Annotated in this window: 38 protein-coding genes and 1 other RNA gene (2 of these 39 cut by a window edge); 17 read left to right on the top strand and 22 right to left on the bottom strand. The window is 71.9% G+C overall.

Going from position 1 to position 57,671, the window contains the following annotated elements; genetic code table 11:
- Positions 1-409: the 3' portion of an HAD family hydrolase gene (locus ACSYGO_RS20385; protein ID WP_095934733.1), read on the top strand. The gene continues 257 nt to the left of window position 1, outside the view; the window shows 409 of its 666 coding nt (coding positions 258-666); the start codon falls outside the window, past its left edge; its stop codon occupies positions 407-409.
- An 88-nt stretch (positions 410-497) separates the two neighbouring features.
- On the opposite strand, the gene ACSYGO_RS20380 is transcribed toward ACSYGO_RS20385, so the two are convergent.
- A complete protein-coding gene (locus tag ACSYGO_RS20380; protein WP_426675413.1) occupies positions 498-1,064 on the bottom strand; it encodes a DJ-1/PfpI family protein in 567 nt (188 codons plus the stop codon).
- Positions 1,065-1,903: 839 nt separating this feature from the next.
- Between ACSYGO_RS20380 and ACSYGO_RS20375 the strand changes: the two genes are divergently transcribed.
- The 4 genes from ACSYGO_RS20375 to ACSYGO_RS20360 all read left to right on the top strand — a co-directional run bounded on the left by ACSYGO_RS20375 (position 1,904) and on the right by ACSYGO_RS20360 (position 11,684).
- A complete protein-coding gene (locus ACSYGO_RS20375) occupies positions 1,904-6,844 on the top strand; it encodes an NAD-glutamate dehydrogenase (protein WP_432172222.1) in 4,941 nt (1,646 codons plus the stop codon).
- A 226-nt stretch (positions 6,845-7,070) separates the two neighbouring features.
- Positions 7,071-7,556 carry a GtrA family protein gene (locus ACSYGO_RS20370; protein ID WP_426675415.1) on the top strand — a complete coding sequence of 162 codons (486 nt, stop codon included), beginning with the start codon at positions 7,071-7,073 and terminating at the stop codon, positions 7,554-7,556.
- Positions 7,557-7,593: 37 nt separating this feature from the next.
- Positions 7,594-10,485, top strand: a complete 2,892-nt coding sequence (locus tag ACSYGO_RS20365; protein WP_460387206.1) for a bifunctional glycosyltransferase/CDP-glycerol:glycerophosphate glycerophosphotransferase — start codon at positions 7,594-7,596, stop codon at positions 10,483-10,485.
- Complete coding sequence (locus tag ACSYGO_RS20360; RefSeq protein WP_432172220.1) at positions 10,482-11,684, top strand: glycosyltransferase; 1,203 nt, start codon at positions 10,482-10,484, stop codon at positions 11,682-11,684. Before ACSYGO_RS20365 ends, ACSYGO_RS20360 begins: the two co-directional genes overlap by 4 nt.
- Before the next feature lie 58 nt (positions 11,685-11,742).
- Here the strand turns inward: ACSYGO_RS20360 and ACSYGO_RS20355 are convergent, their stop codons facing one another.
- Positions 11,743-12,573 (bottom strand): ABC transporter ATP-binding protein, encoded by an 831-nt coding sequence (locus ACSYGO_RS20355; RefSeq protein WP_426675418.1) that lies wholly within the window; start codon positions 12,571-12,573, stop codon positions 11,743-11,745.
- Complete coding sequence (locus ACSYGO_RS20350; RefSeq protein ID WP_426675419.1) at positions 12,566-13,486, bottom strand: ABC transporter permease; 921 nt, start codon at positions 13,484-13,486, stop codon at positions 12,566-12,568. The genes ACSYGO_RS20355 and ACSYGO_RS20350 overlap by 8 nt, the downstream gene beginning before the upstream one ends.
- 161 nt (positions 13,487-13,647) lie before the next feature.
- On the opposite strand from ACSYGO_RS20350, the gene ACSYGO_RS20345 reads away from it, so the two are divergent.
- Positions 13,648-14,295 (top strand): TetR/AcrR family transcriptional regulator, encoded by a 648-nt coding sequence (locus ACSYGO_RS20345; RefSeq protein ID WP_426675420.1) that lies wholly within the window; start codon positions 13,648-13,650, stop codon positions 14,293-14,295.
- Between the two features lie 170 nt (positions 14,296-14,465).
- On the opposite strand, the gene galE is transcribed toward ACSYGO_RS20345, so the two are convergent.
- The 3 genes from galE to ACSYGO_RS20330 are packed head-to-tail and all read right to left on the bottom strand — an operon-like array spanning position 14,466 to position 18,354.
- Positions 14,466-15,446 carry a UDP-glucose 4-epimerase GalE gene (gene galE, locus ACSYGO_RS20340; RefSeq protein ID WP_460387205.1) on the bottom strand — a complete coding sequence of 327 codons (981 nt, stop codon included), beginning with the start codon at positions 15,444-15,446 and terminating at the stop codon, positions 14,466-14,468.
- 55 nt (positions 15,447-15,501) lie between these two features.
- Positions 15,502-17,097, bottom strand: coding sequence for a glycosyltransferase family 2 protein (locus tag ACSYGO_RS20335; protein ID WP_460387204.1), 1,596 nt, complete (start codon positions 17,095-17,097; stop codon positions 15,502-15,504).
- A gap of 54 nt (positions 17,098-17,151) precedes the next feature.
- Positions 17,152-18,354: a glycosyltransferase 87 family protein gene (locus ACSYGO_RS20330; RefSeq protein WP_460389741.1), complete on the bottom strand. Its 1,203-nt coding sequence runs from the start codon at positions 18,352-18,354 to the stop codon at positions 17,152-17,154.
- Positions 18,355-18,591: 237 nt separating this feature from the next.
- Between ACSYGO_RS20330 and ACSYGO_RS20325 the strand changes: the two genes are divergently transcribed.
- Complete coding sequence (locus tag ACSYGO_RS20325; RefSeq protein ID WP_460387203.1) at positions 18,592-20,214, top strand: glycosyltransferase family 39 protein; 1,623 nt, start codon at positions 18,592-18,594, stop codon at positions 20,212-20,214.
- A 4-nt stretch (positions 20,215-20,218) separates the two neighbouring features.
- Here ACSYGO_RS20325 and ACSYGO_RS20320 read toward each other — a convergent pair whose 3' ends face one another.
- Positions 20,219-20,716: a MarR family winged helix-turn-helix transcriptional regulator gene (locus tag ACSYGO_RS20320; protein WP_460387202.1), complete on the bottom strand. Its 498-nt coding sequence runs from the start codon at positions 20,714-20,716 to the stop codon at positions 20,219-20,221.
- A gap of 124 nt (positions 20,717-20,840) precedes the next feature.
- Here ACSYGO_RS20320 and ACSYGO_RS20315 point away from each other — a divergent pair, with 124 nt between their 5' ends.
- Positions 20,841-21,254 (top strand): organic hydroperoxide resistance protein, encoded by a 414-nt coding sequence (locus ACSYGO_RS20315; RefSeq protein WP_426675425.1) that lies wholly within the window; start codon positions 20,841-20,843, stop codon positions 21,252-21,254.
- Positions 21,255-21,276: 22 nt separating this feature from the next.
- Here the strand turns inward: ACSYGO_RS20315 and ACSYGO_RS20310 are convergent, their stop codons facing one another.
- The 9 genes from ACSYGO_RS20310 to ACSYGO_RS20270 form a co-directional block, all read right to left on the bottom strand.
- Entirely contained in the window at positions 21,277-22,881 is a 1,605-nt protein-coding gene (locus ACSYGO_RS20310; protein ID WP_460387201.1) for a hypothetical protein, read from the bottom strand.
- Positions 22,882-23,040: 159 nt separating this feature from the next.
- Entirely contained in the window at positions 23,041-24,324 is a 1,284-nt protein-coding gene (locus ACSYGO_RS20305; RefSeq protein ID WP_460387200.1) for a hypothetical protein, read from the bottom strand.
- Positions 24,321-26,534: a bifunctional glycosyltransferase/CDP-glycerol:glycerophosphate glycerophosphotransferase gene (locus tag ACSYGO_RS20300; protein WP_432172215.1), complete on the bottom strand. Its 2,214-nt coding sequence runs from the start codon at positions 26,532-26,534 to the stop codon at positions 24,321-24,323. Before ACSYGO_RS20300 ends, ACSYGO_RS20305 begins: the two co-directional genes overlap by 4 nt.
- Before the next feature lies 1 nt (position 26,535).
- Positions 26,536-28,704: a bifunctional glycosyltransferase/CDP-glycerol:glycerophosphate glycerophosphotransferase gene (locus tag ACSYGO_RS20295; protein ID WP_460387199.1), complete on the bottom strand. Its 2,169-nt coding sequence runs from the start codon at positions 28,702-28,704 to the stop codon at positions 26,536-26,538.
- Between the two features lie 122 nt (positions 28,705-28,826).
- Positions 28,827-31,094, bottom strand: coding sequence for a bifunctional glycosyltransferase/CDP-glycerol:glycerophosphate glycerophosphotransferase (locus ACSYGO_RS20290; protein ID WP_460387198.1), 2,268 nt, complete (start codon positions 31,092-31,094; stop codon positions 28,827-28,829).
- A gap of 151 nt (positions 31,095-31,245) precedes the next feature.
- Positions 31,246-32,154 carry a carbohydrate ABC transporter permease gene (locus tag ACSYGO_RS20285; protein WP_426675431.1) on the bottom strand — a complete coding sequence of 303 codons (909 nt, stop codon included), beginning with the start codon at positions 32,152-32,154 and terminating at the stop codon, positions 31,246-31,248.
- The gene (locus ACSYGO_RS20280; protein WP_426675432.1) at positions 32,151-33,431 is read right to left on the bottom strand and encodes a carbohydrate ABC transporter permease; all 1,281 of its coding nucleotides are present in this window, start codon (positions 33,429-33,431) and stop codon (positions 32,151-32,153) included. The genes ACSYGO_RS20285 and ACSYGO_RS20280 overlap by 4 nt, the downstream gene beginning before the upstream one ends.
- Positions 33,432-33,501: 70 nt before the next feature.
- On the bottom strand, positions 33,502-34,869 hold the full coding sequence (locus ACSYGO_RS20275; protein ID WP_460387197.1) for an ABC transporter substrate-binding protein: 1,368 nt from the start codon (positions 34,867-34,869) through the stop codon (positions 33,502-33,504).
- Positions 34,870-35,132: 263 nt separating this feature from the next.
- Positions 35,133-38,915, bottom strand: a complete 3,783-nt coding sequence (locus ACSYGO_RS20270; RefSeq protein ID WP_460387196.1) for an FHA domain-containing protein — start codon at positions 38,913-38,915, stop codon at positions 35,133-35,135.
- Positions 38,916-39,380: 465 nt separating this feature from the next.
- On the opposite strand from ACSYGO_RS20270, the gene ACSYGO_RS20265 reads away from it, so the two are divergent.
- The 4 genes from ACSYGO_RS20265 (at position 39,381) to ACSYGO_RS20250 (ending at position 45,086) form a co-directional block, all read left to right on the top strand.
- A complete protein-coding gene (locus ACSYGO_RS20265; protein ID WP_426675435.1) occupies positions 39,381-41,051 on the top strand; it encodes a serine/threonine-protein kinase in 1,671 nt (556 codons plus the stop codon).
- Between the two features lie 178 nt (positions 41,052-41,229).
- A complete protein-coding gene (locus ACSYGO_RS20260) occupies positions 41,230-42,471 on the top strand; it encodes a serine/threonine-protein kinase (RefSeq protein WP_426675436.1) in 1,242 nt (413 codons plus the stop codon).
- Positions 42,472-43,057: 586 nt separating this feature from the next.
- Positions 43,058-44,164, top strand: a complete 1,107-nt coding sequence (prfB, locus tag ACSYGO_RS20255) for a peptide chain release factor 2 (protein ID WP_426675437.1) — start codon at positions 43,058-43,060, stop codon at positions 44,162-44,164.
- 316 nt (positions 44,165-44,480) lie between these two features.
- Entirely contained in the window at positions 44,481-45,086 is a 606-nt protein-coding gene (locus ACSYGO_RS20250; protein WP_460387195.1) for a hypothetical protein, read from the top strand.
- A 149-nt stretch (positions 45,087-45,235) separates the two neighbouring features.
- Here ACSYGO_RS20250 and ACSYGO_RS20245 read toward each other — a convergent pair whose 3' ends face one another.
- Positions 45,236-45,427 carry a hypothetical protein gene (locus ACSYGO_RS20245; RefSeq protein WP_028805018.1) on the bottom strand — a complete coding sequence of 64 codons (192 nt, stop codon included), beginning with the start codon at positions 45,425-45,427 and terminating at the stop codon, positions 45,236-45,238.
- A 356-nt stretch (positions 45,428-45,783) separates the two neighbouring features.
- Between ACSYGO_RS20245 and ftsE the strand changes: the two genes are divergently transcribed.
- The 5 genes from ftsE (at position 45,784) to ssrA (ending at position 49,779) form a co-directional block, all read left to right on the top strand.
- A complete protein-coding gene (gene ftsE, locus ACSYGO_RS20240; protein ID WP_028805019.1) occupies positions 45,784-46,473 on the top strand; it encodes a cell division ATP-binding protein FtsE in 690 nt (229 codons plus the stop codon).
- A 33-nt stretch (positions 46,474-46,506) separates the two neighbouring features.
- Positions 46,507-47,424 carry a permease-like cell division protein FtsX gene (gene ftsX, locus ACSYGO_RS20235; protein WP_426675439.1) on the top strand — a complete coding sequence of 306 codons (918 nt, stop codon included), beginning with the start codon at positions 46,507-46,509 and terminating at the stop codon, positions 47,422-47,424.
- Positions 47,425-47,491: 67 nt separating this feature from the next.
- A complete protein-coding gene (locus ACSYGO_RS20230; protein WP_426675440.1) occupies positions 47,492-48,667 on the top strand; it encodes a S41 family peptidase in 1,176 nt (391 codons plus the stop codon).
- An 81-nt stretch (positions 48,668-48,748) separates the two neighbouring features.
- A complete protein-coding gene (smpB, locus tag ACSYGO_RS20225; protein ID WP_432186121.1) occupies positions 48,749-49,282 on the top strand; it encodes an SsrA-binding protein SmpB in 534 nt (177 codons plus the stop codon).
- A gap of 127 nt (positions 49,283-49,409) precedes the next feature.
- Positions 49,410-49,779: a transfer-messenger RNA gene (gene ssrA, locus ACSYGO_RS20220) on the top strand.
- 114 nt (positions 49,780-49,893) lie between these two features.
- Here the strand turns inward: ssrA and ACSYGO_RS20215 are convergent.
- The 5 genes in view from ACSYGO_RS20215 to ACSYGO_RS20195 are tightly spaced (at most 45 nt apart) and all read right to left on the bottom strand, a layout consistent with a single transcriptional unit that may run on beyond the window.
- Positions 49,894-52,797, bottom strand: coding sequence for a glycoside hydrolase family 3 C-terminal domain-containing protein (locus ACSYGO_RS20215; RefSeq protein ID WP_460387194.1), 2,904 nt, complete (start codon positions 52,795-52,797; stop codon positions 49,894-49,896).
- A gap of 45 nt (positions 52,798-52,842) precedes the next feature.
- Entirely contained in the window at positions 52,843-53,853 is a 1,011-nt protein-coding gene (locus ACSYGO_RS20210; RefSeq protein ID WP_426675442.1) for a LacI family DNA-binding transcriptional regulator, read from the bottom strand.
- On the bottom strand, positions 53,853-56,108 hold the full coding sequence (gene yicI / locus ACSYGO_RS20205) for an alpha-xylosidase (protein ID WP_432172207.1): 2,256 nt from the start codon (positions 56,106-56,108) through the stop codon (positions 53,853-53,855). The genes ACSYGO_RS20210 and yicI overlap by 1 nt, the downstream gene beginning before the upstream one ends.
- An 11-nt stretch (positions 56,109-56,119) precedes the next feature.
- Positions 56,120-56,986 carry a carbohydrate ABC transporter permease gene (locus tag ACSYGO_RS20200; RefSeq protein ID WP_426675444.1) on the bottom strand — a complete coding sequence of 289 codons (867 nt, stop codon included), beginning with the start codon at positions 56,984-56,986 and terminating at the stop codon, positions 56,120-56,122.
- A protein-coding gene (locus ACSYGO_RS20195) for a carbohydrate ABC transporter permease (RefSeq protein ID WP_460387193.1) crosses the window boundary here: on the bottom strand, positions 56,983-57,671 show its 3' portion. It continues 280 nt past the right edge of the window; the window shows 689 of its 969 coding nt (coding positions 281-969); its start codon lies off the right edge, out of view — the gene reads right to left on this strand; it ends in the stop codon at positions 56,983-56,985. Before ACSYGO_RS20195 ends, ACSYGO_RS20200 begins: the two co-directional genes overlap by 4 nt.

Raw genomic sequence — 57,671 nt, 5'->3', positions numbered from 1 at the left:
CGCGTGCGGGCTCACCGAGGGCGCGACCGAGCTGCTCGCGGGGTGGCGGTCGGCGGGGCGCAGCCAGTCGATCCTCAGCATGTACGTGCACGACGAACTGGTTCCGCTGGTCCGGGGATTCGGGATCGAGTCGCACTTCATACGGGTCGACGGGCGGACCGGACCGTCCGGTGGCAGCAAGGCCGAGCACATGGTGCGGCACGTGGGTGCGCTCTCGGGTGTGGAGCCGTCCCGCGTCGTGGTGATCGGGGACGCGGCCGACGACGCGCTCGCCGCCCGGAGCGTGGGCGCGGGGGCCGTGCTCTACACCGGCGGCTCGCACAGCCGCGCCAGCCTGGAGGAGGTCGGCGTGCCCGTGGTGGACAGCCTGGCCGAGGCCGTCGAGGAAGCGCAGCGTCTGGCGGCCTGACCGGCGCCGGGAGCGGGCGTCGCCGGAGCCCGGAGGGGCAGCCCGAGGGCGTCGGGGCCCCGCAGGAGCCCGCCCCGTCGGCCTCCGGTCAGCTCGCCGGTGCCTTGGCGCGCAGCACCTTCAGGAACTCCCGCATCCAGCTGGAGTGGTCCGGCCAGGCGCGGGAGGAGACCAGGGTGCCGTCGACCACGGCCTCCGCGTCCTGGAAGGTCGCCCCGGCGGCCTGCATGTCCATCTCCAGCGCGGGATACGCCGTGACCCGCCGCCCGCGCAGGCCGTCCACGGCAGCCGTCAGCAGGGGCCCGTGGCAGATCTGCGCCACCGGCTTGTCGGTGTCGAAGAAGGACTTGAGGATCTTGCGGAGTTCCGGGTCGTTGCGGAGGTACTCCGGTGCCCTGCCGCCGGGGATGACGAGAGCGGCGTACCGGCTGGGCTCGACCTCGGCGAAGGCGAGGTCGGCGGGCCAGGTGTAGCCGGGCTTCTCCGTGTACGTGTCGAAGCCGGGTTCGAAGTCGTGGACCACGAACCGGAGCTGCTTGCGGGCGGGGGCGGCGATGTCGACCTCGTAGCCCTCCTCGCGCAGGCGCTGGTAGGGGTACAGGACCTCCAGCGACTCCGCCGCGTCGCCCGTGACGATCAGGATCTTCGTAGTCATGTCGGCCGCTCCCCTCGCCGTGTCCGAGTCGTGCGTCAGCCATGTCCCACGTCCATTGTGCTGCCGTCCCCGGCGGCCGTCCTGACAGCGTGGAGCCGAAGGGGGGCCTTGCCCAGGGGGTTTCGTTCGGATCAGCCCGGGTCCGCGACGCCCGGCACGGCACCTCGCCGCGTTGTCGGACCACCCGAGTACGGCCAGTACGCGGGTGATCCTCCGCCGTGCGACGCACCGCACCGGACGCCGCGGCCTGATCCGACCTGATCCAAACGAAACCCCCAGAGGGCACCGGTGCGTTTCCGGCCGCGGACCGGGGGTGCATTTCCGGCCGCGCGGAGTCGTCCCGGAGCCCGGCCGGTCACCCCCGTCTCGGCCCTCACTGCATGCCCTCGCCCCTTTCGTCCCTGTGCATACTGTCAAAGTTCCACCCCCGGTTTTGTACACATACGGCTCATGACGGGTGCGGGGTGGAGGGCGATAGCCTTGTGGCGTGATCAGCGCGATATCTCGCGGGGGCATCGTCGCCCCTGCCCCGCGCCCGGAGAGCACGGACCACATCCGTGACCGGGCGGCAATCGCTGATCTTCGCGGGCGGGACAGGACGACGGCGAGCGGGCCGAGTGCCCTCCGTACGTCGACGGCGCCCCGGGAACGGACTCCGGCGAGAGCGGTGTCACAGTCCCCGGCGGTGTCGAGAATGACCGATAACCCCCCGCCCATCTCATCTTGCGGCATAGCGTCGGACCAGACCGGACACCCCGCGTCACGGCGTCACGCCGGAAGCACCGAGACCGTACTTCCATCAACGTCACGCAACGGCGCGCGACAGGAGCCAGAGGACAATGCAGACCAAGCTGGACGAAGCCAAGGCCGAGCTGCTCGAACGGGCCGCCCGGGTAGCTGAGAACAGCCCGGTCGGGGGGCACCTACCGACTGGGACGACGGGCGAGGGCACCCCCGACCGGGACACCGTGCTCGCGTTCCTCCAGCGCTACTACCTGCACACAGCCCCGGAGGACCTCACCGACCGTGACCCGGTCGATGTCTTCGGAGCCGCCTTCTCGCACTACCGGCTGGCCGAGAACCGCCCACAGGGCACGGCCAACGTGCGGGTCCACACGCCGACCGTCGAGGAGAACGGCTGGACCTGCAGCCACTCCGTCGTCGAGGTCGTCACCGACGACATGCCCTTCCTCGTCGACTCGGTCACCAACGAGCTGTCCCGTCAGGGGCGCGGCATCCACGTCGTCATCCACCCGCAGTTCGTGGTGCGGCGCGATCTGACCGGCAAGCTCATCGAGGTGCTGCCCGCCCGTCCGGCCGCCGAGGAGCTGCCGCACGACGCGCACGTCGAGTCGTGGATCCACGTCGAGATCGACCGTGAGACCGACCGGGCCGACCTGAAGCAGATCACCTCCGACCTGCTGCGCGTCCTGTCCGACGTCCGCGAGGCCGTCGAGGACTGGGAGAAGATGCGCGACGCCGCGCTGCGCATCGCGGAGGAGCTGCCCGCCGAGCCGACCGCCGGCGACCTGCGCGACCAGGAGGTCGAGGAGGCCCGTGAGCTGCTGCGCTGGCTCTCGGACGACCACTTCACCTTCCTGGGGTACCGGGAGTACGAGCTGCGCGACGACGACTCGCTGGCCGCCGTGCCGGGCACCGGCCTCGGCATCCTGCGCTCCGACCCGCACCACGCCGGCGAGGACAGCCACCCGGTCAGCCCGTCCTTCGAGCGGCTGCCCGCCGACGCGCGCGCCAAGGCCCGTGAGCACAAGCTGCTGGTCCTGACCAAGGCGAACAGCCGGGCGACCGTGCACCGTCCGTCGTACCTGGACTACGTCGGCGTCAAGAAGTTCGACGAGCAGGGGAACGTGGTCGGGGAGCGGCGCTTCCTGGGCCTGTTCTCGTCCGCCGCCTACACCGAGTCCGTGCGCCGGGTGCCCGTCATCCGCCGCAAGGTCGAGGAGGTCCTCAGGGGCGCGGGCTTCTCGCCCAACAGCCACGACGGCCGCGACCTGCTCCAGATCCTGGAGACCTACCCGCGCGACGAGCTGTTCCAGACGCCCGTGGACGAGCTCCGCTCGATCGTGACGTCCGTCCTGTACCTCCAGGAGCGGCGCCGGCTGCGGCTCTACCTGCGCCAGGACGAGTACGGCCGCTACTACTCGGCCCTCGTCTACCTGCCGCGCGACCGCTACACCACCGGTGTGCGCCTGCGGATCATCGACATCCTGAAGGAAGAGCTGCACGGCACCAGCGTCGACTTCACGGCCTGGAACACCGAGTCGATCCTGTCCCGGCTGCACTTCGTGGTCCGGGTCGAGCCGGGCACCGAGCTGCCGCAGCTGTCCGACAACGACAAGGACCGCATCGAGGCGCGGCTCGTCGAGGCCGCCCGCTCCTGGGCCGACGGCTTCGCGGAGGCCCTGACCGCCGAGTGCGGTGAGGAGCGCGCCGCCGAACTGCTGCGCCGCTACGGCAACGCGTTCCCCGAGGGCTACAAGGCCGACCACACCCCGCGCGCCGCGGTCGCCGACCTGGTCCACCTCCAGGCGCTCACGCAGGACGCGAGCAAGGACTTCGCGCTCAGCCTGTACGAGCCGGTGGGCGCCGCGCCCGGCGAGCGCCGTTTCAAGATCTACCGCACCGGTGAGCAGGTCTCGCTCTCCGCGGTCCTCCCGGCCCTCAACCGCATGGGCGTCGAGGTCACCGACGAGCGTCCGTACGAGCTGCGCTGCTCGGACCGTACGACGGCCTGGATCTACGACTTCGGGCTGCGCCTGCCCAAGTCCACGAACGGCAACGGCGACGCCCTCGGCGACGACGGCCGCGAGCGGTTCCAGGAGGCCTTCTCCGCCACCTGGACCGGCGAGGCCGAGAACGACGGCTTCAACGCCCTCGTGCTCAGCGCCGGGCTGAACTGGCGGCAGGCGATGGTGCTGCGCGCGTACGCGAAGTACCTGCGCCAGGCCGGATCCACCTTCAGCCAGGACTACATGGAGGACACCCTCCGCAACAACGTCCACACCACCCGGCTGCTGGTCTCGCTGTTCGAGGCGCGGATGTCGCCGGACCGCCAGCGTGCCGGCGTCGAGCTGACCGACGCCCTGCTGGAGGAGCTGGACGCCGCGCTCGACCAGGTCGCCTCGCTCGACGAGGACCGGATCCTGCGGTCCTTCCTGCACCTCATCAAGGCGACCCTGCGGACGAACTTCTTCCAGGAGGCGCTCGGCGGCAAGCCGCACGAGTACGTCTCGATGAAGTTCGACCCGACCGCCATCCCGGACCTCCCGGCGCCGCGGCCGGCGTACGAGATCTGGGTGTACTCGCCGCGCGTCGAAGGCGTGCACCTGCGCTTCGGCAAGGTCGCGCGAGGCGGTCTGCGCTGGTCCGACCGCCGTGAGGACTTCCGCACGGAGATCCTCGGCCTGGTCAAGGCGCAGATGGTGAAGAACACCGTCATCGTGCCGGTCGGCGCCAAGGGCGGCTTCGTCGCCAAGCAGTTGCCGGACCCGTCGGTGGACCGCGACGCCTGGCTGGCCGAGGGCATCCGCAGCTACCGCACCTTCATCTCCGCGCTGCTCGACATCACCGACAACATGGTCGGCGGGGAGGTCGTGCCGCCGGTCGACGTGGTGCGTCACGACGGGGAGGACACCTACCTCGTCGTCGCCGCCGACAAGGGCACCGCGACGTTCTCGGACATCGCCAACGAGGTCGCCGAGAGCTACAACTTCTGGCTCGGCGACGCCTTCGCCTCCGGTGGCTCGGCCGGCTACGACCACAAGGGCATGGGCATCACCGCCCGCGGCGCCTGGGAGTCCGTCAAGCGGCACTTCCGGGAGCTGGGCGTGAACACCCAGACGCAGGACTTCACGGTCGTCGGCGTCGGCGACATGTCCGGTGACGTGTTCGGCAACGGCATGCTGCTCTCCGAGCACATCCGTCTGGTCGCCGCGTTCGACCACCGGCACATCTTCATCGACCCGACCCCGGACGCGGAGACCTCGTACGCCGAGCGCCGCCGCCTGTTCGAGCTGCCGCGCTCCTCGTGGGCCGACTACGACACCGAGCTGATCTCCGCCGGCGGTGGCGTCTTCCCGCGCACCGCCAAGGCGATCCCGGTCAACGCGCACATCCGTGAGGCCCTCGGCATCGAGTCGGGCGTCGCCAAGATGACCCCGGCCGACCTGATGAAGGCGATCCTCCAGGCGCCGGTCGACCTGCTGTGGAACGGCGGCATCGGCACGTACGTGAAGTCGTCCGCGGAGTCGCACGCCGACGTGGGCGACAAGGCCAACGACGCCATCCGCGTGGACGGCGCCGACCTGCGCGTCAAGGTCGTCGGCGAGGGCGGCAACCTGGGTCTGACCCAGCTCGGCCGGATCGAGTTCGCCCAGCAGGGCGGCAAGATCAACACCGACGCCATCGACAACAGCGCGGGCGTGGACACCTCCGACCACGAGGTGAACATCAAGATCCTGCTCAACGCGGTGGTGGCCAACGGCGATCTGACGGTCAAGCAGCGCAACAAGCTGCTCGCCGAGATGACCGACGAGGTCGGCGCGCTGGTCCTGCGCAACAACTACGCGCAGAACGTGGCGATCGCCAACGCGCTGGCCCAGTCGCCGAGCATGCTCCACGCCCAGCAGCGGTTCATCCGCCACCTGGTGCGCGAGGGCCACCTCGACCGGGCGCTGGAGTTCCTGCCCAGCGACCGGCAGATCCGGGAGCGGATGGTCGCCGGGCTGGGCCTGACCGGCCCGGAGACGGCCGTCCTCCTCGCCTACACGAAGATCACGGTCGCCGAGGAACTGCTCGCCACGTCGCTGCCGGACGATCCGCACCTGGAGAGGCTGCTGCTGGCGTACTTCCCGAGCGCGCTGCGCGAGAAGCTCCGCGAGCAGATCGACGGGCATGCGCTGCGCCGCGAGATCGTCACGACCGTCCTGGTCAACGACACGGTCAACACGGGCGGTACGAGCTTCCTGCACCGGCTGCGCGAGGAGACCGGCGCGTCGCTGGAGGAGATCGTCCGGGCGCAGACCGCGGCCCGCGCGATCTTCGAGTCGAGCAAGGTGTGGGACGCGGTGGAGGCGCTCGACAACATCGTCGCCGCCGACGTCCAGACCCGTATCCGGCTGCACTCGCGCCGTCTGGTGGAGCGCGGCACGCGCTGGCTGCTCAACAACCGGCCGCAGCCGCTCCAGCTCGCCGAGACGATCGGCTTCTTCAGCGCGGGCGTCGAGCAGGTCTGGTCCGAGCTGCCGAAGCTGCTGCGCGGTGCCGACCTCGAGTGGTACCAGCAGATCTACGACGAGCTGACGGGCGCGGGTGTCCCGGACGAACTGGCCACCCGGGTGGCCGGGTTCTCCTCCGCCTTCCCGACGCTGGACATCGCCGCGGTGGCCGACCGGATGGGCAAGGACCCGATGGCCGTCGCCGAGGTCTACTACGACCTCGCCGACCGTCTCGGCATCACCCAGCTCATGGACCGCATCATCGAACTGCCGCGCGCGGACCGCTGGCAGTCCATGGCCCGTGCCTCGATCCGTGAGGACCTGTACGCGGCGCACGCGGCCCTGACGGCGGACGTCCTGGCCGCCGGCAGCGACTCCGCGACTCCCGAGCAGCGCTTCAAGGCCTGGGAGGAGAAGAACGCGGCGATCCTCGGCCGGGCGCGCACGACGCTGGAGGAGATCCAGGGGTCGGACGCGTTCGACCTGGCGAACCTGTCGGTGGCGATGCGGACGATGCGCACGCTGATGCGGACGCATTCGTAGGCCGTCCCTCAGGACGTAGGGCGACACGGCGATACGCCGAGGGGGCGCCCCGGATCTCGTACGAGGTCCGGGGCGCCCCCGTTCGTGTTTTCCGGCGCGGCCTGATCGGGCTTTTCTTTCCGACCTCCGAAGGGAATAGGGCCTTGAATTTACCCATTCATGCTAAATAGGACATTTAGTTTAGGTTTGGCCCGATCGTCGACGGCTGGCTGGAGGATTCGGACCCGTGACAGTGCAACTCGGCGAGCGGCGGGCCCCGGTCGCGGCCGTGCCCGCTCCCCGCTCCAGGCCGTTCGTGCGCACCCGCCGACTCGCCCTCGAAGTGGCCAGGTTCTCGGTGGTCGGCGGCAGTGGTGTCGCGGTCAACATCCTCTTCTTCAATCTGCTGCTGCACGGTCTGGCACGGCCTCCGATGGTCGCCACGGTGATCGCCAGCTGCGTCGCCATGGGTACCAATTACCTCGGTTTCCGGTTCTTCGCCTATCGGGACCGCGCCTCGCGCACCACGCGGCAGATCGTCCTCTTCTTCGCGTTCAGCGGTCTCGGTGTCGCCATGGAGAGCGCCCTGTTCTACCTCGGCTACCGCAGTTTCGGGATGAGCGGTCCGCTCGCGTCGAACGTCGCCAAGGCGCTGTCGATCGTGCTGGCGTCGGCCTTCCGCTTCGTGGTGTACCGGACCTGGGTCTTCCAACACGCGAAGCACGGTCGATAACGCCGCAAAGCGGGACATGGTGTCTACGATTAATAGGATGAATGTGGATCAATGTCGCGCGCCGGCCGGCCCCGCCGTCTCCGTGGTCGTCATCGTCTACAACGACGCCGACCGACTGCCCACGGCCGTGCGCTCAGTCCTGGACCAGACGCTGCACGGCGTCGAGGTCGTCATCGTCGACGACCGCAGCACGGACGGTTCGTACGAGACGGCGCGACTGCTCGCCGCCCAGCACCCCGACCGCGTCCGCGCGTTCCGCCTGCCCGAGAACAGCGGCGGCTGCGGCGCCCCCCGCAATCGCGGCATCGCCGAGGCCCGTGGCGACTACGTCCTCTTCCTCGACAGCGACGACGTGCTGGAACGCAACGCCTGCCGCAACATGCTGGAGGCCGCCGAGACCACCGGCGCCGACCTCGTCTCCGGCCTGTGCGTGCGGGTGCACGTCGACTCGCGCACGCGCAAGCAGGTCAAGTGGTACCCCTGGCTGTACGAGCGCACCCGCACCCTGGAGTCGATCACCGAGCTGCCCGACCTGATGGTCTTCGACACCCTGTCGACGAACAAGTGCTACCGCAGGCGGTTCCTGCTCGACGAACGGCTGGAGTTCCCGGTCGGCATCCACTACGAGGACCTGCTCTTCTCCGCCCAGGCCTACGCCGCCGCCCGCCGCATCACGCTCATCCCCAACCGGGTCTACGAATGGCGGGTCGTGGAGAAGCCGGCCGAGACGGCGGCGCGGTCCATCAGCAACCGGCGCGACGAGATCGCCAACTTCGCGCACCGCATGGAGATCCACCGTCGGGTGGACCGGCTCCTCGCGGAACGCGGCATGCTGGAGCTGAAGTTCGCCAAGGACGTGAAGTTCCTCAAGCACGACCTGGTGCTGCACCTGCGGGAGCTGCCCTCCCGCGACGCGCCCTACCGGCGGGAGTTCGCCGGGATCGCGCGGCAGTACCTGGAGTCGATCGACCGGGCCGCCTTCGACCAGGCCGAACCCATCCACGCCATCTGCGCCTATCTCCTCCAGATGGGCGACTGGGACAACCTGCTGCCCGCCGTGGACACGCTCATCAACCGCGACAAGATCTCCTCCTCGCTCGTGGAGCGCGACGGGCGGGTGTACTGGTGCGCCGAGCACCTCGGCGACCCGTTCGGCCGGCACGTCCTGGACGTCACCGAATTCGGCTATCACACCAGGCCGGTCGAGAGGATGTTCCTGCGCAACGCGCTCACCCACTACGAGGGCCCCCGGGGAGCGGGCGGCACCGTGCGCCTCGCCGGGCGCATCGTCAACCCGCTCGGTGTCGTCCCGCCCGGGGCGCGGCTCACCGCGGAGCTGGAGTTCTACGCCCGGCGAGCCGGTGTGCGCTTCCAGACCTTCCGCTTCCCCGTGGCGAGCGTGCGGAACGAGGGCGAGTCCCTCGTCTGGGAGGCCGCGCCGGACCTGACCGCCCTGCGTCCGCTGGGCCTCGTCGACGCGGTGTGGGACGTGCGCCTGCGCCTGGACGTCGACGGCGCACGCACCTCGACCCGGCTCACGGCCGCGGGCCCCGGCCCGTTCGCCGGCCGGGTGCCGGTGCGCCCCCGCCTCACCCGGCTGGTGGCCGACCGCATCGAGCCGGTGATCTCCACACGCGGCCACCTCGCCTTCCGGCTGGTCCCGGACAAGAAGGCCAACGAACTCCTCCAGAGACAGGTGCACGGCAAGGTCGCCCGACTCGCCAAGTCCCGCTACCGCAAGGCCAAGTCCCTGCGCAAACGGCTCACCTCCGGCGACACCAAGATCCGGCTGTACCACGAGGTGTTCAGCAGGCTGCCGGTGCGCAAAGGCCTCGTCGTCTTCGAGAGCCACCTGGGCCGGCAGTACAGCGACAGCCCCAAGGCCGTCTACGAGGAGATGCGCCGCCAGGACCTCCGGTTCGAGGCCGTCTGGTCGTACGCGGGCAGTCCCGACGGATTCCCCGCCGACGCCACGCTCGTACGCCGCTGGTCCCTGCCGTACCTCAAGGCGCTCGCCCAGGCCGAGTTCTGGGTCGACAACCAGAGCTATCCGCTGAAGCTCACCAAACGCCCGGAGACCACGTACATCCAGACCTGGCACGGCTCGGCGCTCAAGCGGATGGGCTTCGACGAACCGGGCTGGAAACTCAAGTCCCGTGCGCAGCAGGAGGTCCAGCAGCGAGTCCTCGACCGCTTCGACCGGTTCCTGATCCGCTCCGAGCACGATGTGCGCACGCTCGCACGGGCGTTCCGGCTCCAGGAGCGGACCCTGCTGCGGGTGGGCTACCCGCGCAACGACGAACTGGTGCGGACCAGGGAACTGGAGGAGTCGTCGGGACGACGCGTACGCGGTCCGCTCGCCGCCGAGCTGGGCATCCCCGACGACCGGCAGGTCCTGCTGTACGCCCCGACCTTCCGGCAGCACGGCGGCGCACCGCGGCGGTTCGAGCTGCCCTTCGACGTGGAGAGCTTCGCCGACACCTTCGGCGACCGCTACGTCCTCCTCGTACGCTCCCACTACCTCAACCACGTCGTGCTGCCGCCCTCCGTGCGCGGCCGGGTCGTCGACGTGACCGCACACCACGACATGACCCCGCTGCTGGCCCTCGCCGACGGGCTGATCACCGACTACTCGTCCGTGATGTTCGACTACGCACTGCTGGACCGGCCGATGTTCTTCTTCGCCTATGACTACGACGAGTACGTGAACGAGGGCCGCGGCACCTACTTCGACCTGATGGAGCGCGCGCCCGGCCCGGTGGTGCGCACCGAGGACGAACTGCACGCCGTCCTCGGCTCGCTGGAGGAGCAGACGGTCAAGTACGCGGCCGCGCGCGAGCGGTTCACCGCCGAGTTCGGGGAGTACGACAAGGGGACCTCGGCCCGCAGCGTGGTCGACCAGTTCTTCGCGCAGTGGAGGCGTGCATGAGCGACCAGGCGTGGCTGACCGAGCGGCCGGCGGGGAGCGTCGCGACCGGCACGAGCGAGTGTCCGCGGGACGTCTTCATCGTCTCCAACAGCGTCGACGAGCTGGGCGGGGTGACCAGCTGGTCGCACCAGATGGCCCGCCTGTTCACCGGGCGCGGCCACCGCGTGCACGTCGTCGGCATCACCGAGCCCGAAGTCCCGCAGGAGCTGGGCGAGACGGCGTACCCCACCACCACGCTGTACGACGTCCATCCGCCTCAGATCGGACCCATGCGCGGGCTGAAGGGGCGGCTCAACGTGGCCGAGCGCAGACGGCGCACCGCGCGCGCGGAGGGCATGCGGGAGCAGGCCGCCAAGCTGACCGCGCTCTTCCGGGCCGCGCGTCCCGGCGCCGTCGTGATCGTCACCCAGGTGTGGGCCATGGAGTGGGTGGCGCTCGCCGACACGACCGGTCTCCTCGTCGTCGGCATGAGCCACGAGTCGTTCGCCTACTGCCGGAAGACCTCCCGCTTCGGGCGGGTGCAGCGGCACTACCGGAACGTCGACCGGATGCTGGCGCTCACCCGGGAGGACGCCGATCTGTGGATCCGGCAGGGCATGAACAACGCCTCCTTCATGCCGAACCCGATCCCGTTCATGCCCGAGACGCCCTCCCCGCGCACCGAGAAGGCCGTCGTCAGCATCGGCCGGCTGCACGACCAGAAGGGCATCGACATGCTGCTCGACGCCTGGGCCGAGGTCGCGCCGAACCACCCCGGGTGGCGGCTGCGGATCTACGGGACGGGGGAGGACGAGGAGATCCTTCAGGAGCGGTGCACCACGCTGGGTCTCGACGGCAGCGTCGACTGGATGGGCCCGACGAGCGATGTGCCGGGCGCGCTGCGCGACAGCTCCGTCTTCGTGCTGCCCTCGCGCGGCGAGGGCTTCCCACTGGCGGTCATGGAGGCCATGGCGGCGGGGGTGCCGTGCGCCGCGTTCGACTGCGCGCCGGGCGTGCACGAGATCATCCGCGACGGCGAGGACGGCCTGCTCGCCACTCTCGGCAACACCGGCGAACTCGCCCGCCGGATGGACACGCTGATGTCCGACAAGCAGATGCGGGACGCGATGGGCGAGGCGGCCCGGGTGAACATCCAGCGCTACGCGGCGGAGGAGATCGTGCGCCGCTGGGAGGACCTGTTCGCCTTCCTGGAGAGGTGAGCCGCCGGGGTGAGGCGGGCCCGCGCGGGTGCTCAGGGCCGCGCGGGCGCCGCCCGCCCTACTTGCCCGTGAACTTCTCGTACTCCTTGAGGACGTCCTCCGTCGGCCCGTCCATGCGCAGTTCGCCGCGCTCCAGCCAGAGCACCCGGTCGCAGGTGTCCCGGATCGACTTGTTGTTGTGGCTGACCAGGAAGACGGTGCCCGCGTGCTTGCGCAGTTCGCGGATGCGGGCCTCGGAGCGCCTCTGGAAGGAACGGTCGCCGGTCGCCAGGGCCTCGTCGATCATCAGGACGTCGTGGTCCTTGGCCGCGGCGATGGAGAAGCGGAGCCGGGCGGCCATGCCGGAGGAGTAGGTGCGCATGGGGAGCGTGATGAAGTCGCCCTTCTCGTTGATGCCCGAGAAGTCGACGATCTCCTGGTAGCGCTCGCGGACCTGTTCCTTGGACATGCCCATCGCGAGACCGCCGAGGTGGACGTTGCGCTCGCCGGTGAGGTCGTTCATCAGGGCCGCGTTGACGCCGAGCAGCGAGGGCTGGCCGTTGGTGTAGATCCTGCCGTTCTCCACCGGCAGCAGGCCGGCGACGGCCTTCAGGAGGGTCGACTTGCCGGAGCCGTTGGTGCCGATCAGGCCGATGGCCTCGCCCTTGTACGCGGTGAAGGAGACGCTCTTGACGGCGTGCACCTTGCGGACGCCCGCCGCCTTCTCGGCGTGTTTGCGGCGCAGGATGCGGTTGAGCGCGGCGGTCGCGCTGCCGCGGCCCGCGCCGGTGCCGTTGACGCGGTAGACGATGTCGACGCGGTCGGCGATGACGGTGGGCACGCGGGCCTCGGCCGCGGCGGCCGGGTCCTGGGGCCGGATGTCCTCGGTCAGGGTGATGGTGTCAGCCACGGCCGTACGTCTCCTCAGCCTTCCAGAAGTAGATGAAGCCGCCGACGCCCGCGACGAGTGCCCAGCCGATGGCCAGCGCCCATACGTGGTGCGGCAGTTGGTGCGCGTGGAAGCTGTCGATCAGGGCGAAGCGCATCAGGTCGATGTAGACGGCCGCCGGGTTGCTCTCCAGGAGGACCATCGCCCAGTGCGGCAGGTCGCTCTTGCTGAGCACCTTGTCGATGCTCCACATGACTCCGGAGACGTACATCCAGGTGCGCAGCAGGAACGGCATGAGCTGCGCGATGTCGGGCGTCTTGGCACCCATCCGCGCCATGATCATCGCGATGCCCGCGTTGAACGTGAACTGCAGGACCAGGACGGGCACCGCGAGCAGCCAGGAGAAGCTCAGCGGGACGCCGAAGCAGAGCAGGATGACGACCAGCGCGGCCATCGAGAAGAGCAGCTGCTGGAGCTGCTGGAGGGCGTACGAGACGGGCAGTGCCGCCCGGGGGAAGTGCAGGGCGCGGACCAGGCCGAGGCTGCCGGAGATCGCCCGGGTGCCCGCCATGATCGAGCTCTGCGTGAAGGTCCAGATGAACACGCCGGTGACGAGGAAGGGGATGTAGTCCGGCACGCCGTGCTTGGTGCCGAGCAGCACGCCGAAGATGAAGTAGTAGACCGCCGCGTTCAGCAGCGGGGTCATCACCTGCCACACCTGGCCGAGCTTCGCCTGGCTGTACTGCGCGGTCAGCTTGGCGGTGGCGAAGGCGGTGATGAAGTGGCGCCGCGCCCACAGCTGGCGGACGTACGCGGGCAGGGACGGGCGGGCGCCGCTGACGGTGAGTCCGTACCGGGCGGCGAGCGCCGAGGCGTCGTCGGAGGGGTGGCCCGGTGTCGCTGTCGGGGGCGGCGTGTCGAGGACCTGGCTCACATCCGCTGCTTTCGCTCGGGGGGTGGGGTGCGAGAGGGGTCCGCCTCGACGCGTCTCACGTCGTTCTTGCCATCTTCTTACGTCGGGACGGGACCGTATCGTCGCAACGCGAGCGTAGGGCTTCTCGACGTCGGAACGCAACCGTTTCGTCGTAACGGCCTATGCTGGTCGGCATGACGAACGCCGATGCCACCGCGAGTGCCTCCGCCAAGGCCCCGCGCCGCCGGGCCCCGGCCGGTGCGGCCGTCCTCCGTGAGGACGTGACGGAAGCCATCCGCGCCGCCGTCTTCGAGGAGCTCGCGGCCGTCGGGTACGCCCGGATGTCGATCGAGGGCATCGCGCGCCGCGCGGGCGTCGGCAAGACCGCCGTGTACCGGCGCTGGCGCTCCAAGCTCCATCTGGTCCTGGACCTGGTCTCGGCCGTCGCCGTCCAGGGGCTGCCCGCGCCCGACACGGGCTCGCTGGAGGGCGATCTGCGGCTGCTGTACGAGGTCACCTCGCGCGCCCTGCGCCATCCCGTGGCCGGCCAGATCATCCCCGACCTCCAGGCGGAGGCCGCGCGGAACCCGGACATCGCGGACGCCATGCAGAAGGCGCTGCGCGAGGGGCAGCAGAGCGTCGCCAGCGGGATCGTCGCGGCGGCGGCCGAGCGGGGCGAGGTGCGCGCGGACGTCGATCAGGAACTCGCGCTCGACCTGATGTCCGGCCCGCTGTACTGGCGGGCGGTGGTGGTCCGCGGGCCCAAGCTGCCCAAGGGGTACCTGGCCAGCCTGGCCCGCGCCACGGCCGCGGCGCTCAAGGCGCTGTGATCACGGCGTAGCGGGACCCCCGCGGCGGCCCGACCCGGCACGGGTGGTCAGGACCGGCGCGCGCGGTGAGGAGCGGCGCGCGCGGTCAGGGCCGGCGCGCGCAGTGAGGACCGGCGGGCGCGGTCAGGACCGGTGGGCGGGGTCAGGAACGGCTGGCGCGGCTGGCGCGGTCAGGACCGGCTGGCCTCCGGGTGCAGGCGCACCCAGCCCGCCCACGCCGAGGTGATCATGTCCTGGACGTCGTACTTCGCCTTCCAGTCGAGCTCGGTGGCGATGCGGTCGGCGGAGGCGACGACGCGGGCCGGGTCGCCGGGCCGGCGGGGGGTGGTCACCGGCGGGCGGTCGTAGCCCGTGAGGGCGTTGATGCGGTCGATCATCTCGCGGACCGAAACGCCCTCGCCGCGGCCGATGTTGAGGGTCATGTGGCGGCCGGGGGACGCCTGGAGGGCACGGGCCGCGGCCACGTGGGCCTCGGCCAGGTCGACGACATGGATGTAGTCGCGCACGCACGTCCCGTCGGGGGTCGGGTAGTCGTCGCCGAAGATGCGCGGCGGCGCGTTCTCCGTGAGCTTCTCGAAGACCATGGGGATCAGGTTGAAGACGCCGGTGTCGGCCAGCTCCGGTGTCGCCGCGCCCGCCACGTTGAAGTACCGCAGGGAGGCCGTGGACAGGCCGGTGGCACGGCCCGTCGCGCGCACCAGCCATTCGCCCGCCAGTTTGGTCTCGCCGTACGGGCTCATCGGCGCGCACGGAGTCTCCTCGCGCACCAGGTCCACGTCCGGCATGCCGTACACGGCGGCGGAGGAGGAGAAGACGAAGGAGGGGACCTGTGCGTCGGTCACGGCGGACAGCAGGACGCGCAGCCCCTCGACGTTCTCCCGGTAGTAGTGCAGGGGGAGGTCCACCGACTCGCCGACCTGCTTCTTCGCGGCCAGATGGACGACACCGGTGACGGAGTGCTCCCTGATCGTCCTCGCCAGCGTCTCGGCGTCCAGGGTCGAGCCGATCACCATCGGCACGTCGGACGGCACGCGCTCCGGGATCCCGGTCGACAGGTCGTCGTAGACCACCGCCCGCTCGTCCGCCTCGAGCATGGCGCGGACGACGTGCGCCCCGATGTAGCCGGCGCCGCCGGTGATCAGCCAGGTCATGTGGGCCGTCCCCTCGTCAGTGAGCCCGGTGCTGCACGGGTCGTTCGGTCGCGTATCAGTGAAGCAGGCGGCGGAGGCGGCGACGCACCACTTCGGTCATTCCTCTCCATCCGGGCGCTGTGCGCAGTGCCAGCGCGCCGGAGTGCGTGCGGTACGGCTGCACCAGCAGTACGCCGTGACGGGCGTCCGGGACGGCGCGGCGGCGCAGCAGACCGCGCCCGGCGACCGCGTGCGCCGTGACGTCCCGGACGGAGCCGTCGCGGAACCGGAGCCTCAGCCGCAGGTCCCAGGTGCCCGCGCCGAACGCCGACAGGTCCACCGGCGCCTCGGCCGACCACAGGCCGCCGTACCGGTCGGGCCGCAGAAGGACCTGGCGGCGCAGACCCACCCGACCGTCGTCCCGGTGCACGAACTCCACGTCCATCGAGGCCGGACCGGCCTCGGCCAGGCGCCCGTACAGCTCGTGCAGGCGCAGCCGCAGTCGGGTGCCACGCGCGCGTGGCCGCAGTTCCGCGTCCACGGCGGCGGGCAGCAGATGGGCGGGGCGCACCAGGAAGTGGTCCAGCGTGATCCGGGGCAGTTCGTCCGACCAGACGGGCGTGCCGTCGCCGGCGCGGGCGTACGGCGGGAGAAGCCGGGCCGGACGGGCCGCCAGTTCCGTGAGACGGGGCAGGTCGCGGGGGGCGGGGGAGGCCAGCACGACCCGGGCGACCAGGCGGCCCGGGGCGGTCGGGTTGACCGTGAGGTCGGCCGCGTCGAAGGCCGCCAGGTACGCGCGCGTGAGGTCCCACCACGCGCGGCGGTACTCGGGGGTGCGCAGCTCCAGCTCGCGCGTGTACATCCGCAGTTCGTGGTCGAGGAACTTGGCGTGCACGGCCCGTGCCAGCCCCTTCTCGCCCGCGCCGAGGAGGATCTCGTGGGCGGCCCGGTTCGCCTCGGTCCGAGCCCGCCAGTTGCCGATGTCCGCGCGGTCGAGGGAGATGGACAGGCGGTCGGCGTCGCGCCGTACGTGCCAGACGTAGACCGTGTCGGGGACGAGGGCGATGCGCGGTCCCGCGGCCAGGACGCGCGCGCCGAACACGAAGTCCTCGTAACGGAAGCGGCCCTCGGGGAAGCGGATGCCGTGCTCGCGCAGGAAATCGGTGCGGTAGAGCTTGTTGACGCAGAGCGTGTCGTGCACCAGGCGGGCGCGCCGCGCGGGGTGGGCGACGAGGGCGGGCCTCGCGTAGAGGGCGCGCTCCCAGGGGGTCTCGCGGCCCGAGGGCAGTTCGCGCCGTACGCACAGGCCGGCCGCGACCTCGGTGTGCTGTCCGTCCGCCGCCGAGAGCAGCGCGTCCACCGCGCCGGGCGGCAGCACGTCGTCGCTGTCCAGGAACATCACGTACGGGGCGGTCGCGGCGTCGATCCCGTCGTTGCGCGGGGTGCCGCAGCCGCCGCTGTTGGCCGTACGGCGGATCACCCTCAGGCGTGGCTCGTCCGCGGCGAGGCCTTCGAGCAGGGCCCCGCTGCCGTCCGTCGAGCAGTCGTCCACGGCGAGCACCTCGTGGACGGCCGGGCCCTGCGCGAGCGCGGAGCACACCGCGTCCGTGACGTGGGCGGCGTCGTTGTACCCGATGACGATCACGCTGACCTGCGGCTGCTGAGGTTTCATGGGATCCAGGGCCCGAATCGTAGGGGTTTCGGGCAATTATCCGTTAAGGGGTGCTCAGTGTCCTGCGCGGAAGGGCACGGTAGTTCCGCCGGCGGCACGCGCGTGCCGGTCGGAGGCCGCCGGGTCCGGCAGGGCCGCCACGGGGCCGGTCCGCCACAGCCGCACCAGTGAGAGGCCCGCCGCGGTCGCCAGCAGGCCGTTGCGCACGACCATCAGCGCGCAGCCCGTCCAGGTGCTGTGGACCACCTCGCCGTACAGGGCCGGATAGATCACCGAGCTGACCGCCGTGGCGGCCACCAGCAGGGCCACCACCGGTCGTTGCGTGGTGTGCCGCGAGGTCAGGCACACGGCCGACAGGCCCAGCAGCCACACCATGTACTGGGGGCTGATCACCCGGCTCGTCACCGTGAACAGCAGCACGGCGGCGAGCGCCGCGTCGTACGGTGTCGCCGTCGTCCAGTGCCGCGCCCGCACCCGCCACAGCAGCAGGAGCCCGAACGCGACGACGGTGAGGGCCAGCGAGACCGCGGCGACCTGGGCGACGTAGGGGCCCACGAACTCCATCGCGCCGTACCGGTAGCGCGCCCTGCCCGGCCATCCGGCGCGGCGCGCCAGGCCCAGGGCCGTTCCGCCGAGCGACTCGATCTGCACGCCCCGGCCGCCCTGCTGGCGCAGGAAGTCGAAGGAGTTGCGGAAGAGGGCGGCGAGGAGGGCGAGCAGCGCGACCGCGGCGACCGCCGCCGACGTCCACGCCTCCCGGGTGGTGCGGCCGCGCGGTGTGCCGATCAGCGCCAGCGCGGGCCAGACCTTCACCAGGGCGCCCAGTGCGGCGAACGCGCCGCACGCGCGCGTGGAGCGGGTCAGCGTCAGCAGCGAGAGGACGCCGAAGGCGGTGACCTGGACGTCGTACCGGGCCAGCGGCAGATGCAGGAGGAGCGGGAGGGCCAGCACCCACAGGGCGGCGCCGCGCAGGCTGCGGCCGGGCCGGAGTCCCGCGCGCGTGAGCGCCCATGTGATCACCGCGTCCGTCGCGAGCGTGAGCGTCACGAAGGCCGTGAAGTACGTCAGCGCCGGCAGCAGGGCGGGTGCGAGCAGCACCGGGCCGGCGCCCGGCGGGTACTGCCACAGGTGGTCGCCGGCCGGGAACGCGCCCTGTTTCAGGACGCCGTACCAGCCGAAGTACAGGTGGCGCACCTCGCGCGAGACTCCGCTCCGGCCGAGCAGCGCGAGGTGGTCGTGCGCGAGCAGCCACACCATCAGGGCGCGGGTCGCCAGCCAGGCGGCGGCGACGGCCCATGGGCGGTGCCCGCGCGGGCTGTTCCCCCGGTCCGGCGGGCTCTGTCCGTCCGGTGCGCTCTTCAGGTACCGGGGGCTCTTCCTGGGGCTCTTCAAGGTGCTCATCAAGCCCGGATCGTAAGCCGCGTGAAAGCCTCAGCAGAGTTGATACGCCGTCAATACCCTGCATAGGTTGGTTAATAGTAAAAAATTGGGCGCATGGTCTGTGCGTGGCTGAGGCGTGTCGGAGGCGGACGTCCGGAAGCGGTGGCCGTCCTGCTGCCCGTGCTCGTCATGACCGCGGTCGGACTCTGGGGGCTCGACCGCGGCGGGATGTGGCGCGACGAGGCGGTGACCTTCCAGGTCGCGCGGCGCTCGGTGCCGCAGATCTGGCACCTGCTGCACACCGTCGACGCGGTGCACGGCCTGTACTACCTCCTCATGCACCCCGTCCTCGCCGCACACCCCGGCGAGTTCGCCCTGCGTCTGCCTTCCGTCGCCGGTGCGGCGGCGGCCGCGGGGGGCGTCGCCGCGCTCGGCGTGCGGCTGTGCCGCCCGCGCGTCGGCCTGTGGGCGGGACTGCTGTACGCCGTCACGCCGATGGCCGGGCACTACGCCCAGGAGGGCCGGTCGTACGCGCTCGTCGCGGCCGGGGCGGCGGGGGCGACCCTGCTGCTGGTCCGGGCGGCACGGACCTTGCGGGCGGGCGGCTGGTGGGCGGCGTACGGCGGGACGGTGGCCGTCACCTGCCTGCTGCACGAGCTGGCGGCGCTCGTACTGCTGGCGCACGCGGGCACGCTGGCGCTGGCCCGGGTGCCGGCGCGGGTGTGGTCGCGGTGGGCGTGCGCGGCCGGGGCCGCGACGCTGGCGCTGGCGCCGCTCGTCCTCGTCTCGCGGGGGCAGTCCGCGCAGGTCGCCTGGCTGGCGCCGCCCGGTCCGGGGAGCGTGGGGCGTCTGCTCGGGGCGTTCACGGGCCCGGCGCTGCCGATGGCCGTCCCGTACCTGCTCCTCGTCGCCCTCGCCGTGCGGCCGTCACGGCTCCGGTACGGCGGGCTCTCGCTCGCCGCGGTGGCCCTGCCCCTGACCGTGGTCCCGCCGGCCGTGCTGATGACGGTCTCGCGCGCCTGGCCGCTCTACGACGAGCGGTACGTGCTCTACGCCCTCGCCGGGGCGCCGCTGCTGGCCGCGGCCGGGGCGGAACGCGCGGCGACGCTGATCGCCGGGGCGAGGCCGCGCGCCCGCGCGAGGGGTCGTGTCGACGCCGGGCTCAGGCCCTTGTCCGCGGCGAGGGGCGCGCGGCTCCTGGCCGGGGTGCGGCGGCGCGCGCGTCCCCGGCCCGCCGGTGCCACCGCCGTCACGCTGACCGGTGTGCTGACCGTCGCCCTCGCCTTCGCCGCCCAACTGCCCCTGATGCGCCGGGACCGCACGCCCGAGCATCACGGCGCCGACAATCTCGCCGCCGTCTCCGCCGCCGCCCGGCGCGCGTTGCGCCCGGGGGACCCGGTCCTGTACCTGCCGTCGATCGTGCGGCGCTCGGCGCTGGCGTACCCGCGCGGGTTCCGCGGGGTGCGCGACGTCGCCCTGAGGGTGCCGGGCCCGGTGTCCGGGACGCTGTACGGACAGGAGGCGGGACCGGAGGAGCTGCGCCGCCGGCTGGGCCGGCTCGACCGGGTGTGGTTGGTGGCCGAGCCCTTCGCGCTGAGCCCGTCCTGGTACCCGCGCAGCGCGACCGAGCGGGTCAAGCTCGCCGTGGTCGAGGAGGGGTTCGCGCCCCGGGAGCAGGTGGTGCGGGAGGGCGTGACACTGCGGCTGTACGTGCGCAGGACCCCGCCGGCCGGCTGACGGCTCAGTCGCAGCCCGGGGTCTCCTCCAGCGCCGCGCTGTCCAGGGCCGCGGTCAGCCGGTCCAGGCGGGCCCGCAGTTCACGGATCTCCTCCAGGCCGGCGCCGGTCGCCGCGGCGATCCGGCGCGGCACCACCCGGGCGCGCTCGCGCAGCGCGGCGCCCTCCTCGGTGAGGTGGACATGCACGGAGCGCTCGTCGCGGGCGCTGCGCTCGCGCCGTACGAGACCGGCCGTCTCCAGGCGCTTGAGGAGCGGCGACAGTGTCCCGGAGTCCAGCCGCAGGTGTTCGCCGAGCTTCTTCACGGGCTGCTCGCCGTGCTCCCACAGCACCAGCATCACCAGGTACTGGGGATAGGTGAGGCCGAGGTCCTTCAGGAGGACGCGGTAGACCCCGCCGAAGGCGCGCGAGGCGGCGTTCAGGGAGAAGCAGATCTGCTCGTCGAGGCGGAGGAAGGCGTCGGCGGACGTGTTCTCGGGGCTCGGGGCGGGCGTGGCGGTCATGGGTCAAGGATAGCCCTGGCGAGCCATTGAGTTGTGTGCAATTGAATTGCGTGCTCTAATAGTGCTCGCAAGGCGGCCGGACCGGCCGCCCCGGCAAGCCCCCGACTTGAGAGAGATGGTCTCCATGGACGCGCTCTACACCGCTGTCGCCACCGCCACCCACGGCCGTGAGGGCCGCGCCGTCAGCTCCGACGGCAAGCTGGACATCCAGCTGGCCCCGCCGGTGGAGCTGGGCGGCAACGGGCAGGGCACCAACCCGGAGCAGCTGTTCGCCGCCGGCTACGCCGCCTGCTTCGCCAGCGCCCTCGGCCTCGTCGGCCGTGCGGCGAAGGTCGACGTCAGCGAGGCCGCGGTGACCGGTGAGGTCGGCATCGGCAAGCAGGGCGAGGGCTTCGGTCTGAAGGTGACGCTCCGCGTCGAGCTGCCCGACACCGTGGACGAGGCCACCGGCCGCAAGCTGGTCGAGCAGGCCCACCAGGTCTGCCCCTACTCCAACGCCACCCGCGGCAACATCGAGGTGAACCTCGTCGTCGAGTAGTCGCCCGGCCGGGCGCGACGGTTCAGGGCCCCACCCGGGCCAGCACCTCGCCCGTCTCCCGGCTCCACGCCACCACCGTCGCCTCCTCGGGAACCTTCCGCCAGCGCGTCAGCAGCAGCCAGCGGACGTGGTACCGGCGGGCGACGGCGGTGCGTTCGGCCCGGGTCGACGCCGGGTCGAGATAGGAACGGACCGCCGCGAGCCGCCGCAGCCGCTCGCCCTCGTCCAGGGCGGGGTCGGGCCAGGCGGGCGCGGCGAGGTCCGGTCCGTAGCCCGAGATCAGGTGGACGGCGTAGTACCCGTCGGTGATGACCGCCTCGCCGGGCTCGATGTGCCGCGCCGCCCAGGCGTACGTCGGCCACCGCGGCGGCTGGTCGAAACCGACCGGGTCGAGCGCGGACGGCACGACCGCGCCGGCCTGCACGGTCAGGAAACCGGCGCACGCCCCCGCCGCGGCCACCAGGCCGAGGCGGCGCCGCCACCGGGGCCACGGCCGCGGGGCGGCCAGCTCCACCCCGAGCGCGAACTGGAGCGGCACCAGCGTCAGCCCGAGGATCCTGCCGTACGTGTAGTGCCCGCCGGCCCAGCCGTACGCCACCGCCAGGCACTCCAGCGCGAACATCAGCACCAGCGGGTCACGCCACCGCTGCCCCGCGTCCCGCTTCGCCCGTCGCGCCCGCAGCCACAGTGCGGGAACCCCGGTCAGCGCGAGCCAGAAGTGCCCGGGCATCCCGTCGTAGAGCCGTTCGTGCATCGCGTCCACGCTGCGGTCGCCAGCCAGCGCGAAGACGTCGAAGTACGGCCAGCAGGCGGCGACCAGCAGGGCCGCCGCACCGGCCAGCAGCCAGCGGCCCGCGACCGCCGCCGTGCTCCGCGCCGCCGGTCCGGCGCCGGTCCCGCGCCACCATCCCGCCACGAACGCGACCGCGCCGAGCACGGCCGCGATCGACGTGATCGGGTGCACGAGCACGATCAGCCCGTACAGGGCGCCGACCCCCGCGTATCCGGAGGCGCTGCCGAGTCCGCTCGGTCCGACGTAGCGGACGGGGCCGCCGGTCCCCCCGGCGCGCGCGCCCGTCAGCGCCCAGGCCCAGAAGGCCAGTCCGATGGCGAACGTCGACGGGTAGCCCAGGTTGCCCGTCATCGACATCAGCCCGAGATAGCCGCTCCACCAGGCCCGTTCGGTGCCCCACAGCAGCACCATCGCGCCCAGCCCCAGCACCGGCGCCCACGGACGGGGCGTCAGGACGCGGACGAACCGGCCGATGCCCGTCAGCAGCACGAGCAGGTTGAAGGGCCCCGACAGCCGTACCACCGCCCAGCCGCCCAGCCCGGTCAGCCGGGCGAAGGCCCCCTGCGCCACGGCGTACGGCGAGTAGTACGGGCTGCCCGCGCCGGGCAGGTCCGCCATCGGGTGCCGAGGGCTGAGCAGGTGCGCCCTGAGGCGTTCGACGACGGCCGCGTGCTGGCCGGCGTCGCAGCACAGCGGCACGCGCCAGTACGCCAGCGTCATCACCAGGAAGAACAGACCGCCGAACAGCTGGTACGGGGTGGGCCTCCAGGGGGATCCGCCGCGCAGCGCGGTCGCGCCGTGCGCGACCCGCCGGACGAGGACGCCGGCGCTCACCGGAGCCGCCCCGCCGGTGCCGGGACCCGTCCGGGGAGCGGGCGGGGCCGGGTGCGGGTCCGCGGGCGGACGCAGGCGCGAGAAGGCGGGCGGACCAGGGCGGGTTGCGGCATTTGCCGTATATTCCCGCGAAGGTCAACGCGCTAGCCGGGTGTCACCTCATCGAGCGACCTCGGTGTCCCTGCGCAGCGGTCCCGGCACGGTGGCGCCCGCCGCCCGCAGCCGCGGCCGTACGGCCTCCTCCAGGAGCAGCGGCAGTCCCACCACCGGCAGCAGCCACACCAGCACGATCAGCCGGTCGCCCCAGATGTTGATGTCGGGGTGCCCGGCCTGGTTGAGGACGCCGGTGAACGCCGCCGCCAGCAGGAGGACGCCGAAGGCGGGACGCCGGCGCAGCACGCCCCACGCGGCGGCCGCCAGGGCCGCCGGCAGCAGCGGCTCCCACAACTGGCGGCGCAGCCACTCCAGCCAGAAGTTGAGCTGCAGATGGAAGAACTCCGGCCACACCCGGACACGGTCGGGACGCGCGAAGTGGTTCGTCAGCAGATCCTGGAGGCTCTCGGTCTCGGACGGGTAGTGCAGCACCCTCGCCAGCAGGACCGTGGCCGCCGCCCCGCACCCGCCGACCACCGCGAGCGTCCGCAGCGGGCCCGACCACCGCCGCCGGCGCAGACAGAGCAGCGCGCACCCGCCCGCGAGACACAGGCCGAGGAACAGCGCGTGCGAGTGCTTCACCGTGAACAGCAGCGCCAGAGCCGCCCCGACGAGCCAGGACCCGGCCCGCGCCCGGCCCTCCAGCACCAGCGCGCAGCCCCACAGGGCGGCGAGGGTCAGCGTCAGCAGCAGCCCCTCCGTCATCGGGCGCATGGCCGTCGTGCCGCACGGAAGGACGTAGAACAGGGCCTGCCCGGTCAGCGCCGTCACGGTGGAGGCGCGCAGACTGCGCAGCACGAGGAAGGCGAGGACGCCCCCGGCGACCGTGATGACGACGGCCGACGCCCACAGCCCCCACGTCACCCCCAGCACCGTGATGAACGGCACCAGCAGCACCGGATAGCCCGGCCGCACCTCGAAGATCCGCATGAACCTCGGCGGCATGAACGGCACGGTGTGCCCGGCCGTCTCCCCGGCCGCCAGCCGCTTCGACACCCCCCGCCACTGGTCGCGCCGGCACTCCTCCAGCACCCGCGCGTCGGGGCTCGCGGCGTGGAAGCGGATCACGTCCACGTCGTGGTTGCGGTGCGCGATCGCCACCTTGCCCGCACAGGCGTAGTCGATCGTGGCGGCCGCCACGTCGTGCTTGTTCTCGCCGCGCAGACTCAACGCGTACGAGAGGTAGTTCTTGGTGTCGGGGGTGTCCCGGCCGGTGACGTTGGCGAGCTGGAGCAGTGCGAACACGGCGGCCAGGACGAGCACCCAGAACCGGGGCGAGCGCGGCTTCACGAGGCGGTGACGGCGTCGTGCGCCGCCTGCGCGGGCACCGTGACGACCGAGGCCGGCTCCCCGGGCCGCTCGCCGAGCATCAGCGTGCGCACCACCCGCTCGGCGGCCCGCCCGTCGTCGAACTCGCAGAACCGCGCCCGGAATCCGGCCCGCAGCCGTGCCGACTCCTCGTCCCGCCACGCCTGGGAGGCGAACAGCCGTGCCAGTTCCCGGTAGGAGCCCGCCACATGGCCGGGCGCGTCGGCGGTGATGTCGAAGTACGCGCCCCGGCTCGCCGCGTAGGCGCCCCAGTCGTCCGCGTACACGACGATCGGCCGGTCCAGGTTGGCGTAGTCGAACATGAGGGCCGAGTAGTCCGTGATCAGGACGTCGGAGGCGAGCATCAGGTCCTCGACGTGCGGCTCGTCGGTCGCGTCGACGACGACACCGCGCCGGTGCAGCTCCGACAGACCCATCCCGCGTGCCGGGCCGTCCGCGAGCGACGGATGCAGCCGTACGACGAGCGTGCTGCCCTCGCCGAGGTCGTCGGCGAAGCGGGCCAGGTCGAGCCGGTCCGCGTGGCCGCCCCGGACGTAGTCGCGGCGCGTCGGCGCGTACAGCACCACCCGCCGGCCGTCCGGGATGCCGAGCCGGGCGCGGACCGCGGCAGCCGCCGTGCCGTCCCCGGACCGGGCGCGCACCAGGACGTCGTTGCGCGGACTGCCGGTGCGCAGCGAGGCGAAGTGGCAGGGGTAGGCGCGGTCCCAGACCAGTTCGGAGTGGCGGTTGGCGACCAGGCTGTAGTCCCAGCGGTCGGCGCGGCGCAGCATCTGCGGCACGTCGATGCCGTGCCGGGCGCCCGGCTTGTCGAGGAGATCGGCCGCCATGTGCTTGAGCGGGGTGCCCTGGTGGGTGTGGATGTGGACGCTGCCGGGGCGCTTGACCAGCGTGCCGGGCCAGTTGACGTTGTTGACGAAGTACGTGGCCCGCGCGGTGATCCGGCGGTAACGCAGCGAGTCGAGCAGTACATGCTCGACGTCCGGAGGCAGCAGCGCCGCCTGCTGTTCGTCGCGCACCACCCACACCCCCCGGATGTGCGGGGCGAGTTCACGTGCCGCGCGGTACACGGCGGCCGGGTCGCCGAGCACGCCCCGGTGCGAGAACGCCGAGTACACCGCCAGATGCGGGTCCAGCGGCCGGTGCTCGTGGACGGCCGACCAGCTCCGCCCGGCCCGCGTCGCGGCCGCCCTGCGCGCCTGTGCGCCCCGACGCCCGAGTTCACGGACCGCCCGGCCCGCCTCCCGCCGGGCCCGGTAGCGCGTGTAGCCGCCTTCCAGGACGCGCAGTTCGGCGGGTACGGGACCGCTCCGGAAGGTGCGCAAGAGTGCCGCCGTCAGCCGGAAGAACTCCCGTTTGTCGGCCTCCGGGAGCCGGTCCGGCTTGGAGAGGATGTCGAGACAGTGCTCGCCCATCTTGCGGTGCAGGTAGGGGCGCCAGCCGGCGAGCTCGGGACGGGCGTCGACGAACGCGAAGACCCGCTGGTACTGGTCGTGGATGTCGAAGTGCTTGCGGCTCGTGGTGGACAGGATGTTGCCCTGGCGGCGCTGGCGGTAGGCCAGACAGATCCGGTCCAGCGTGGCGATCCGTCCCGCGCTGAGCATCACCGGGAACGTCCACGGTGTGTCCTCGTAGTAGCCGGGCGGGAAGGCGAAGCCCTCGCGCTCGACGAACTCCCGCCGGTAGACCTTGTTCCACACCACCATCAGCAGGTCGAGGATCTCGGGCTGCTCGGCGGCGGTGAAGGTGCCTTCCGTCGTGAGCAGCCGGGCGAGCACGTTCCTGCGGGTGCCTCCCCACCAGTAGGTGCGGGCGTAGTCGAAGACCAGCACGTCCGGGTCGGCGGTCTCGTCGAGACGGTCGGCGATGGCGCGCAGCGCGCCCGGCGTGAGCGTGTCGTCGCTGTCCAGGAAGAACAGGAAGTCGCCGGTGGCGTGCGGCATCCCGGCGTTCCTGGCCCGGCCGAGCCCCACGTTCTCGGGCAGGTGCAGCACCCGGACGCGCGGGTCGAGGGCCGCGTACTCGTCGAGGATGGCGCCGCAGCCGTCCGGCGAGCAGTCGTCGACCGCGACGACCTCCAGGTCGGTGTACGACTGCTCCAGGACCGAGTCGAGGCACTCGCGCAGAAAGCCCTGCACCTTGAAGACGGGGACGATGATGCTGAAGCGGGGCACGTCAGCTCCTAACCAGGGTCGCGGCGGGGGCCGGGATGCGCTCGGCGAGTGGCACGACGGGCGGGATCGCCTCCGGCGACTCGCCCAGCAGCACTCTGCGGACCACCCGTTCGGCGGCCCTTCCGTCGTCGAACTGGCAGAAGCGCTCACGGAACCGGGCCCGCAGGGCTGTCGAGACCGCGTCCGACCAGACGCCGTCACCGAAGACCCGGGCCAGCTCCCCGGGAGTGCGCGCCACTGGCCCCGGGGGCGTCCGGAGCAGGTCGAAGTAGACGCCCCGCGTCTCCCGGTAGACCTCCCAGTCGTCCGCGTACACGACGATCGGCCGGTCGAGGTTGGCGTAGTCGAACATGATCGACGAGTAGTCCGTGATCAGCGCGTCGGCGGCCAGACAGACGTCCTCCGAGGACCGGTGCCCGGTCACGTCGATGATCCGGCCGCTGCCGCGCGCGGTGCCCGCGTCGTAGAAGTAGTGGGCGCGCAGCAGGACGACGAACTCGTCGCCGAGCTGCTCGCAGAAGGCCTCCAGGTCGAGGCGCGACTCGAAGCCGGTGCTGTAGTCGCGGTGGGTGGGCGCGTACAGCAGGGCCGTCGCGCCCTCCGGGACGCCGAGGGACCGGCGCACCCGGGCCACGTCCTCGGCGGTCGCCGTGTAGTAGACGTCGTTGCGCGGATAGCCGTACTCCAGCGCCTCGTACGTGCCCGGGAAGGCCCGCTCCCACATCTGCGTGGAGTGACGGTTGGAGGAGAGGTTGTAGTCCCAGCGGTCCACCCGGTTCAGCAGCTTGGTGAAGCTGCCGGTCGCCGCGGCCACCACCGGGTACGTCGACTGGTCGACCCCCATCTTCTTCAGCGGCGTCCCGTGCTGGGTCTGCACGTGCACGCTGCCGGGCCGCTTGACGACGGCGTCCGCGAAGTTGGCGTTGTTCACCAGGTACTTGGCGCGGGCCAGCACCTCCCAGGAGCGGTGGCTGCCGATCACCGCGTGGTCGACGCCGGGCGGCAGCGCGTCCACCGCGTCGGGCTCGACGAGGAACACCGAGCGGATGTGCGGGGCGAGTTCGCGGGCTTTGGCGTGGATCGCGGCCGGGTTGCAGGCGTAGCCGCGGCCCCAGTACGCGCAGTACACGGCGAGGTTCTCGTCGAGCGGGCGGCGCAGTTGCGCCGCGTAGCGGACGCGGGTGCGCAGGCCGCGCGGTCGCGGCAGCCCCTGCATCGCCCTCGCCGCCCCCCGGTTGGCGCCCCGCAGCGCCCGGAACGCCCCGTAGGCGCCGGCCGCGAGCAGCCGGTGCTGCACCCCGAGACTGCCCTCGGGCGGCTGGAAGCCGTCCGGGCGGTGACGCCGGTAGAGCCGGCCGGCGCGGCGGAAGAAGGCCCGGCGGCGGCGCGCGGGCACCCGTGCCGGATGGGCCGCCGACTTCAGCACCAGGGCGAACAGCCCGCCGAACAGTGCCTGCGCCACGGCCGCGGGCACCGCCGCGGTCCGGGCGGAGGCACGGGTGAGCACCAGCTCCACTTGGTCGAGGAGATCGAGCTGGTGCTCACCCGGCGCGTTGACGCGGCTGCCCTGGCGCCGCAGATGATGCCGCACGCACACCGAGCGCAGGACCGCCGTCCGCCCGCCCGCCAGGGCCAGCAGGCCGCCCCAGCCGGCGTCCGTGAAGTGCCCGTCGGGAAAGGCGAGGTCCTGCTCCTCGACGAAGGCCCGCCGGTAGGCCGCGCTCCACGCCGGGACGTGCACACCGATGACGTGCGGGCCCTTGTCGAGCGGCGGGACGCTCGACTCGCCCTCCCACCAGTGCACCCGCTCGTGCGCGAAGCAGAGGACGTCCGCGTCGCCGTCGTCGCGCAGCCCGGCGTCCAGGACCGCCAGCGCGCCCGGCACCAGGACGTCGTCGCCGTCGAGGAAGAGCAGATACGTGCCGGTCGCGACCGCCATCCCGGCGTTGCGTGCCGCGCCCAGCCCGCCCGACGGCGGCGAGTGGACCGGTGAGACCCGGCCGTCCCGCGCGGCGTAGGAGGCGGCGACCTCGCCCGCCGGGGACCGGGGCGCGTCGCAGACCGGGATCAGCTCGACGTCGCCGAAGGACTGGGTGAGGACCGAGTCCAGGGCCTGGGACAGGCGCCCGGCGACTCCATGGGTGGGCACGATGACGCTGAAGCGGGGCATTCTGCTCTTTCTCTCAGGGGCGCCGGGATCGGTTCTCAACGCCCGGGGCGTCCGGTGGGCCGCCACGTGGTGGGTCGCGTCGGGGTGGGTCGCGACGGGCTGGAGGGCACGTGGCCTCCGATTCAGAGGTTCTCGGTGACGGGGACGGGACCACCCGGTGCGGGGACGGTCGTGAGGGCGGCCGTCGGACGGGCGGCCGTCGCCGAGGGGACCGGGTGGCGGTCGGCGACCGGGACGAACGGCGGCAGACCGGCGCTCTCGCCGAGCACCACACGGCGCACCACGCGTTCGGCGGCCAGACCGTCGTCGTAGGGACAGAACCGGTCACGGAACGCGGCCCGCAGCTGTGCCGAGCGCGAGCCGCGCCAGTGACCGGAGGCGAAGATGTCGATCAGTTCGTCCTCGCTGCGCGCGACCGCGCCCGGCGGGAAGGCGCGCAGGTCGAAGTAGGTGCCGCGGGAGGCCTCGTACGTCTCCCAGTCGTCGGCGTGCACGACGATCGGCCGGTCGAGGCCCGCGTAGTCGAACATCAGGGACGAGTAGTCGGTGACCAGGGCGTCCGAGGCGAGGCACAGCGCTTCGACGCTCGGATGGTCCGAGACGTCGATGAGCCGTCCGCCGGCCGCCTGGGCGAGCGGCGCGTCGTACGAGTGGTGGGCGCGGGTCAGCACCACGAAGCGCGGGCCGAGCCGGCGCAGGACGCGTTCCAGGTCCAGGGTGCGGCGCTGGGTGCGCCGGTAGTCCCGGTACGTCGGCGCGTACAGCACGGCGACCGTGCCCTGCGGGATGCCGAGCGACTCGCGCAGCCTCGACACGTCCGCCGAAGTGGCCTGCTGGAACACGTCGTTGCGGGGCATGCCGTACTCCAGTGTCGTGAAGGAGGACGGGAAGACGCGTTCCCACACCAGCGTGGAATGGCGGTTGGCGGACAGGCAGTAGTCCCACTTGTCGGCGCTGCGCAGCAGCTCGGCGAAGTCGGTGCCGCGCGCCGCCGCCGGGCGGTCCTGGAGATCGAGGCCCATGTGCTTGAGCGGGGTGCCGTGCTGCGTCTGGATCATGATCTGGCCGCGCCGCTTGACCAGCCTCCGGTCGAAGTTGACGTTGTTCACCAGGTACTTGGAGCGGGCGAGCGCCGTCCAGTACGCGGCCGTGCCGGGCCGCAGACGGCGGGTCGCGGCCGGGATCGTGTGGTGGTGCTCGGGGTGCGCGATCCACGCGGTGGTGATGTGCGGGGCGTGGCTGCGGAACGCGGCCTCCAGGGCGCCCGGGTTGCAGCCGTGGCCGCGTCCCCAGTAGCTGGAGAAGACGGCGCGGTCGGAGCGCAGCGGAAGACGGAGCTGGACGCGGTAGTGCAGCTGGAGCGCGGCCCCCCGCACGGCGCGCAGCAGGGCGGCGCAGCGGCGCAGGACCAGACGGCGCGAGCGTGACGCCAGGGACAGCAGGCGGTAGGTGCGGTGGGCGCCCAGGCCGACCAGGGTGTGCCGCAGCCGGGTGCGTGGGCGGACGGGGGCGCCCGGGGCGCGGTAACGGCGGTAGTGGCCACGGGCCTTGCGCAGGAACTCGGCCCGCGAACCGCGCGGCAGCCGGCCCCGCTTGAGGAACACCGTCGAGAAGTGGTCGGCCATGCGGCGGAACAGGACCGGGCGCCAGTGCGCCAGTTCGGGGCGGGCGTCGATGTGCGCGAAGACCCGGTCGTACTGGCCGAAGATGTCGAAGTGCTTGCGGCTGCTGGTGCCGAGGATGCTGCCGTGCCGCCGCTGCCGGTAGTGGACGCAGACCCGGTCGAGCGTGGCGATCGACTCGGCGGACATGAGCACCGGATACGTCCAGGGCGTGTCCTCGTAGTAGCCGGGAGGGAAGGTGAAGCCCTCCCGCTCGACGAACTCCCGGCGGTACGCCTTGTTCCACACCACCATCAGGACCCGCAGCAGTCCCGGCCGGTCGTCGAGCCGGAACGGCGCCGGGCCCTCCTCGGTCAGCTGCCCCGCGAACTGGTTGCGGACGGCCTCGCCGTTCCAGTACGTGCGCGCGTAGTCGTAGACCAGGACGTCCGGTTCGGCGGTCTCCTTCAGCCGGTCGGCGATGGCGCGCAGCGCGTCCGGGGTGAGCGTGTCGTCGCTGTCCAGGAAGATCAGGTAGTCGCCGGTGGCGTGCTCCAGGGCGGCGTTGCGGGCGCGTCCCAGACCCACGTTCTCGGGCAGGTGCAGGGCCTGCACGCGGGGGTCGCGGGCCGCGAACTCGTCGATGATCGCGCCGCAGGCATCCGGTGAGCAGTCGTCCACGGCGATGAGCTCGAGGTCCGGGTAGGACTGTCCGAGCACTGATTCCAGGCACTCGTGCAGGTACGCCTGAACCTTGTACGCGGGGACGATGACACTGAACCTGGGCACGGGACATCCATGGGTCGGCGCGGGCATACCTGCCCGGGAACGGCCGAAGGGGTGACTTGGTTACGCCAGATGTGGCATACGGGGGATGCCGGGTGAACGCCGAGGGGCGGGCCGGTGTCCGGCCCGCCCCTCAACTGCTCTTTTCGGTGTCCTACTTGACGGCGCCCGCCATCACACCGGACACGAACTGACGCTGGAACGCGAAGAACACGGCCAGCGGGACGATCATCGAGATGAACGCGCCGGGGGCCAGGACGTCGATGTTGTTGCCGAACTGGCGTACCTGGGTCTGCAGCGCGACCGTGATCGGCTGGCTGCCCGAGTCGGAGAACACCAGCGCGACCAGCATGTCGTTCCACACCCACAGGAACTGGAAGATCCCCAGCGAGGCGATCGCCGGACCGCCGAGGGGCATCACGACCCGTACGAACAGGCGCAGTTCACCCGCGCCGTCCAGCCGGGCCGCCTCCAGGAGCTCCCGCGGGATCTCCGCGAAGAAGTTCCGCAGCAGGAACACCGCGAAGGGCAGACCGAAGCCCACATGGAACAGGACCACCCCGATCACGGACCCGAAGATGCCGACCTTGCCGAAGAGTTCGGCGATCGGGATCAGCGCCACCTGCACGGGCACCACCAGCAGGCCGACCACGCCGAGGAACCACCAGTCGCGGCCCGGGAACTCCATCCAGGCGAAGGCGTAGCCCGCGAGCGCGCCGATCACCACGACGAGGAGGGTCGCCGGCACCGTGATCAGCACCGTGTTCACCAGCGAGTCGGTGATGTCGCCGTTCTCCAGGAGCTTCTGGTAGCTGTCCACGGTGAGCTGCGACGGCTCGGTGAAGACCTTCCACCAGCCGCTCGCGCTCATGTCCTGCGGATCGCGCAGCGAGGACAGCAGCAGCCCGATCGTCGGCACCAGCCAGAACAGTCCGACCAGGATCAGGAACACCCGCAGCAGTCCGCCGCTGACCCCCTCGGCGAGCCGGGCGCCCAGCGACCTCTTCGCGCCGCTCTCCGCGGCGGGAGCCGTCTTCGTGAGACTTCCGGTGTGCGCCGTCATCGCCGCACCTCCCGCCTGAGCCGCCTGACGTTGAACAGCATCACCGGGATCACGAGCAGCAGCAGGAACACCGCGATGGCGCTCGCGACGCCCGGCTGGTCCTCGGAGAAGCCCTTGCGGTAAAGCTCCAGGGCCAGCACGTCGGCGTCGTCCTGGGACGAGCCCGGCGCGATGATGAAGACCAGGTCGAAGACCTTCAGCACATTGATCATCAGGGTCACGGTGACCACCGCGAGCACCGGTGCGAGGAGCGGCACGGTGACCCTGCGGAACACCTGCCACTCGTTCGCGCCGTCCACCCGCGCCGCCTCCAGGAGTTCGCGCGGCACACCCGCGAGCCCCGCCGCGATCAGCACCATCGCGAAGCCCGCCCACATCCACACGTACGAGCCGATGATGGCCGGTGTGACGAGCGACGGGCCGAGCCAGTCCAGCCCGTTGTACGGTTCGCGGAAGTTGTCCGCCGGGAGGCGGAGCAGCGCGCCGTCGGCCTTGTCCGAGAGGGTGAAGGTGCCGTCGTCGCGGACCTTCGCCGAGTCCACGACCTTGCCGTCCTTGACGGCTTCGATCTTCATGCCCGGGTAACCGAGCTCGCTCGCGTCGACCTGGCCGAGCCGGCCCACGCCCTTGCCACGGGTGAAGTCCTGCCAGGCCGTGCCGGTGACCTTGCCGGGCTCGGAACTCGCCTGCGCGGCCTTCTTGGCGTTGCCGGGCATCTGGTCGGGAGCGACACCGACGAGCGGGAGGGCGACCGGCTGCCCGGCCCGGACGGGCTGCCTCGTGATGAACCCGCCCCCGTCGGGCCGGAGCGGCGACTGCCGTCCCGGATGGGCCTTCGGGAAGGCCGACGACTCGGCGAAGGTGTCGTGCACACCCACCCACACCGCGTTCGCGACGCCCTTCTCCGGGTCCTGGTCGTAGACCAGCCGGAAGATGATGCCCGCGGCGAGCATCGAGATCGCCATCGGCATGAAGACGACCAGCTTGAACGCCGTTCCCCAGCGCACCCGTTCGGTGAGCACCGCGAAGATCAGACCGAGCGCGGTCGCGACCGTCGGGGCGAACACCACCCAGATGATGTTGTTCTTCAGGGCGGCGCGGATGCCGTCGTCGGTGAACAGGGACTTGTAGTTGTCGATCCCGGCGAAGCCGTCACCGGACTGGTCGTAGAAGCTGCGGACGACCGAGTACCCGATCGGGTAGACCACGAGCGCGCCGAGCAGCACCAGCGCGGGCAGCAGGAAGAGCACCACCACCGTTCTGCGGGTGCCGGTCACGCTCTTGTGCCGCGGTGCCGCGGGAGGGGCCCCGGAGGCCCCTCCCGCCGTAGCCGACGTCATCGCCGGATCAGCCCTTGTACGCCGCGGTCGCGTCCGCCTCCAGTTTCGCCTGCGTCCCCGCCACGTTCTTCGGGTTCTTCAGGAAGTCCTGCAGGGCCTTCCACTCGCCCTTGCCGGGTGTGCCGCCGAAGGCCTGTGGGGCCTGGTCGGACATGTCGAAACGGAAGTCGTCCCCGGCGGCGATCAGGGCCTCGGCCATCTTCTGCTGCACCGCGTTCGGGTACGCGGACGGTGCGACGCCCTTGTTGGGGGAGAGGTAGCCGCCGAGCTTCGCCTGGACGGTCGCCGCGTCCGGGGAGGCCAGGAAGGTGGCCAGTGCCTGCGCGGCCTTGGAGTCCTTGAGGATGACGGCCGCGTCACCGCCACTGACGACGGGCGCCTTGTCGCCGACCGCCGGGAACGGGAACACCTTGGCGTCCGTGCCCACCTTCGCCTTGGTCTCCGCGATGTTGACCTGCGCGAAGTCGCCCTCGAAGACCATGCCCGCCTTCGGCTGGTCGCCGCCGGTGAAGGTCTGCGTCACCGAGGCCGGGAACTCGGTCTGGAGCGCGCCGTCCGGGCCGCCCGCGATGTAGTCCTTGTTGCCCCACAGTTCGGCCAGTGTGGTCAGCGCGTCCTTCACGGACGGGTCCGTCCACTTGATCTTGTGCTGGGCGAGCTGGTCGTACTTCTCCGGTCCGGCCTGCGAGAGATAGACGTTCTCGAACCAGTCGGTGAGGGTCCAGCCGTCGGCGCCGCCGACGGAGACGGGGGTGACGCCGGAGTCGTACACGGTCCGGGCCGTGGCGAGGAATTCCTTCCACGTCTTCGGCTCGCCGGCGCCCGCGTTCTCGAAGACCTTGTTGTTGTACCAGACCAGGGACTTGTTGGCCGCCTTGTAGTAGACGCCGTACTGCTTGCCGTCGACCTTGCCGAGGTCCTGCCAGCCCTGCGAGTAGTTCTTCGCGAGCTGGGCCTGGGCCTCGCTGCCGACGGGCTTGGCCCACTTCTTCTCGACCGCCTGCTTGATGGCACCGACCTGGGGGAGCAGCGCGACGTCCGGCGGAGCACCACCCGCGATCTTCGAACCGAGGAAGTTGATGATCGGGTCCTGCGCGGGTACGAAGGTGACCTTGGCGCCCGTGCGCTTCTCGAACTCCGCCAGCACCTTCTTGAAGTTGGCCTGTTCGGAGCCGGTCCACACGGCGGCGACCTCCAGGCTGGCCCCGTCGAGCTGGGGAAGGGAGACGGAGCCGCTGCCGCCGCTCTCCTTCCCGCCGCTGTCCTTGTCCTTGTCCTTGTCGCCGCCGCCGCACGCGGTGAGGATGAGGGTGCCCGCGATGACGGCGGCCGCGGCGGCCTGAGCGGCCCTGGGTGTACGAAGATTGCTGCGCATCACTGCCCCGTTCTTCGAGCCTCGTCGAACGTCTGAGCGCTGTCCCGTGCGATCTGGTCTACGCCCGGTGGCTTGAAAGCTGCAAGGGCGCCTGCGCTGTCAAGAGAGCGATCGTGATTGGGTCGTGACGTGCTCCCACCCGTACGGCGGGTGCGCGCGGACGCGTCCCTCGGACGGGCGGTGGTCCGCAAGCGGAATGCCCGGGCACCGGAGGGCGGGGCGAGAGCCGCCACGCTCACCCCCTTCCCGTGCCCGACCGGTGGCTAGAGCAGCGACGGCACCTCGGCCGCGGAGACCGAGCGCGCCGCACGCTCCAACGCGCTGGCGAGCAGGGCCAGGTCCGTCGGGCCGTTGCCGAGTTCGCGGACGGGGCGACGGGCCGGAGGGTCGCCCATGCGCTGCCACTCCAGGGGGACGACCGTGGGTCGCAGGGTGGCCGTCCGGGGGATGCGCCCGGTGACCCGGCCGCCCTGGAACGGTGTCTCCCTTCCGTCCGGGCGGTGCAGGCTGCCCCGGCCGGGTGCCGGCTCCTCGGGCCCCGGCGACGGCGTGTCGAGGATGATGCGCAACGCGGCGGAGCGAGCCAACTCCGACGCCTCCGTACGGCTGTTGGTGCCGGACGCCGCCACGAGGTGCACGCCGAGCCGCTCGCCCTCACGGGCGACCGCCTCCAGGGCCCGTATGACCGAACCGGCCGCGGGACGGCCCGGCGACCCCAGCGCGGGGGCCAGCAGGGCGTCCAGGTCGTCGACCACCACGACGAGCCGGGCCAGCGGCGGTCCCGGCTCGGTGCGCTCCCGCGCGGCGGCCGGCCGCAGCCGCAGCGTCGAGCTCGGCGGTGCGTCGAGATCGGCGGCCCCGGGCGCGGTACCGGAGGGTGCGCCGCCCGTCGCGCCACCGGAGGTGACGGCGGGCGACGACGGGGCCGAGCGCTGGGCGACGATGCGGCCCGGCACCCGGCGCCGGGTGTGCCACTCCGTGAAGTCGACCCGTCCGAGCAGCTCGGCCCGCCGCTTCAGCTCGGCGCTGAGGGACTGGGCGAACTCCCGCATCCGCACCGGGTCGTTGGCGGTGAGGTGGGTCGTGACGTGCGGGAGGTCCGTGCACGCCTGGAGACCTTCGCCGGCCTGGGCCTGGTGTCCCGCGCCGTGACCGCCCGTGGCGTCCCGGCCGTCCATCAGCACGATCCCGAGCCGGTCGGGCCGCTCCGCGGCGGCGAGCGACGCGACGACGGAGCGCAGCAGCTCCGTACGGCCGCTGCCCGCGGGGCCCTCGATCAGCAGGTGCGGTCCCTCGACGGCGAGGTCCACGGCGACCGGCCCGCGCGGGCCGGCGCCGAGGACGGCGCGGGCCCGCCCGCCGAGCGCCCCGGTGTCGTCCGCCGCGTCCGCCCAACGCGTCATCAGCGATGCGGGGGTGGCCCGCGCCAGCCCCAACTCGTCGAGCAGCCGGGCCGATTGCGGCAGCGGGGCCGACACCCGCGCCTGCCGGTCGGACTGCGTGCCGTCCGTGCGCAGGGGCGCGAGCGCCCGCGCGAACCGCTCGGCCCAGGCGACCGACACGGCGTCGACCGCGGCGACCGTGCCGTGGCCCACGGGGCCGCGCGGCAGCTGTCCGGTGCCACCGGGGGAGACCCGGCCGCCCCGGAGCGGACCGGTGTCGTCCGCTGACCGGTACGAGTCCGCGCGCGTGCCGCCGTACGCACCGGGCACGCCGTGATCGGATCCGCCGTGCGCGGCCCCTTCGAGCCCGGAGGCGCCGTACGCGGAGCCGGCGTGCGTGACGTCGGCCGGACGGCCGCCGCCGTGCGAGCGGTGCGCCGCGTCGTCCCCGCGTCCGCCCCGGCCGGTCTCGCGGCCCTCGCCGCGCGCCGCACCCGGGGTGCCGTCCGGCCGCTGCCCGGCCGGACCGCCCGGCGCGACCCGCAGCAGGCGCAGCGCCGTGGCCACGTCGCCGCTGAGCAGGGCGACCGCGCCGCACTCGCGGAACGCGGGCGACACCTGGCACGCCGCCTCGTACGTCTCCGTCACCGGCGACGCGGGTGATGCCGCGGCCGTCTCGGCGAGGCACACCACGTGGATCCCGGCCCGCGCACCCTCGTGCGCCAGCCGCGCCACGGCCTCCCGCACGTCCGCGCCGCCGGGGTCGCCGTCCACCACGAGCACGGTGTACGGCCCGTCGAAGCGGTCGTCGTCCGCGTCGTCGTCCCGCGCCCAGGAGGGCCGCCGCGCCGCTCCGCGCACGCCGCCGTCCTCCGCGGCCGGGCGGCCCGCCCGGTCGTCCGGTGCGGTCCGGGCGCCCGTGGTGCCGTCGCCGCCCGCGTACGGACGGCCTCGCGGTGCCCGGTCCGCCTCCGCCAGCTGCTCGTCCAGGCGGCGCAGGAGCTCGTCCGTGCGGGCCGTGGCCTGCTCGCGGTCGTAGGCGAGGAGGAGACGGCAGTCCTGGCCGTGCGCCGGGCGCAGGTGGGGGAGCCAGCCGAGCCAGGACCACTCGGCGGCGCGCTCCCGCGCCGTGCGGGAGCGGTCCGTGCTGATCAGGACGATCTCCAGGGTGTCCGGCGAGTGCAGCGCGGCGAGCTGCGCGAGGACCGCGCGGGCCAGACCCGCCAGGCGCGCCCGCGGCCCGGCCAGGCCCAGCGAACCGACCTCCCGCAGACCGGCGGTCACCGGCACCGCGGGCAGCAGGCCCGAACCGTCCGATGCCGTCCGGTCCGCCGTGCCCAGCCGCACCGTGAGCGCCTCCGGGTGCGCGGGGCCGCGCTCCCACAGCCGGGACCCCGGCCCCAGCGCGGTGAGCAGCAGGGTCGCGGGGTCGGGCCAGCTCTCCGGGGACCGGGGTGCGGCGGGCAGTGGTTCCCGCGCCGCGGCGTCCCCTTCCTCGTACAGGTCCTGTCCCGCCGCGGCCGGGCCGGGCCGGCCGCCGGCCAGCCGTCGGGCCCACGCGCCGATGCCGCCCCGCCTGCGCATGCCCGCCGGTACGTCCGTGCCGCGCATCGGGGTGCCCTTGCGGGTGCCGGAAGCCTCGTCCGCACCGGCCGGGTCCGGTGCCCCCGCCGGCTGCGGTGCGGACGCCGGAGCGCCGTCCGGTCCGGTGCCGCGGGGCCTGCTCTCGATGCCGGGCGCCCCGCCCTGTTCCGGGACACCCGCCGGTACGCCGCGGCGGTGCTCCTGGGCCCCCAGGACGCCGCCGCCCGCGGAGCCCCACTCGGCCGCTCCGTACGCGTGATGCGTGTGCGGGGTGTCACCGCCGGCGGGGGCGCTTCCGTCGCCGGCGCGCCCGTCCGGGCTGCCCTCCACGCGAGTGTGCGGCACGGCGGTGGTCGGGTCCGGCCGCGGGGCGGTGACCCCGTCGGCGTCGGCCCCGGCCGCCGTCACCCGCACATGGCCCTCCCCGTCCGGAGCCGTCCGCAGGGCCCCGGGTCCCCCGGGCGGCGCAAGCCGCAGGGCGGACTCCCCGACGCGCAGCAGCGAGCCCGGCGCGAAGCGGACGGGGCGGGTGCCGACGGGGCCGCCGTCCAGCGAGGTGCCGTTCGTCGAGCCGAGGTCGGAGACCGAGACACGGCCCTCGGGGGTGACGGTGACCGCGCAGTGCAGCCGGGAGACGTCGGGGTCGTCCAGGGGGACGTCCGCGTCGGCGGAGCGGCCGATGTGGACCTGGCCGCCGTGCAGCAGATGGACGCCGCCCGCGTCGGGGCCCGCGACCACATGGAGCTGGGGGGCGACGTCGTCCACCTCGGGGCCCGGTTCCGCGGGCGCGCCCAGGGACAGCACCGCGCCGTCCGTCAGCGGGGGCTCGCCGAGCGTGCAGCGCTGCGCGTCGAGCCGCTCGGCGCCCGCGTACAGCACGACCGGACCGCCCCCGAGGTCCCGTCCCCGCTCGGCCGGGGCGCCGCCCGCGTCCCCGCCGACCGCCGAGGCCAGCCCCGACGCGACCGCTGCCAGCGCCGTCCCGGCGGGCGCGGTCACCAGCACATCGCAGGCCGCGGCTCGCCCCCGTGGCTCCGAGGGCGGGCCCAGCGGGTCTACGACGGTCAGCCGGATCTGCATCGCCGTCCGGGGTCCCTTCCGCGCAGGTGTCCGCGACGAGGACGAGGCTGCGCTGCGGTCCCCCACCGCAGAATTCCCCCACCGCACACGGGCACGTCGGCCAGTACTGAGGGCATCCTCGCACCTGCCACCGACAACACGCCCGCCCCCCACCCGTAAGTGATCTTGATTGGTCGGCTCTGCCCGCAAAAGTGCCTGACCAGTGCCCGACCGGTGTCCGCTTGAGATCGGTCACGTCCGGAGTCCGGCAACCAAGTGACCGGACCGAGCGTCTTTCCATCGAACATGTACGGGAACGCGTACGTAAGCGCTTATGCGAGGCACAGGTGCGCGTGGAACCCATGAGAAGCACACGAGGACGACAGCCCGGTGCCACGTACGGCGGCACTAGAGTGGGTCGGAACACCTTTACCACGGTGATCACGGTGGACGGACCAGGCAAGCAAGCAACAGGGAGCGCATGACGTGCGGCCGGTAGGGAGCAAGTACCTCCTTGAGGAGCCGCTTGGGCGCGGCGCCACAGGCACCGTCTGGCGGGCCCGCCAGAGGGAGACGGCGGGCGCCGAGGCGGCCGTCGCGGGCCAGCCCGGCGAGACCGTGGCGATCAAGGTCCTGAAGGAGGAACTCGCCAGCGACGCGGATGTCGTGATGCGGTTCCTGCGGGAGCGCTCGGTGCTGCTCCGGCTGACCCATCCGAACATCGTGCGGGTGCGGGACCTCGTCGTCGAGGGCGATCTGCTCGCGCTCGTCATGGACCTGGTCGACGGGCCCGACCTGCACCGCTACCTCCGCGAGAACGGTCCCTTCAGCCCGGTCGCCGCGGCCCTGCTCACCGCCCAGGTCGCCGACGCGCTCGCCGCCAGCCACGCCGATGGCGTCGTGCACCGCGACCTGAAGCCCGCGAACGTCCTGCTCAAGCAGGACGACGGCCAGATGCACCCGATGCTGACCGACTTCGGCATCGCCCGGCTCGCCGATTCCCCGGGCCTCACGCGCACGCACGAGTTCGTCGGCACGCCCGCGTACGTCGCGCCCGAGTCCGCGGAAGGACGTCCGCAGACGTCCGCGGTCGACATCTACGGCGCGGGCATCCTGCTGTACGAACTGGTCACGGGCCGTCCGCCGTTCTCCGGCGGCTCCGCGCTCGAAGTGCTGCACCAGCACCTGAGCGCCGAGCCGCGGCGCCCGTCGACCGTGCCGGACCCGCTGTGGACCGTCATAGAACGCTGCCTGCGCAAGAACCCGGACGAGCGGCCCAGCGCCGAGAACCTGGCGCGCGGACTGCGCGCCGTCGCCGCGGGCGTCGGTGTGCACGCGAACGCCGCGCAGATCGCCGCCGCGGAGGGCGTGGGCGCGCTGCTCGCCCCCGACCCGGCACCGGCGACCGTCCCCGGCACGCCCGGTGCGGCCGACCCCACGCAGGTGCTGCCGCACGGCGCCCCGTCGGGCGCGTACGACCCGAACGCCGCGACCAGCGTGATGCAGCACACCGGCGACGCCGACCCCACGTCCGTCCTGCCGCACCGCGGCGCGGCGGACCCGACCGCCGTCATGCCGCCCGTGCCGCAGCACCAGCCGGGCGGGCAGGGCGGACAGCCCGAGGACCCGCACCCCTGGCAGAACCAGCTGCGCGCGGCCCGCGACCGCAACGAACAGACCCAGGTGCAGTACCTGGACCCGAACGAGGACCCGCTGCGCCGTCGTCCGCAGCGCCAGGTCGCGCGGCCGCAGCAGCGGCCCCAGCGCGGCCAGCAGCCGCCGCCCGGGTACGGCTACCCCCAGCAGCAGCAGCAGCCGCAGCAGTACGCGCCGCAGCAGCCGCAGCGCTACGCCCCCGCTCCCCAGCCGCAGCCCCAGCCGCAGCGGTACGCGCCGCCGCAGCAGCCCGCGCCGCGCCAGCAGCGCGAGCCCCGTCAGCGCAGCGCCAACCCGACCAAGATCCCGGGACTCGGCTGCCTGAAGGGCTGCCTGTTCACCCTCGTCATCCTGTTCGTCGCCGGATGGCTGATCTGGGAGCTGAGCCCGCTCCAGGAGTGGATCGGGACCACGAAGGGCTACTGGGCCCAGCTGAACGAATGGTTCGACACGGTCACCGGATGGATCGGTGACCTCGGCGGCGGCTCGTCCGGCAGCTGACCCTCGGGCAGGAACCTCCGCCGGCGGACTTCCGCCGGCGGAGTCTGCCGTGTCCGGCCCCGGGGAAGCCGACTCTGGTGATTTGTCGACACCTGGCGGGTGATTTCCGTCTCCGCGGTGAAGGTTGGGGCCACGGACGCGTACTTTTAGCGGCAACCACGCGTCTGTAGGAGCAGTCTTGGCACGGAAGATCGGCAGCCGGTACACCGCGAACCAGATCCTGGGACGAGGCAGCGCCGGCACGGTGTGGCTGGGCGAGGGCCCCGAGGGGCCCGTCGCCATCAAGCTGCTGCGCGAGGACCTCGCGTCCGACCAGGAGCTCGTGGGGCGCTTCGTGCAGGAGCGCACCGCGCTGCTCGGACTCGACCACCCGCACGTCGTCTCGGTGCGCGACCTGGTGGTGGACGGCAACGACCTCGCGCTCGTCATGGACCTGGTCCGCGGCACCGACCTGCGGACCCGCCTCGACCGGGAGCGGCGCCTCGCCCCCGAGGCCGCCGTCGCGATCGTCGCCGACGTCGCGGACGGGCTCGCCGCCGCGCACGCCGCGGGCGTCGTCCACCGGGACGTGAAGCCGGAGAACGTCCTGCTCGACATGCAGGGCCCGCTCGGCCCCGGCGGCTCGCACCCCGCCCTGCTGACCGACTTCGGGGTGGCCAAGCTCATCGACTCGCCCCGGCGGACCCGCGCCACGAAGATCATCGGCACGCCGGACTACCTCGCCCCCGAGATCATCGAGGGCCTGCCCCCGCGGGCGGCCGTCGACATCTACGCCCTCGCGACCGTGCTGTACGAGCTGCTCGCCGGGTTCACGCCCTTCGGCGGCGGCCACCCGGGGGCGGTCCTGCGCCGTCACGTCACCGAGACCGTGGTGCCGCTGCCCGGCATCCCGGAGGAGCTGTGGCAGCTGATCGTGCAGTGCCTGGCGAAGGCGCCGGCCTCACGCCTGCGGGCCTCGGAGCTCGGGGCACGGCTGAGGGAGCAGCTGCCGCTGCTCGCCGGGATGCCGCCGCTGGACGTCGACTCCCCGGACTCCGAGTCGGCGGAAGCGGACGAGACGTACGAGGAGACGGCGGAGCCGTCCGCCCCCGTGGCGCGGCAGCGGCGCGGGGCGGTGCCGCTGGTGCCGGGGGCCGCGCCCGACTCGAACCGGGACACGCACACGTCGATGCGGGTGCCGGCGCCGGACGAACTGGCGGGGGGTGCGCGCGGGACCGCTCGCGCGCCGCGGGCCACCGGGGCGCCCCGGCCGGGCTCCGCACGCCATCGGGCCTCCGCCCGGCGGCGGCGGATCACGCTCGGGGTGGCGGGGGCGGTGCTCGTCGCCGCGATCGGGGTGGGGACCTGGATCGCCGTGTCCGGCGACGACGCGGACGCCACGCCCCAGGACACGAAGAACTCGGCGCCCGCCTCGCCGTGACGCCCGCCTGCGCGTGAACCCGGGGTGCCGTGGCGCCCGCCTTGCGGTGGCCCGGGGTGCCGTGACGCATGCCTCGCCGTGCCCTGGGGTGCCGTGTGCCTACGGGCGGTGCCCTTGAGGGCCGTGCCCTTGGGGGCCGTGCCCGGAGGTGCCGTCCTCGGGCTCGCCGGCCGGGGTCGGGCGACAGGCCTTTCTCGCCCCCTCCACCCCTGCCCGTCCCGTTCCCGGGGCTCCGCCCCGGACCCCGCTCCTCAAACGCCGGAGGGGCTGATGGTTGCGCTCCGGCCCGGATCTCGCTTCTCAAGCGGCGGAGGGGCTGATGGTGGGGGTTCGGCCCGGATCTCGCTCCTCAAGCGGCGGAGGGGCTGATGGTGGGGGCTCGGCCCGGACCCCGCTCCCCAAGTGCCGGAGGGGCTGATGGTCGGGGCTGATGGTGGGGGCTCGGCCCGGACCCCGCTCCTCAAGCGCCCGAGGGGCTGACGTCCGGGGCTGATGTCCGGGGCGTCCGGGAGCGGGCGGGGCCGGGGGCCCTGGCCCGCGGGGGCGAGCGGCGAGCCCCGCTTGCCGTAGCCGTTACGCTGGAGGCGTGGCAGTCGTCGATGTATCCGAAGAGCTCAAGTCCCTCTCCTCGACCATGGAGTCGATCGAGGCCGTCCTGGACCTCGACAAGCTGAGGGCAGACATCGCCGTGCTCGAGGAGCAGGCGGCGGCGCCGTCCCTGTGGGACGACCCGGACGAGGCGCAGAAGATCACCAGCAAGCTGAGCCACCTCCAGGCGGAGGTCAGGAAGGCCGAGGCGCTGCGCGGGCGCATCGACGATCTCGCTGTGCTCTTCGAGATGGCCGAGGAGGAGGACGACCCGGACACCCGTGCCGAGGCCGAGGCCGAGCTCACGTCCGTCCGGAAGGCGCTGGACGAGATGGAGGTCCGCACCCTCCTGTCCGGGGAGTACGACTCGCGTGAGGCGGTCGTCACCATCCGTGCCGAGGCCGGTGGCGTCGACGCCTCCGACTTCGCCGAGAAGCTCCAGCGCATGTACCTGCGCTGGGCGGAGCGCCACGGCTACAAGACGGAGCTCTACGAGACCTCGTACGCGGAAGAGGCGGGCATCAAGTCCACCACCTTCGCCGTCCACTCGCCGTACGCGTACGGCACGCTCTCCGTGGAGCAGGGCACGCACCGGCTGGTGCGCATCTCGCCGTTCGACAACCAGGGGCGCCGCCAGACCTCCTTCGCCGGTGTCGAGATCCTGCCGGTGGTCGAGCAGACCGACCACATCGAGATCGACGAGTCCGAGCTGCGGATCGACGTGTACCGCTCGTCCGGTCCCGGCGGCCAGGGCGTCAACACCACCGACTCCGCGGTGCGCCTGACCCACCTTCCCACCGGCATCGTGGTCTCCTGCCAGAACGAGCGGTCGCAGATCCAGAACAAGGCCTCGGCCATGAACGTTCTGCAGGCCAAGCTCCTCGAGCGGCGCCGGCAGGAGGAGCAGGCCGCGATGGACGCCCTCAAGGGCGACGGCGGCAACTCCTGGGGCAACCAGATGCGTTCGTACGTGCTGCACCCGTACCAGATGGTCAAGGACCTGCGCACGGAGTTCGAGGTCGGCAACCCCGATGCCGTGTTCAACGGCGAGATCGACGGCTTCGTCGAGGCCGGAATTCGCTGGCGCAAGCAGCAGGAGAAGTAAGCGGGCACGAAGAGGTCCCGTTCGGGCCTCTTTGTCGACAAGGCAACTGCCGTCCAGTGGACGGCAGTTGCCTTTTGTGTGGGGGTTGTCTGGGTTTTACGTCACAGTCACATGTCCTCACGGCAGGCAAATGATGTTGATACGGACATCGCGTACGCAACGACCTTGACGACGCTTTGAAAACTGGGAAGGGTAACGCGTGGCATGCGTATCACTGGGGCGCATGTGCACCGGGGGGCTTGAGCCCAAGTCGCCTGTGACGCCGTGGCCCTGGACGCTGCTCCATTGACGATCAGCTACTGGGGGTAGCAGGCAGATGACCAAGAAGACGCGGATCCGCGTGGCGCGGATAGCCGCCGGTGCGGTGATTGCCGCGGGCGCTTCGCTGACCGCCGCGGGTGCGGCCTCGGCGCTGGACCTGAACGTCGGCATCGGTGTCAGCGTCGGCGACGAGGACCCGACCCCGACCCCGACCGAGACCGGCATCCCGACCGAGCCCACCGGCGAGCCGACGGAGCCCACCGAGGAGCCGACCCAGCCCACGGAGGAGCCCACCGAGCCCACCGAGGAGCCCACGGAGCCCACCGAGGAGCCGACGGAGCCCACCGAGGAGCCGACCCAGCCCACGGAGGAGCCCACCGAGTCCACCGAGCCCACCGACGGCAGCACCAGCGGCTCCGGCGGTGGCGGCAACAACGCCGACCCCGACGGTGGCTCCTCCGCCCAGGAGGAGGGCTCCTCGGCCCTCACCGACACGGGCTCGGACACCTCGGCCCAGGGCAAGAAGGACGGTGAGCTCGCCGAGACCGGTGCCGGTCAGACCACGTTCCTGCTGATCGGCGCCGCGACGATGATCGCCGGCGGCATCGGCTTCCGGATGATGCCGCGCGTCATGGGCGGCCGTGGCGGTGCCGCCGCCTGACGGGCGCACCACGCATGAAAGAAGGCCCGGAGCGGATCGCTCCGGGCCTTCTCGTGTCCTCGGTCACATGTGGTCTTGCTCACGCCCGCGAGGGGGCGGCCGGGACCATGCATGCGGTACGGCCGGCTCCGCCCGGGATCCCGGCGGTCTCACACCGTCTGGTGTGCCACCAGGGCCAAGGCCGCGATCAGCACGGCGAGCAGCGCGATCAGCGCCATCGGGTTCAGGCCCGCGAAGGGGCTCTCCTGCTGGAGCCGCTCACGGTTCGCGCGGCAGACCGGGCAGCGGCCCTCGCTGACGGGCGCCGCGCAGTTCGCGCACACCAATCGGTCGTACGTCATGCGCTCGCCCTCCTTGCGCCATCTCCGCGTACACAACGCTGTACATAACGCTGCGGGGTACGCAACCGTTCCCCCTCCACTGTGCCAGGTTCCGCGGATTTCGGCGCGGCTCGCCTTATCCTGCCCCGCCCCGGCGGGCCCCAGCCCCGGAAACGGCGACATCCGGACGCCCACGCTCCCCGGGCCCGGCCTCCCCGGCCCGCGTCCCCGGACCCTCGTGAATCGGGCGGCCCCTGCCCCTTCAGATCCCTGACAAAACGTGCAAGCCTCGCGCAAACCCCGTACGCCGACTGCGGACGCACACCCGGTTCGCGTATGGTCACGCACACCTACCCCCGGCGACCCGTGGTGCATCCGTGATCCGATTCGACAATGTCTCCAAGGTCTACCCCAAGCAGACCCGCCCCGCTCTCAGGGATGTCTCCCTGGAGGTCGAGCGTGGTGAGTTCGTGTTCCTCGTGGGGTCCTCCGGCTCCGGAAAGTCCACCTTCCTGCGGCTGATCCTCCGCGAGGAGCGGTGCAGCCACGGTCAGGTGCACGTCCTGGGCAAGGACCTCGCGCGCATCTCCAACTGGAAGGTGCCGCACATGCGCCGCCAGCTGGGGACCGTGTTCCAGGACTTCCGGCTTCTGCCGAACAAGACCGTCGCCGAGAACGTGGCCTTCGCGCAGGAGGTCATCGGCAAGTCGCGCGGCGAGATCCGCAAGTCCGTCCCCCAGGTGCTCGACCTCGTCGGCCTGGGCGGCAAGGAGGACCGGATGCCAGGCGAGCTGTCCGGTGGTGAGCAGCAGCGCGTGGCCATCGCGCGCGCGTTCGTCAACCGCCCGAAGCTGCTCATCGCCGACGAGCCGACCGGAAACCTCGACCCTCAGACCTCCGTCGGCATCATGAAGCTGCTCGACCGCATCAACCGCACGGGCACGACCGTGGTGATGGCGACCCACGACCAGAACATCGTGGACCAGATGCGCAAGCGCGTCATCGAGCTGGAGCAGGGCCGTCTCGTCCGCGACCAGGCACGCGGCGTCTACGGCTACCAGCACTGATCATCGTCCACGGAAAGGTCTGAAGAAGACGCCATGCGCGCCCAGTTCGTTCTGTCGGAGATCGGTGTCGGTCTCCGCCGCAATCTGACGATGACCTTCGCGGTCGTCGTCTCGGTCGCCCTGTCCCTCGCCCTGTTCGGCGGGTCGCTCCTGATGAGCGACCAGGTGAACACGATGAAGGGCTACTGGTACGACAAGGTCAACGTCTCGATCTTCCTCTGCAACAAGAGCGACGCCGAGTCCGACCCCAAGTGCGCCAAGGGTGCCGTGACCACCGACCAGAAGAAGCAGATCCTCGCCGACCTGGACAAGATGACGGTCGTCGAGAAGGTCTCGTACGAGTCCTCGGACCAGGCGTACAAGCACTACAAGGAGCAGTTCGGCGACTCCCCGCTGGCCAGCTCCCTGACGCCGGACCAGATGCAGGAGTCGTACCGGATCAAGCTGAAGGACCCGGAGAAGTACCGGGTCATCGCGACCGCCTTCAACGGGCGGGACGGCGTGCAGTCCGTGCAGGACCAGAAGGGCATCCTCGACAACCTCTTCGGGCTGCTCAACGGCATGAACTGGGCCGCGCGCGCGGTGATGGCGATGATGCTCGTCGTCGCGCTGATGCTGATCGTCAACACGGTGCGCGTCTCGGCGTTCAGCCGTCGGCGGGAGACCGGGATCATGCGCCTGGTCGGCGCCTCCGGGTTCTACATCCAGGCGCCGTTCATCATGGAGGCCGCGGTCGCCGGGCTGATCGGCGGTGGTGTCGCCTGCGGATTCCTGTTGATCGCCCGGTACTTCATCATCGACCACGGTCTGGCCCTGTCCGAGAAGCTCAACTTGATCAACTTCATCGGCTGGGACGCCGTGTTGACCAAGCTGCCGCTCATCCTCGCGACAAGTCTGCTGATGCCCGCGCTGGCCGCGTTCTTCGCGTTGCGCAAGTACCTGAAGGTGTGACACATGCCAAGAGGGCCGTACCGTCAACCGGCGGTGCGGCCCTCCGCCTTGTCCTAGACTCACCGGCATGTCAGGCCGTGACCTGTTCTGTGAGCCCCGCCGCATCCGCCGCGGGGCGGCCCTGACATTGGTGTTCGCGAGCGTCCTCGTCGCAGGAGCGGCGACCGGATCCTTCTCCGACGCCGGCCGCGGACCGCGCACTCCCGGCTCCCCCGACGCCCGTTCCACACCGGCCGCCCACCACGAGGACGTCACCGCGGCGGCCGCCGAGGCGATGGCCGACGGCAAGTCCCCGATGGAGGCCGCCGAGCGCGCCGTCAGCCGCAGCGGGGACCGCTGGGGCGCGGTCTACTCCCAGGGCGAGTACGAGGAGTTCGAGGAGGCGCTCGACGGCCAGTACACCGGCGTCGGGCTGTCGGCCCGGCGCGAGCGCGACGGACGCATCGAGGTGACGCGCGTCCGGGCCGGCTCGCCCGCGGCGGGCGCCGGCATCCGTGAGGGCGACCGGCTGCGCAGCGTGGACGGCGAGAAGGTCGACGGCCGGCCTGTCACCGAGGTCATCTCCTTACTGCGCGGCGACGCGGACGACGCGGCGGCCGGCACGGAGGTCTCCCTCGGTCTGGAACGCGGCACCCGCGAGTGGACCGAGACCCTGCGCCGGGCCAGGCTCTCCACGGATCCCGTGACCGTGCACCGGCTTCCCGGCGGCGTCGTCGTGATCAAGGTCGCGGCCTTCACCAAGGGCGTCGGCGACCGGGTACGGACCGCCGTCACCCAGGCACCGAGCGAGGCGGGCATGGTCCTCGACCTGCGCGGCAACTCCGGAGGCCTGGTCTCCGAGGCCGTCACCGCCGCCTCCGCCTTCCTCGACGGCGGCCTCGTCGCCACGTACGACGTGGACGGACGCCAGCGCGCCCTGCACGCCGAGTCCGGCGGCGACACCGCCAGACCCCTGGTCGCGCTCGTCGACGGCGGCACGATGAGCGCGGCCGAACTGCTCACCGGAGCCCTCCAGGACCGCGGCCGCGCGGTCGTCGTCGGCTCCAGGACCTTCGGCAAGGGCTCGGTCCAGATGCCGAGCCGGCTGCCCGACGGCTCCGTCGCCGAGCTGACCGTGGGGCACTACCGCACCCCGTCCGGGCGCGGCGTCGACGGCCGGGGCATCACCCCCGACCTGGAGGCGGACAAGCAGTCGCTGGAGCGGGCCGAGACCGTGCTGAGCGGTCTCGGGGACGCCCACTGACCCGCTGCTCGCGGTCCGCGTAATCGGCTTTCCCCCACACCCCTGTGTGGTGCGAAAATGGCCAGCACTATGAGCAAGGGAATGTACGTACCGAAGGAGTCCCAGCCGAAGCAGGGCGGGGGCGGCTCCGCCAAGGCCAAGGACGGCAAGCGCAAGATCGTCGCGCAGAACAAGAAGGCACGCCACGACTACGCGATCATCGACACCTACGAGGCCGGGCTCGTGCTGACCGGCACCGAGGTGAAGTCGCTGCGCCAGGGACGTGCCTCGCTGACGGACGGCTTCGTCCAGATCGACGGGAACGAGGCGTGGCTGCACAACGCCCACATCCCCGAGTACAGCCAGGGCACCTGGACCAACCACACCGTGCGGCGCAAGCGCAAGCTGCTCCTGCACCGTGAGGAGATCGACAAGCTGGAGTCCAAGTCGCAGGAGACGGGTCACACGATCGTGCCCCTCGCCCTGTACTTCAAGGACGGCCGCGCCAAGGCGGAGATCGCCCTCGCCCGCGGCAAGAAGGAGTACGACAAGCGGCAGACACTGCGGGAGAAGCAGGACCGGCGGGAGTCGGACCGCGCGATCGCGGCGGCCAAGCGGAAGCAGCGGGAGGCCTAGGCCGCCGCCCGCAGGAATAGGCTGGCATCGTCGTGCGTTGGTCACGTACGATGGCAACGCACCTCACAGAGGGTGCGCGGACCGAAAGGTCCAGGGGCCGCAAGGTCCCGGTTTGAAAAAACAACATGGGGATGATCGGTTTCGACAGCGGCTGTTGAAGCAGGGGAAGCGTGTCGAGGAAGCGGCAATGATCTCGTAAACCATATGTCGCAAAAAATAATCGCCAACACCAAGCGCGATTCCTTCGCCCTCGCTGCCTAAGTAGCGACTTGCGAAGTGTCAGCCCGGGGCTGTTCCCGACCCGGATCCTGGCATCAGCTAGGGAACTAAACTTCTGAACCCGGTCGCGGGGTGCAGAAGGAAATCAAACAGCGACTGAGCCCGTCGGCGACTTGTTCGCGTGATCGCCGGGGCTGAGAAAATCACAGCGAACTGCACACGGAGAAGCCCTGATTTTGCACCGTTGGACGCGGGTTCGATTCCCGCCATCTCCACTCATCCCATGTTCTGGATACAGAGGAAAGGCCCCGCTGCCACTGGCAGCGGGGCCTTTCCTTTCGGCGGTCCGGGGCGGCGCCCCTGGCCTCAGCGGATCACCTCGGCGGGCCCCCTCACCCCAGCGTGAACGACGACAGGCGCAGACCGTCGCTCAGCACCAGACAGACGTCCTTGCGTCCCGCGGCGGCGGCCACCGTGGCGGACACCGTCTCGTAGGAGTACGGGGACGCCGTGCCGTCCGTGTGCGCGGTGCCGAGCAGGGTGCCCGTCGGCGAGCCGAGGCGCACCTCGACCGTGCCCGCCGGCCCGGCCACCCGGGCGGTGAACCGTCCGGTGCCCGGTGCGAGCCGGGCGTCCGCGAACTTCAGCCAGGCGCCGTCGCCGGTGGCGCCCACCGCCGTACCGCGCGCCTTGGACTCGTCGACCAGCCGCACCCCGGCGTAGTCGTCGAAGTTCTCGGCCCGCGTCGCCCTCGTCAGGTCCCGCGGCGGGATCGTCTCGCCCCGCACCGCGAGCGAGGCACGGGCGCGGATGTCGGACGACGACGCCCCGACCAGTACGTCGTACGTGCCGCTCTCCACCACCGGGCGGGAGCGTGTGACGTCCCAGTGGGCGAGGTCCTCGGTGCGCAGCTGCAGCCGCACCGTCCTCGTCTCGCCCGGCTTCAGCGACACCCGCGCGTACGCCTTCAGCTGCTTCAGCGGCTGCTTGTCGCGCGAGGTCCGCTGGTGCGTGTACAGCTGCACGACCTCGTCGCCCGCCCGGGAACCGGTGTTCGTGACGGCGACCTGGAAGCCGCCGTCGACACGCTTCAGCCCGCCGTAGCGGAAGGACGTGTAGGAGAGGCCGTGGCCGAACGGGTAGAGCGGCCGGCCCTTGAAGTACTGGTACGTGCGGTCGGACTTGATGATGTCGTAGTCCAGGATCGACGGGAGGTCCGACTCCGAGGCGTACCAGGTCTGGGTGAGACGGCCCGCCGGGTTCGCGTCCCCGTACAGCAGGTCGGCGAGCGCGTTGCCGGTCTCCTGGCCCGCGTGCGTGGTCCACAGCACGGCCGGGACCTTCTTCTGGAGGGCGCCGAGCGTGGTCGGGTAGCTGTTCTCGACGACCACGACGGTCTTCGGGTTGGCCGCGCGCACCGCCTCGACCAGGGCTTCCTGCGCGGGTGCCAGACCCATGTCGGTGCGGTCGTGGTCCTCGCGGCCGTTGATCGACGGCATCGAGCCGACCACGACCACCGCGGCGTCCCGGCCCTTCACCGCGGCCACCGCCTCGTCGACGCCGCTGCGCACGACGTCCTTGTCGTAGTGGGCGGCCCGCTCCTTCGGGACCAGTCCGAGGGTGCCGTCGTCGCCGGTCGGACCGAGGTAGACGGGGTTCGACCACCAGGACTCGGCGGTCTCGTAGCCCGCGTACCGCAGGAGGCTGCTGCCGTCGTCCTGCCGTTCCAGCACGAACTGCTGCTGCACGTACCAGCCGTTGGGCTGGACCTGGTCGTTGACGAAGCCGGACCAGTTGTAGCCGACGTACTTGCCGTTGGCGGCGGAGCGCAGCGTGACGATGCCGGATCCCCAGTCGAAGACGTCGAACCGGGACGCGGTGCCGTTCTCGGCGCTCTCCTTCAGGGCCGCCCCGTCGGCCGTCGCGCCCGCGGTGACGTACCGGCCCGTCGCCGTGTTCCTGAGGGTGATGCGGTCCGCGCCCTCACTGCTCGCCACCGGGGTGCCGAGCTTCGCCGCGATGCCGTCCTTCGGGGTGACCGCGTAGGGCAGCGTCCCCGAGTACCAGTCGGTGTAGAGGGTGTCGGCGAGCGGGCCGACGACGGCGACGTTCCTGGCCGACGTCTTCAGCGGCAGCGCCTTGTCGTTCTTCAGCAGGACGGCCGCCTTCGTCGCCGCCTCGCGGGCCAGCTTCCGGTGGGCCGGGCTGTCGATCACGGAGCTGTCGATCGAGCCGTACCGGCCGCCGCCCGGATCGAACTCGCCGAGCCGGACACGGACGGCGAGGATGTGGGACACCGCCGTGTCCACGTCCGACTCCTTCAACAGGCCCTGTTCCAAGGCGGACTTGACGGCCGTCGTGGTCGGGCCGGGGTCGGCGCTGTTGTCGGTGAAGCTGTCGATGCCCGCCTTCAGCGCGGCGGCGTCGCCCTCGGCGAGCGTGGGGTAGTAGTCCTGGTTGCCGGGGAGCAGATTGCCGGGGGCGAAGGCGTCGGTGACGTTGAGGAGATCCTTGTCCGTCCAGCCGCGCACGACGTCGTCCAGGTCCGGGTTGACCGTGTCGGGACGGCCGTTGACCAGGTTGTAGGAGGACATCACCCCCGTCGCCGCGTCCGCCGCGATCGCCGGCCGGAAGGCCGCCTCGTCGTACTCGTGCAGCACCCGCGGGCGCAGGTCGGAGGAGGTGGTCGTGCGGTGTGTCTCGTTGTTGTTGGCGAGGTAGTGCTTGAGGGTGGGCGCCGTCTTGAGGTGGTCGGGGTCGCCGCCGGTGAGACCGTCGCCGTACGCGATGGAGATCGACCCCGTCAGGTACGGGTCCTCGGAGTAGCCCTCCTCGTTGCGTCCCCAGCGCGGGTCGCGCAGCAGGTTCACCACCGGTGCCCACAGGTTCAGGCCCCAGCCGTCGGGGCGCTCCTGCTGGAAGCCGCGCGCCTCGTCGCCGACCGCCGAGCCGACCCGTTCGATCAGGGCCGGGTCCCAGGTCGACGCGAGCCCGACCGCCTGCGGGAACACCGTCGCCTTCCCCAGCCAGGCGACTCCGTGCAGGGCCTCGGTGCCGGTGCGGAACGCGCCGATGCCGAGGCGGGGGATCGCCGGCTCGTACTGGTGCAGCAGCGAGACCTTCTCGTCGAGGGTGAGCCGGGCGAGCAGGTCGTCGACGCGCGCGGCCACCGGGAGGTCCGGGTCGCGGAACGCGGGAGCGGCGTCGGCGTGGGCGGGGAGGCAGACGCCGGGGCCCGCGAGCAGCGCCAGCGCCACGACGAGGGCGGCGCCGGGTCTTCTTCTCGTGCCTTTCATGTCACGGCTCCTTCGGGTAGGGCCTTGCACGGGCGTTCGGGATGTTCAGGGGGCGTTGCGCGGTGCGGTGCTCGCGCGCTCCGTCAGCCGGGGCGCCAGCAGCGTCGCCCCGGGCACGTCGGCGCCGTCCAGCTTCCGCATCAGCAGCTCCACGGCCCGCGCGCCGACCTCGGCGGACGGCAGGGCGATGGAGGTGACGGGCACCCGCAGGCCCTCGGCGACCTCGTCCGGGCAGATGGCGGTGACGGAGAGATCGCCGGGAACCCGCAGCCCGAGCTGCTCGAACGCGTCGATCAGCGGTTCCAGGACCGGCTCGTTGTGGACGACGACGCCCGTCAGCGCCGGGTGCTCGCGCAGCAGCTGCTCGGCGATCCGGCGCGCGGCGGCCGGCGAGGCCTCGCAGGGGTGGACGGACGACGACAGACCGTTGCGGTGGGCGGCGGCCGTGAACCCCTCCACCACCCGCTGGGCGAACGCCGTCCCCCGCACGTACACCTCGGGCGGCGAGCCGACCAGCGCCACGACCCGGTGCCCGAGCCCCGCCAGCCGCTCCACGCAGAGCTCGCCCGCCGCCTTGAAGTCCAGGTCGATGCAGGTGAGCCCGTCCGCGGCGGCGGGGAAGCCGATGAGTACGGACGGCCGGTCGAGCGCGCGCAGCAGCGGCAGCCGGGCGTCGTGCAACTGGACGTCCATCACGATCAGCGCGTCCACCAGCGCGGTGTCGGCGACCCGCCGCAGCCCCTCCTCGCCCTCCTCCTGGGTGAGCAGCAGGACGTCGTGGTCGTGCCGGCGGGCCGCCGTCACCACGGACACCGCGAACTGCATCACGACCGGCACATGGATGCCCGCCCGCAGCGGCACCACCAGGGCCAGCACGTTCGACCGGCTGCTGGCCAGTGCCCGCGCGCCCGCGTGCGGCCGGTAGCCGAGCTCGCGGATGCTGGCCTCGATGCGCTGCCGGGTCTCCTCGGAGATCGGACGCTTGCCGCTGAGGGCGTAGGAGACGGTGCTCGGGGACACGCCGGCGTGCCGCGCCACATCGGTGATCTTGACCATCAGTCGGACTCCAGCTCCAGCGACAGGAACCCGGTGCCGGCCCGTGCCCGCACCTCGCGCCCCTGTGCCGCGAGTCCCCACGGCGCCGCCGGGTCGCTCGACGAGGCGCGCAGGGTGTTCCCCTCCCTTACGACGGTGAAGGTGACGCCGCCGACCGCCACCGTGACCTGGGTGCCCCGGCCCAGGCCGTACGCGCGCAGGGTGACGCCGTCGGCGTGGTCGTAATCGGGCCGGTCGTCCACGGCGCCCACCGGGATCACCGCCCCGGGCCGGACCAGGAGCGGCACGCTCAGGAACCCGTGCCGTTCGCGCACCCAGCGCGGCCCGGTCACCGTCCGCCCGCTCAGGAAATGCGTCCAGGTCCCCTCCGGCACGTAGTACGACACGTCGCCGTCGTCGCTGAAGACCGGCGCGACCAGCAGATCGGGGCCGAGCATGTACTGCCGTTCCAGGTGCGCGCACCCCGGGTCGTCGGGGAACTCCAGGACCATCGCCCGCATCACCGGCACGCCCTCCGCGTGGGCGGCGCGCGCGGCTTCGTACACGTACGGCATGAGGCTGAGTTTCAGGCGCGTGAACAGCCTGAGGACGTCGACGGCCTCCTCGTCGAACAGCCACGGCACGCGGTACGACGACGATCCGTGCAGCCGGCTGTGCGACGACAGCAGACCGAAGGCGATCCACCGTTTGAACAGCGCCGGCGACGGCGTCCCCTCGAACCCGCCGATGTCATGGCTCCAGAACCCGAACCCCGACATGCCAAGGCTCAGCCCGCCGCGCAGCGACTCCGCCATCGACTCGTAGGTCGCCTCGCAGTCGCCGCCCCAGTGCACCGGGAACCGCTGGCTGCCGGCCGTCGCCGAGCGCGCGAAGACGACCGCCTCCGCCTCGCCCCGGTGCTTGCGCAGCACCTCGAAGACGGTCCGGTTGTAGAGGTACGTGTAGTAGTTGTGCATCCGCTCGGGGTCCGAGCCGTCCGCGTACGCCACGTCGACGGGCACCCGCTCGCCGAAGTCGGTCTTGAAGCAGTCGACGCCCTGCGCGAGCAGCGCCTCCAGCTTGGCCGCGTACCAGTCCCGGGCGTCCGGGCTGGTGAAGTCGACCAGCGCCATGCCGGGCTGCCACAGGTCCCACTGCCACACACTGCCGTCGGGCTTGCGGAGCAGGTGCCCGAGCGCCTTGCCCTCCGCGAACAGGGGCGAGCGCTGCGCGATGTACGGGTTGATCCACACGCTGATGCGCAGGCCCTTCTCCTTCAGCCGGGCCAGCATGCCTTCCGGGTCGGGGAAGACCCGGGGGTCCCAGCGGAAGTCGCACCAGTTGAACTCGCGCATCCAGAAGCAGTCGAAGTGGAAGACGGAGAGCGGCAGTTCGCGTTCCCGCATGCCGTCGATGAAGGAGGTGACGGTCTCTTCGTCGTAGGAGGTGGTGAACGACGTGGACAGCCAGAGTCCGAAGGACCAGGCGGGCGGCAGCGCGGGACGCCCGGTGAGGGCCGTGTACGTGCGCAGGATGTCCTTCGGGGTCGGGCCGTGGATGACGTAGTACGTCAGCTGCTGGCTCTCCACGCTGAACTGCACCCGCGACACCGCCTCCGAGCCGACCTCGAAGGAGACCCGGCCCGGGTGGTCGACGAAGACCCCGTAGCCCGCGTCGGTCAGGTAGAACGGCACGTTCTTGTAGGCCTGTTCGGTCGCGGTGCCGCCGTCGGCGTTCCACATGTCGACGACCTGGCCGTTCTTGACCAGCGGGCCGAAGCGCTCGCCGAGGCCGTAGACGCTGGTGCCCACCCGCAGGCCGAGCTGTTCGCGCAGGTAGTGGGAGCCGCCGGCGTCCCTCATGATGCCCATGCCCTTGGGGCCGCTGCTGGTGAGCGTGCGGCCGTGGGCGAGGAACTCGACGTGCCAGGGTCCGCCGCGGGCGACCCGGACGGACAGCGCACCGGACGTCAGCGTCGCGTACTCCTCGTCGTACGACACCTGGGCGGCGCCCTCCCCGGCCCGCACCTCGAACTCGGGGCCGCGTGGCTGCTCGCCCTCGAAGTGGGTCAGGGTGACACCGATGACGTCGGGCATCGGCGCATGGGCGGTGATCGTCACGACCGGTCCCTTCAGCAGGTCGCCGCGGTGGCGGATGGGCTGGGTCGGCGCGTGGATCTCCAGGCTGCCGGGTCCGGAGGTCACGTCGAGGACCTCGACCGGATGGGCCGCGGTGACGCCCTCGCGCAGCAGCCAGTAGCCGTCCGTGAACTTCACTGTCGTACCCCTTACTTCACTGCGCCGACGGCGATGCCGCGGGTGAGGGTCCGCTGGAAGACGAGGAAGAAGACGAGGGCGGGCAGGACGCCCAGGAGAGCGGCCGCGTTCGTCATGGTGGCGTCCATCAGGCGTTGCCCCTGGAGGACGCCGAGGGCCACCGACACCGTCTGGTTGTCGTTGGAGATCAGCATGACCAGCGGCAGCAGGAACTCGTTCCACGTCCAGATGAAGAAGAAGACGAGGAGGACGCCGATGGTGGGGCGGCTGACCGGGACGACGATCCGCCACAGCACCTGCCACTTGTTCGCCCCGTCGATCCGGGCGGCCTCGATGATCTCGCGCGGGAACCGGCCGAGGACGGAGGCGAGCAGATAGGTGCCGAAGGCCGCCTGGATCACCGTGAAGACGATGATCACGCTGAGCCTCGTGTCGTAGAGGCCGGCCTGCTTGCTCAGGTAGTAGACCGGGTAGACCAGCGCCTCCTGCGGCAGCATGTTCGCCAGCACGAAGAAGGCGAGCACCCAGGTGCGGCCCCTGACCCGGCCGATGCCGATCGCGTAGGCGTTGAGGACGGACAGGACGGCGGCGCCGACCGCCACCGACCCGGAGATCAGGACGGAGTTGACCAGCTTGCGGCCGAAGTCGACGCGGTCCCAGAAGTCCTCGATGCCGTCGAGGTACAGGCCGCGGGGCAGGCTGAGCGGCCCGTTCTGCGCGTACTCGGCGGGCGACTTGACGGCGTTGACCGCCACGACGAGGAACGGCAGCACCATGAACAGGGCCGCGATCACCAGGGCGACGAGGACCGGGTAGCGGGCGAGGACACCGCGGGCGGGCCCGCGTGTCCTGACCGCGCCGGTGCGGACGGCTGTCATGTGCGGACTCCTTCCTCCGCGTCCTCCGCGCGGGTCTGGAACTTCAGCCCGGCCAGGGCCAGGACGAGGATGATCACGGTGAGCACGGTGGAGATCGCGGCGCCGTAGCCGACCTGGGTCTTCTCGAAGAAGGTCGTGAAGGAGAAGTACGAGGGGACGTCGGTGGCGCCGCCCGGTCCGCCCTTGGTCAGGACGTACACCGCCCCGAACACCTTCAGCGCGGCGATCGTGCACCACAGCAGCACCACGTAGATCTCGGGCCTGATCTGCGGCAGCGTGACGTGCCAGAAGCGCCGCCACCAGCCCGCGCCGTCCAGTTCGGCGGCCTCGTGGAGCTGCGGGTCGACGCGTTGCAGGCCCGCCATGAAGACGACGAGCGGGAAGCCGAGCTGCACCCACACCATCACGCCCATGACGCTGTACAGGGCGAGGTCGGGGTCGCCGAGCCAGTCCTGCTGCCAGGAGCCGAGACCGGCGGCCTTCAGCAGTTCGTTGAGCGAGCCGTTGTCCGGCGCGAGGATCCAGCTCCAGACGATGCCGGCGACCGCGATGGGCAGCACCTGCGGCAGATAGAAGCAGGCCCGCAGCACGGAGGCGACCCTGCCGCCGAAGTGCCGGCCGACGAAGTCGAACAGGGCGGCGGCGAGGACCAGCCCGAGCACGGTGGGTACGGCGGCCATGGCGA

The sequence above is a fragment of the Streptomyces krungchingensis genome, assembly GCF_054729265.1.
The sequence above is the reverse complement of the archived record's forward strand: the minus strand, read 5'-3'. Positions and strand labels throughout refer to the sequence as shown.

Excerpts from the sequence above, each read along its gene's own strand:
- ACSYGO_RS20380 (WP_426675413.1), bottom strand. The coding sequence starts at position 1,064 with ATGACTACGAAGATCCTGATCGTCACGGGCGACGCGGCGGAGTCGCTG.
- ACSYGO_RS20375 (WP_432172222.1), top strand. The coding sequence starts at position 1,904 with ATGCAGACCAAGCTGGACGAAGCCAAGGCCGAGCTGCTCGAACGGGCC.
- ACSYGO_RS20365 (WP_460387206.1), top strand. The coding sequence starts at position 7,594 with ATGAATGTGGATCAATGTCGCGCGCCGGCCGGCCCCGCCGTCTCCGTG.
- ACSYGO_RS20360 (WP_432172220.1), top strand. The coding sequence starts at position 10,482 with ATGAGCGACCAGGCGTGGCTGACCGAGCGGCCGGCGGGGAGCGTCGCG.
- ACSYGO_RS20345 (WP_426675420.1), top strand. The coding sequence starts at position 13,648 with ATGCTGGTCGGCATGACGAACGCCGATGCCACCGCGAGTGCCTCCGCC.
- galE (WP_460387205.1), bottom strand. The coding sequence starts at position 15,446 with ATGACCTGGCTGATCACCGGCGGCGCCGGCTACATCGGGGCGCACGTC.
- ACSYGO_RS20335 (WP_460387204.1), bottom strand. The coding sequence starts at position 17,097 with ATGAAACCTCAGCAGCCGCAGGTCAGCGTGATCGTCATCGGGTACAAC.
- ACSYGO_RS20330 (WP_460389741.1), bottom strand. The coding sequence starts at position 18,354 with ATGGTGTGGCTGCTCGCGCACGACCACCTCGCGCTGCTCGGCCGGAGC.
- ACSYGO_RS20325 (WP_460387203.1), top strand. The coding sequence starts at position 18,592 with ATGGTCTGTGCGTGGCTGAGGCGTGTCGGAGGCGGACGTCCGGAAGCG.
- ACSYGO_RS20320 (WP_460387202.1), bottom strand. The coding sequence starts at position 20,716 with ATGACCGCCACGCCCGCCCCGAGCCCCGAGAACACGTCCGCCGACGCC.
- ACSYGO_RS20315 (WP_426675425.1), top strand. The coding sequence starts at position 20,841 with ATGGACGCGCTCTACACCGCTGTCGCCACCGCCACCCACGGCCGTGAG.
- ACSYGO_RS20295 (WP_460387199.1), bottom strand. The coding sequence starts at position 28,704 with ATGCCCCGCTTCAGCGTCATCGTGCCCACCCATGGAGTCGCCGGGCGC.
- ACSYGO_RS20285 (WP_426675431.1), bottom strand. The coding sequence starts at position 32,154 with ATGACGGCGCACACCGGAAGTCTCACGAAGACGGCTCCCGCCGCGGAG.
- ACSYGO_RS20275 (WP_460387197.1), bottom strand. The coding sequence starts at position 34,869 with ATGCGCAGCAATCTTCGTACACCCAGGGCCGCTCAGGCCGCCGCGGCC.
- ACSYGO_RS20270 (WP_460387196.1), bottom strand. The coding sequence starts at position 38,915 with ATGCAGATCCGGCTGACCGTCGTAGACCCGCTGGGCCCGCCCTCGGAG.
- ACSYGO_RS20250 (WP_460387195.1), top strand. The coding sequence starts at position 44,481 with ATGACCAAGAAGACGCGGATCCGCGTGGCGCGGATAGCCGCCGGTGCG.
- ACSYGO_RS20245 (WP_028805018.1), bottom strand. The coding sequence starts at position 45,427 with ATGACGTACGACCGATTGGTGTGCGCGAACTGCGCGGCGCCCGTCAGC.
- ftsX (WP_426675439.1), top strand. The coding sequence starts at position 46,507 with ATGCGCGCCCAGTTCGTTCTGTCGGAGATCGGTGTCGGTCTCCGCCGC.
- ACSYGO_RS20230 (WP_426675440.1), top strand. The coding sequence starts at position 47,492 with ATGTCAGGCCGTGACCTGTTCTGTGAGCCCCGCCGCATCCGCCGCGGG.
- smpB (WP_432186121.1), top strand. The coding sequence starts at position 48,749 with ATGTACGTACCGAAGGAGTCCCAGCCGAAGCAGGGCGGGGGCGGCTCC.
- ACSYGO_RS20215 (WP_460387194.1), bottom strand. The coding sequence starts at position 52,797 with ATGAAAGGCACGAGAAGAAGACCCGGCGCCGCCCTCGTCGTGGCGCTG.
- ACSYGO_RS20210 (WP_426675442.1), bottom strand. The coding sequence starts at position 53,853 with ATGGTCAAGATCACCGATGTGGCGCGGCACGCCGGCGTGTCCCCGAGC.
- ACSYGO_RS20200 (WP_426675444.1), bottom strand. The coding sequence starts at position 56,986 with ATGACAGCCGTCCGCACCGGCGCGGTCAGGACACGCGGGCCCGCCCGC.